We start from the raw sequence: 57671 nt of genomic DNA, 5'->3' as shown, positions 1-57671 counted from the left end.
TGCACGAGGCGGAGCTTGTCGCCGGCGGCGCGCATGATCTCGCGCATGTTGCCGCCCATGTGGAAGGTGTGGCAGGCGACGTAGACCATCCCGACGTGGTCGGAGTCGAGGCCGCGGATGACGCGCAGGGCCTCGAGGCCGTCCTCGACGAAGTCGTCGGGGTGGGGGTCGATGCGGACGTCGAGGCCTTCGCGTTCGATGATCGGCAGCAGCTCCTCCATCGACCGGTAGAAGGCGGCCTCGCTGTCCTCGGCGCGCTCGGGGCGGCCGGAGAACTCGGTGTTGATGACCTGGCAGCCGAGGTCGACGGTGATCTGGATGATCCGCTTCCAGTTGCGGACGGCGGCCTCGCGCTGGGGCTCGTCGGGCCAGCTCCACCGCTGGACGGGCAGCACGGAGGCGATGCCGACGCCGGCGTCGTCGCAGGCCTTGCGCAGGTCGCGGATCAGGGCGGCGTCGGCGCGGGGGTGCCGGAAGAACGGGATGAGGTCCCGGTGCGGGGTGAGCTGGATCCATTCGTAACCGGCGTCGGCGACGATGCGCGGGAACTCGAGCAGCCCGGCGTCGTGGTGGAAGGGGGTCGGGTCGAGGGCGATCTTCATACCGGCGCTCCTGGCGGTGAGGGGGTCGGAAACGGGGAGGCGGGTCAGAGTCGACCGGCCGCGGCCTGCAGGGTCCGGGCGGCGCGGGTGAGTCCGTCGATCTGGGAGAACTCGGCGTCCTCGTGCTCGATGTTGACGACCATGTCGGGGTCGACGTCGCGCAGGGCGCGGAGCACGTCGACCCAGTAGTCCTCGTCGTGGCCGACGCCGACGGCGACGAACCGCCACGCGGGGTCCTGCGGCCACGCGTTGCACCAGGAGTCGTAGCCGGTGGGCACGCGGTTCGGGTCGTCGGCGGGCACGCGGGTGAACTCGTTGTCGAGGACGCCCTTGGTCTTGACGCCGTCGAACAGCTCGACGTCCTTGGCGGCGGCGAAGAACACGAGCGGGCCGAGGGCCTCGATGCACGCGACGACGTCCATCTGCTGCCACATGAGGTGGGAGGTGTCCATCTCGACGCCGACGTTCGTGGCGCCGGTCGCCTCGACGAGCCGGCGGATGGTCGGCACGTTGAAGACGAGGTTCTGGGGGTGCAGTTCGATGGCGACCTTGACGCCGTTCTCGCGCGCGAGGGCGTCGATCTCGCGCCAGAAGGGGACGGCGACCGACCACTGGTAGTCGAGGACGTCCATGTACGTGTTGTCCCAGCAGTTGACGACCCAGCTGGGGTAGGCCGCGCCGGGGTCGGAGCCGGGGCAGCCCGACATCGTCACGACCCGGTCGATGCCGAGCAGGCCCGCGAGCCGGATCGTGCGCCGCAGGTCGTCGGCGTGCTTGGGTCCGGTGCCGGGGCGCGGCGACAGCGGGTTGCCGTTGCAGTTGAGTCCGGTGAGCTCGAGGCCGCGCGAGGAGAACTCGGCGAGGTAGGCGTCCCGGGCGGCCTGGGACGCGAGCAGCGCGTCGACCGGGCAGTGCGGCGCCGGGATGAAGCCGCCCGAATTGACCTCCACCGAGGTGAGCCCCAGGCCCGCGAGGACGTCGAGGGCCTCCCCGAGCGGCAGGTCGTGCAGGCAGGCCGTGTACGCACCGAGCTTCATCGCTGTGTCACCCTTCGCGGTGGGGGTACGCCTCGTCGCGAGGCCGTGGGGCGCCGCGGATCTCCCGCGGATCTCCCTGCGGGTCGGCGCCGTCGACAGTCTCTCGGAGCGCACCCCACCCGTCAAGAGTTTGATAGGACATAAGCACAAGGAGGGGTGGGATGGACGTCGCCGACCTCATGCGCGTCGTGGACCTCGTGGGCGTCTTCGCGAACGCCGTCCTCGGCGGGGTCGAGGCGCGGGCGGCCCGGCTCGACGCCGTCGGCTTCGCGACGCTCGCCATCCTCTCCGGACTCGGCGGGGGCATGATCCGCGACACCCTGCTGCAGCACGGGACCCCGGTGGCCCTCACCGACTCGGCGTACGTGACGACGGCCCTCGTCGGGGCCGCTGTCGCGTACGTCATCGACGTCAAGGGCCGGGCCTGGGACGCCGTCTTCCCTTTCGTCGACGCGTTCGCCCTCGGCTGCTGGGCGGCGGCGGGCGCGCAGAAGACGCTCGGGGTGGGCCTCGGTCCGCTGCCGGCCGTGCTCCTCGGCACCATCACGGCGGTCGGTGGGGGCTTCGTGCGCGACATGATCCTGCTGCGGGTCCCCGCGGTGCTCGGCGGGAACACCCTGTTCGCGACGTGCGCGCTCGCCGCCAGCGGGGTCACGGTCGTCGGGTACACGGTCGGCTACCCGAACGCCGGTCTCGTCGCGGCGCTGTTCGTGGGGGCCGGCCTGTGCCTGCTCGCCCGGTGGCGCGGGTGGGTCCTGCCGCCCGGGACGGATTGGGCGCGGCTGCGCCGGGTCCGGGCGCGGCACGCCGAGCAGGTCCGGCGGCTGCGCCGGGCCACCCTGCGCCGGCGCCGCCGCGAGGCACGCCGGGCCCGCCGCGAGGGCCAGGGGCCCGACACTCCCGCGGACGGCCCCGACCACAACCCGCGCTGACCGCGCCCACCCTCCAGGCCGGCCGGGACCCTCAGGCCGCGGGCTCGGGCGGCGGCTCCGGCAACGGCTCCGACGGCGGCTCGGTGACGCCGACGAGGTTCGAACACGCTCGGGGCGCCTGCCCCGGCCCTGCGGTCGGGCCCGGCCGACGCGCCGGGGTCAGGCCGCCGACCACCCGCCGTCGGAGGGCAGGATCGCGCCGTTGACGTTGATCCCGTCGTCGCTGAGCAGGAACGTGATCGACGCGGCCAGGTGCGCGGAGTCGGCGATGCTCGGCATGATCGCGCGGGCCGGCCGGAGGCGCTCCTCGCCGTAGGCGGACGTCGTGCCCTGCATCGGGATCCCGGTCGCGACCCCGCCCGGCGCGACCGCGTTGACGCGGATCCCCTCCCGCGCGTACATGAACGCCGCGCTGCGGGTGATTCCGATGACCGCGTGCTTGGAGGCCGTGTAGGCCACTCCCGACGCCGATCCGCGCAGGCCGGCCTCGGAGGTGACGTTGACGATCGAGCCCCGCCCCGCGGGCAGCATCAGACCGAGCACGCCCCGGGACAACCGGACGAGCGCGTCCACGTTGACCGCGAAGACGCGCGCCCACATCTCGTCGCTCACCTCGTGCAGCGGGCTGAAGTCGTCGTTGATGCCGGCGACGTTCGCGAGGCCGTCGACGCGTTCGCCCGCCGCGGCGAGCACGTTCTGTACGGCCTCCGCCCGCGTGAGGTCGGCGGCGACGGTGACGACCCGATTGCCGAGGTCCTCGGACAGGGCGGCGAGCTTCTCGGCCGAGATGTCGACGGCGACGACGCGGCCACCCTCGGCGGCCACCCGGCGCGCCACCGCGCGGCCGATCCCCGACGCGGCGCCCGTGACGACGATCGTGCGCCCGTCGAACCGGCCCGGAGTGATCCGCTCCCGCCACGTCGCCTCGTCGGGCTCGGGGATGATCCCGCTGTTGACGGCTCGCACCATGTCGTCGACGACGCTCTGCGGCAGGGCGCCCCCGCTGAGCTCGACGAGCTGCTGCAACGGCATCGACAGGGCCGGGCCGAGCGCGCTCTCGTTGGTGCCCGAGCCCGCGAGGAACTCGCGCAGGGCCGGGCCCCCCGCGGGGTGGGCCAGCCACGTGGAGATGGACTGTTGGGCGGTGAGGGGGGTCGCGTCGGTCATCGGGGCTCCCTGGTCGGTCGACGGGCGGCCCGAGCCGGTCCGGTTCGGGCGGCGGACGCGCGCGGCGTCCCGGACCAGCATGAGGCCGCGCCGGTGCGCGCGTGGGTCACCCCAGCGCCAGGTAGAGCCCCGACGCGAGCGCGACGAGCAGGATCGTCCACTCGAACGCGACCCGGGGGATGCGGCCGATGAGGAGCCGACCGAACCAGGCCCCCGCCACCACGGCCGGGACGAGGGACAGGATGAGCCCGAACCGCGTCGGCCGGACCAGCCCGAGTCCGACGCTCACGGGCAGTTTCATGAGGTTGACGGAGAAGAAGAACCAGGCGAACGTCCCGACGAACCGCGTCACCGGCAGGCGCGACCGCAACAGGTACAGCGACATGACGGGGCCGCCGGCGTTGGCCACCATCGTCGTGAATCCCGCGAGGGAGCCGAAGAACGCGCCGCCGGCCCGGGCCCGGGCCGGCGCGGGGGCGGGCGGGCTCGCCGCGCCGGACGGCTCGGCCGCGGCGCCGGCCCCGTGATCCGACCGGCGCGCCCGCAGCCCGTCGCGGGCGCGCCGGACGATCTCGATGACGCACATCGCGACGACGATGGACCCGATGACCGGGCCCATCCGGTCCGCCGGCACCCGGGCGAGGAAGACGCCCCCGGAGGCGATGCCCACGATCACGGGCACGACGAGCCGACCGAGCAGGGCCCAGTTCGCCTCCCGGCGGTACGTCCACACGGCGATGAGGTCGCCGACCATGAGGAGCACGAGAAGCACGCCCGTCGACTCGCGGGTCGGCAGCAGCAGGGCGAAGAGGGCCACCGCGACGGTCGCGGCGCCGCCGATCGCCGTCTTGCTGAACCCGGCGATCGCCGCGCCGAGCGCGAGGACGAGCCAGTCGGTCGGCCCCACCCCGAGGTCGAGGCTCACCGCCACGACCCCGCCTCGCGCGACGGCCTCACGCGAGGGTGACGCGTGACTGCCGGCACAGCCAGGCCGATCCCGACCGGACGAGGTCCTGCTCGACGCGCAGCGGCCAGGCCTGCCCGCTGCCGTCGTCGGTGACCCCGGTGACGATGCGGCCGACGAGCCGCGCCGTGTCGCCCTCGACCTCGACGTCCACCCCGTGTTCGACGACACGGTGGTAGACGAACTCGCGCGCCCGGATGCCCGCCGTCCACGCCTCGAGCGGCTGCACGTGGCCGGTCATGTGCACGAGGGTCGCGTCGGGGGTGAACAGGGCCGCCAGCGCCTCGGTGTCGGCGGCGTCCATCGCGCGCAACTGATCCGCCCAGTTCGCGAGCACGCCGGCCTCGCCCGCCCCGCGATCCGTCATGCGTCCTCCCCCGTCGCGCCGGCGGCGTCCGCCTCGTCGTCGGATCGGTAGGCGCCGATCCGCCCGGCCCGCATCCCGGCGATGACGCCGCCGTCGATGAGCAGGTCGGAGCCGCTGAAGTAGCGGCCGTTCGGGCCGAGCAGGAGGGCCGCGATCTCCGCGACCTCGGTCGGGGTGCCCATCCGCCCGGCCGCGCAGTTCTCGAGCATGTCCCGGTCGCCGGCGGCGTCGGGGCTGCTCAGCTCGTGCTGCGCGAGCGGCGTGCTGATGATGCCGGGGCTGAGGGAGTTCAGCCGGGCCCCGCGATCGCCCCAGAGCACGGACTGGGCCTGGACCCGGAGGTTGTTGCCGAGCTTGGCGAGGACGTAGGCGGCGCCGGAGTCCTCCAGCGCCGCGACGACCGGCAGGTCGACGAGCGCGTCGCTGGGGTCGTGGGCCAGGGACCGGGCCACGTCGTCGGGCAGCGGCCCGCTCATGTGGGCCGCCTGGCTGGAGATGACGAGGCCGGCGCCACCGTCGGCGATGATCGCGCCGAACTCCTCGAGCACGAAGGCGGTGCCCGCGAGGTCGACGGCGGCGATCGTCGCCGGGTCGGCCATGTTCGGCGAGACCCCCGCGGTGTGGACGACGACCTCGACGTCGCCGAGCTCGGCGGCGGCCCGGGCGAGATCGCGCACCGAGTCGTGGTCCGAGGTGTCGACGACGCGCGTCGCGACGTCGTAGCCCTCGTCGCTCAGCCGACCCTGCACCGCGGCGAGGGTGTCCGGGTCGATGTCCGCGAACAGCAGGGTGCGTCCCTGCCCGACCCGGCGGGCGATCATCACGCCCATCGACCCGGCCCCGGTGACGACGACGACCTTGGTGGCACTCATGGCTGCACTCTTCCCTCGGAGACGGACGAACACGGCGACGCTACCGACGGGTACCCCGGGCCGGGAGACTCTGCGAGGGCCCCCCACCCCGAGGCGCGCTCACAGGTAGGGGCGCTGGGCCGCCTTCTCCTCCTCGTACTCCTTGCTCGCCTGCCGCGTGCTGTCGAGGTCGCTGACGGCCGAGACCGGGACGTCCCACCAGGCCGAGCCGGGCGGGTTCGGCCCGTAGAGGTCGGTCTCGATGTAGAGCACGGTCGGGCGGTCGCTCGCGGCGGCCACCGCGTAGTTCTCGCGGAACGCCGCGATGCCGTCGCAGCGGAGCACGTCGGCCCCCCAGCTCGCGGCGTTCGCGGCGAGGTCGAAGGGCACCTCCTCGCCGTCGAGGCGACCCGTCGCCGCGTTGCGCATCCGGTACCGGGTGCCGAAGCGCTGACTGCCGCGGGACTCGCTCAGCGCGCCGATCGAGGCGTACCCGTGGTTCTGCAGGAGCACGACGATGACCTTGAGGTTCTCCGCGACGATCGTCGCGAGCTCCATCGGCAGCATCTGGTAGGTGCCGTCGCCGACGATCGCGACGACCTGCCCCTCCTCGCCCTTGGCCATGCGCACACCCATCGCGGCCGGGATCTCGTAACCCATGCACGAGAAGGCGTACTCGAGGTGGTACTGCTCGGGGGTGCGCGCCCGCCACAGGCACTGCAGGTCGCCGGGCATGGAGCCGGCCGCGTTGATGACGACGTCCCGCTCGCCCATGAGCTCGTTGAGGGCGCCGAACACCTCCGTCTGGGCCGGCAGGGGGGTGTGGTCGCGGCCGTAGCACTCGTCGACGACCCGCTGCCACTCGGCGTCGAGCTCCTGGGCCCGCTCGGTGTAGCCCGCCTCGACCTCGTACCCGCCGAGCGCGGCGCCGAGCGCCTCGAGGCCCTCGCGGGCGTCGGCGACGACCATGGTCGCCGCGTGCTTGGCGGCGTCGAAGGCGAGCACGTTGACGTTGACGAACCGCACGTCGGGGTTCGCGAAGATCGTGTGGCTCGCCGTCGTGAAGTCGCTGTACCGCGTGCCGACACCGATGACGAGGTCGGCCTCCCGGGCCAGGGTGTTCGCGGCGGTGTTTCCCGTGGAACCGACGCCGCCGACGGCGCACTCGTGGTCCCAGTTGATCGCCCCCTTGCCGGCCTGGGTGTCGGCGACGGGGATCCCCGTCGCCGAGGCGAAGGCCCGCAGCGCCTCCGAGGCCTCGGAGTAGATCACGCCGCCGCCGGCGACGAGCAGCGGGCGCTTCGCCGAGCGGATCGCCTCGACGGCGCGCTGCAACGCGGCCGGCTCGGGCACCGGCCGGGCCACGTGCCAGACCCGCTTGCGGAAGAACTCGACCGGCCAGTCGTAGGCCTCCGCCTGCACGTCCTGCGGCAGGCAGATCGTCACCGCGCCGGTCTCGGCCGGGTCGGCGAGCACCCGCATCGCCGCGAGCGCGCTGGGGATCAGCTGCTCGGGCCGGTTGATCCGGTCCCAGAACCGCGACACCGGCTTGAAGGCGTCGTTGACGGAGATGTCGAGGCAGCGGGGGTCCTCGAGCTGCTGGAGCACGGGGTCGGGGTGGCGCGTCGCGAAGATGTCGCTCGGGAGCACGAGCACCGGAAGCCGGTTCGTCGTCGCGAGCGCCGCGCCCGTGATCATGTTCGTCGACCCCGGGCCGATCGACGCGGTGACGGCGAGGGCCTGCAGCCGGTTCGTCGTCTTCGCGAACGCCGCCGCCGCGTTGACCGCGCCCTGCTCGTTGCGCGCCATGTAGTACGGCAGCTCGCCGTCGGCGGGGTCGGTGACCGGGCGCTGCGTCACGCTGTGACCGCCGCCGGCCTCCTCCGCCTGGACCTGCGCCTGGAGGAGGGCCTGCCCCACCCCGGCGACGTTGCCGTGGCCGAAGATGCCGAACATCCCCGGGATCAGGCGTTGTTCACGCCCGTCCCGCTCGGAGTACTGGGCGGCGAGGAAGCGCACGAGCGCCTGGGCCACGGTGAGTCGGACGGTGGAGGACTGCTGCGACGTCATCGTCGATCCTTCCGCGAGGGGATCCGCGATCGGAGTGGTCGGGGTGGTCTGGGTCGTCGGACCGGTGCGCCGGTCAGGGGGCCGGGACGAGGACGTCGCGCACGAGGGCGTCGAGCTGGGCGTCGGCCTCGAGGAACTGGCGCAGCGTCTTGCGCGTCGCGCCGAAGTCGTCGAACTCCTCCGGGGTCATGCCGTCGACGTCGTAGGCCTTGCGGAACTCCGGCATCTGCTCGTACATGACCTCGATCATCGTCGGGTCGACGGGGATGTCCATGCGTGGCTCCGGGACGATGCCGCTGTTCTCGAACCGCTGCTGCCAGGCGAACGGCGGGGAGAGCACGACGTCGCCGCCCACGAACTCCGTCCACTGCAGCGCGTTGCGGTAGGCGGCCGACAGCATCCGCGCCCGCAGGCCGCGCGCCCGAAACTCGGCGTAGGCCTTCTTGAACGCGGCGACGCCGGCCCACTCGAGGTAGCCGGGGTCGAAGCAGAGCTTGTCCTTGGCGTAGTTGTCCTTCATCCAGTCGTCGAGCCGCCCGCACATGAGGGTGACGACCGGACCCATCCGGGCCACGTCGTCGGCCTTGCCGTCGGCCTCGCGGCGGCGCAGGCCCCGTTCGATGGCCTCGCCGGCGGCGACCGCCTGGGCCACGGTGAAGGAGACCGTGACGTTGATCGAGACACCCCGGTAGGTGGCCTCCTCGATCGCGACGAGCCCGACCGACGTGGCGGGGATCTTGACGATGATGTTGTCGGCGAGGGCCGCGAAGCGCTCCGCCTGGGCGACGAGGGCGTCGGCGTCCCGGTGCAGCCGCGGGTCGGTCTGCATCGACAGGCGGCCGTTGACCCCGGCGTAGGTCTCGAAGGCGGGGGTGAGGAGGCGGGCCGCGTCGACGGAGACCTCCTCGACGACCTGCCAGCCGATCTCGGACTCCCCGGCGCGGGGGTTCTCGGCGGCGATCTCGCGGATGCGCGCCGTCCAGCGCGGGAGGTCGGCCTTGATGCAGGCCAGCGCGATGACCGGGTTGCACGTCGCCCCGACGGCCCCGAACCCGATGGACGTCTCGAGCTCCTTCGGGTCGGCCGAGTCGTTCCACAGCACGGTCGGCGTCGTCTCGGTCATCGTGCGCAGCGGGCTGGTGGTGACGGTGGCGGTCATGGATTCCTCCGCGGATGGGGTGAGGCCGGGCGGCCACGGCGAGGGGTGAGCCGACGAGAGGTCGGCCGGACCCATCTCAGCACCCACCGGATCATGCTGTCAATCATTTGTCCTTACAAATGCCTCGGCCTCGGGCCCGACCCCGGACGCGACGCGAGGCCCACCCCCCGTAGGGGACGGGCCTCGACGGTCCTGCGGGTCGTCAGTCGGCGACGACGTCCAGCTTGATCGTCGCCTTGACCTCCGGGTGGAGGGCGACGGTCGCCTCGTGGCCCCCGGTCGCCTTGACCGGCGACGGGAACTCGATGCGACGCTTGTCGATCGTCAGGCCCTCGCCGGCCGCGGCGGCGGCGACGTCGGCCTGGGTGACGGCGCCGAAGAGGCGGCCGTTCGCACCGGCGTGCGCCGGGATGCGCAGGGTGCGGGCCTCGAGCTGGCCCTTGAGACCCTTGGCCTCTTCGAGCGACTTGACGGCGCGGGTCTCGCGACCCTTCTGCATCGCCTCGACCTGCTTCTGCCCGCCCTTGGTCCACGGGGTCGCGAGACCACGCGGGAGCAGGAAGTTGCGGCCGTAGCCGTCCTTGACCTCGACGATGTCACCGGCCGAACCGAGACCGGACACCTCGTGCGTGAGGATGAGCTTCATTCCGTTCCTCCGATCCGAGCTCAGCGAGCCGAGCTCGAGTAGGGCAGGAGCGCCATCTCGCGGGCGTTCTTCACGGCCTTCGCGATGAGTCGCTGCTCCTGCACGCTCACGCCGGTGACACGACGCGCGCGGATCTTCCCGCGGTCGGAGATGAACTTCCGCAGCAGGGCGGTGTCCTTGTAGTCGATCTTGTCGATCTTCGCGGCCTTGAGCGGGTTGGCCTTCTTCTTGGGCTTACGCACTACGGGCTTGGCCATCGTGGTGCTCTCCCTTCCTGGTGAGAGCCCGGAGTTCCGGCTCCGGGATGGGTGGTGCTGGAACGGGGCGCTGAGCCCCGGGATGGGTCGGCCGGTCGCGGGGACCGGTCGCCCGGATGATCACGTGGATCGCTACCGATCCGAGCCGATCAGAACGGGGGCTCGTCGTAGGACGGGGCGTTGCCCCATCCGCCGCCACCCGAGTTGCCACCCGAGTTGCCCCCGGCGGCCGCACCGCCGGAGGACGGGCCGGTGGCCCAGGGGTCGGACTGCTGTCCGCCGCCCTGCTGCTGGCCGCCGCCGTATCCGCCGCCCTGCTGGCCGCCGCCGGAGAACCCGCCGCCGCCCCCGCCGGAGAAGCCGCCGCCCCCGCCGCGCTGGGTCTTGGTGACCTTGGCCGTCGCGTACCGCATCGAGGGGCCGACCTCGTCGACCTGCATCTCCATGACGGTGCGCTTCTGACCGGACTCCTTGTCGTCCCACGAACGGGAGACGAGGCGGCCGGTGACGATGACCCGGGACCCCTTGGTCAGCGACTCGGCGACGTTCTCGGCCGCCTCACGCCACACCGAGCACCGCATGAACAGCGTCTCGGCGTCCTTCCACTCGTTCGACTGGCGGTCGAACGTGCGGGGCGTCGACGCGACCGTGAAGCTGGCGACCGCCGCACCCGAGGGGGTGAAGCGCAGCTCCGGGTCGGCCGTCAGGTTGCCGATGACGGTGATGGGGGTTTCGCCGGCCATGAGGGGACCTCTCTGTCTGGGTGGCTCGGGTCCGGACGAACCGGACTCTAGTGATCAGGAGTGCTGATCCGATGTGATCAGGCGGCGTCGGGGCGGAGCAGCTTGGTCCGCAGGATCTGCTCCGACAGCCCGAGCTGACGGTCCAGCTCCTTCGCCGTGGCGGACTCCGCGGTGAAGCTGACGACGACGTAGACGCCCTCGGAACGCTTCTTGATCTCGTAGGCCAGGCGCCGACGGCCCCAGACGTCCACGTTGTCGACGGTGCCGCTGTCCTTCGTGATGACGGACAGGAACCTCTCGAGCGACGAGGCGACCTGACGGTCGTCGACCTCGGGGTCGACGATGATCATGATTTCGTACTGACGCATGCTGAGAACCCACCTCCTCTGGTCTGTGCGGTCACGGTCTCTCCGTGACAGGAGGGTCTGCTGCGTCTCCCACGCGCGCACCGGGACGGTCGGCGCGCCCATCGAAGGCGTGCCGCGGTGAGTCCGGGCGCGGAAAGCGCTCGAGATCGACCGTCGACGCGTGGGGGAACGTCACCCAGAGTACCGGCCGCCCACGGGTGATTCCGAATCGTCGTCCCCAACCGCGGCGGGCCTCGGCGCCGCCGGGGAGCGCGCGCGACCGGCTGTGGACCGACGGCGGCCCGAGCGGCCCTCAGCGCCCGGCGACGAGCACGAGGTCGTCGCGGCGGCCGCCCGCCACCCCCGCGCCGTCGTCGGGGTCCTCGGCGATGGCGACGCTCTGCTGTGGGGCCGGGTCGGCCGGGTCGGCCGTGACCGTGGGCGCGGGGCGACGCCGGGCCCGCCCGACGACGTCGAGCGCCACCCAGGCGATCGCGGCCAGACGGATGAGGAGGAAGGCGGCGTACCACGCGGCGGGCAGCGCGCGGTTCGGCTCGGAGCCGCCCGCGATGTAGAGCCAGACGGCGACGAAGTAGGCCACCTCGGCCGACACCCAGATCAGATAGGGCCGCAGGCGCACCCCCGCGAGCGCCACGAGCGGCACCAGCCACATCGAGGCCTGCACCGGGACCGACTTCGCGGTGAGGAACAGGACGGCGAGGACGACGACGGCGACCTCGGCGATCGCGGGGCGACGCCGCGGCAGCAGGGTGAACATGGTCCCCGCGGCCAGGGCGAGCACCCACCCCGCGACCGCGAGGACGGTCGCGGTCGCCGGCGGAACGGGCCGGCCCGCGAGGGTGGCGAGGTACCAGATCGACCCGTAGTCGATCCCGCGCCCGAGCCACGCCAGGTAGGGCGCGACGGCCCCACCCGCGCTCAGCTGCACGGACAGCAGGAGGCCGGCCGCGACGACGAGGGCGGCCCCGGCCGTGCGGCACCACGCCCGCAGCACCCCTGCCCGCAGGGCGACGAGTCCGACCGCGAGCAGCACGAGCACGGCGTAGCCGCGCGAGACGGCGGCGAGGCCGAGCAGGACGCCGGCGAGGCCGGGCCGTTCGGCCGACCACGCCCACAGCCCGGCCGACACGAGCAGGACGGCGAACAGCTCGGGCGACACGAGGGCCACGGTGACCAGCAGCGGGCAGGCCCCCACGTAGAGGGCCCGCTGCGGGTGCCGCCGGGTGGTCGTCGCGGTGCACACGACGATCCCGATCGCGCAGGCGGCCGCCGCGACCGCCCAGGCCGCCGTGAAGGCCTGTTGCGACGTCGGGGTGCGGGGCACGAACCACGCGAGGACCCAGAGCATGAGGCCGGTGCCGACCGGTTGGTCGATGCCCCCGCCGCCGGCGGCGTACGGCAGCGCGTGGGAGGCGAGCGGGGTGCCCGCCCAGAGCCGAGGCAGATCGGAGAAACAGGCGTGCCAGAAGACGTCGGACCCGCCCCAGCCGTGCTCGAAGCAGTAGCGCTTCTGGAGCAGGCCGGCCGCCACGAGGCCGGCCGCGAGGAGGGCGGCGAGAGCCGTGACCCCCCGCCACGGCGGGACGAGGAACGCGCCCCGCCGGGGCACGTGCCAACCCACCCGGCCGTCGTGCGCGTAGCGGCCGGCGGGTCGGCCGGTCACGAGCGTCTCGACCCCGTGTGCCCGCCGCTGCCCACCCATGCGCCCAGGTTACGGCGAGGGCGTCGGCACCCCGACCCGCCGCTCCGGCGCCTGGGCCGCGGGGCGGTCGGGTGCGGCCCCCTGGGCGCCCCCTTCGTTCTGCTCGGCGCCCTGCTCGGCGCCCCCGTTCGCATCACTGTTCGCGTCGCCCGAATCGCCGGAGTCGCGGGACCGGCCCGACTCACCGGCCCTCGCCCGGCCGTTCGTCTGCGACGGGGTGGCATCCTGCTCGCCCCCGGTGTCGGACTCGCTCGGCGCCGGCTCGACCCTGTCGGTGGGCGACCATGTCGGCCCCGACGTCGTCGGCGTCGGCTCCTCGCTCGGGGTCTGCGAGGACTCCTCGGTCCGCGACGGCTCCGGCTCCTGCGTCGGTTCGGGCGCCCAGTCCTGCACGTCGCCGTCGCCGATGCCCGCCCGCTCCGGGAAGTCCTCCTCCGGCACGCCGTCGAGGGCGGCCCGCATGAAGCTCGTCCAGATCGCCACGGGGTAGGAGCCACCGGTCACCTCGCTGAGGCCGGCGATGCCGCGCATCGGCTCCGATCCGCCGTCCGACGTCGGCAGGTACATCCCCACCGCGGTCGCGAGCTGCGGGGTCACACCGTCGAACCACACGGCGCGGTTCTCGTCGGTGGTGCCCGTCTTGCCGGCCGCGGGCCGGCCCACGGCCCGGGCCGCGGTCGCGGTGCCCTCCTGGACCACGTCCTCCATCGCGACGAGGGTGTCGGCCGCGACCTCCGGGCTCACGGCGTCGGCGAGGACCGGCTGCTGCGCGTACGGCTCGAGCCAGCCGCCCACGGCGGTCACCTTGGAGATGAGGTACGGCTCGGCCCGCTTCCCCTTCGCGGCCAGCGTCGCGTACGCGTTGGCCATGTCGATGACGCGCGGCGAGGCCGTGCCGAAGACGTTGGCCGGGTTGTCGGACAGGCCGGGCGTCGTCGACGGGACCCCGAGCGCGATCGCCGCGTCGCGGGTGGCGGCCGGGCCGACATCGATGTTGAGCTGCGCGAACGCCGTGTTCGACGACTTGGCGAGCGCCGTGGCCACGTCGAGGTTGCCGTAGTCGTGGTTGCCGAAGTTCGACACCTTGCCGTCGGCGTTGCCGCCGCCCTTGAACTCGTCGAAGTACCGCGGGCTCGAGCCGTCGAGGCGGGTGCGCAGCGACACGTTCTTCTGGAGGGCCGCGACCGTCGTGAAGACCTTGAAGGTCGACCCGCCCTGGAGCTGGGCCTGGGTGGCCGAGCTGTACGGCTGCTTCGCGTAGTTCGCCCCGCCGTAGAGGGCGCGGATCGCGCCGTCGCCCGGGACGATCGAGGCGAGGCCCACCCGGATGCCGTCGGCCTTCCCACCCGTGGGGCGCTCCTTCTCGACGGCGTTGATCGCCGCCTGCTGCGCCGCCCTCGAGATCGTCGTCGTCACGCGCAGCCCACCGCGGTCGAGGTCCTCCTCCGAGAGCCCGAGGCGAGAGGTGAGCTCCGACTTCACGTAGGCCATGAGGTAGCCGTTCGGACCCGACGCCGTCTGGCGCTGCTTGGGTTCGACGACCGTCGGGAAGGTGATCCCCTTGCGCTCGGCGGCGGAGAGCCAGCCCTGGGAGACCATGCCGTCGAGCACGTAGTCGACGCGGTCCTGCGCGTTCTTCTTCTGGCTGGCGCCGAGCGACGGGTCGTAGAGGGAGGGCGCGCGGATGACGCTCGCGAGGAGGGCGCCCTCGCCCACCGTGAGCTTGCCGACCTCCTTGCCGAAGTACGCGCGGGAGGCGGCCTGGATGCCGTAGGCGCCGCGGCCGTAGTAGATGGTGTTGAAGTAGTTCTCGAGGATCTCGTCCTTGGACTGCTCCTGCTCGATCTTGATCGAGATGACGAGCTCGCGGGCCTTGCGGCCGAGCGTCTGGTCCTGCGAGAGGAAGTAGTTCTTCACGTACTGCTGGGTGATCGTCGACCCGCCCTGACGCGAACCGCCGCTCACCGCGGACCACACGGCCCGGGCGATGCCGGTCGGCGAGAAGCCCGGGTTGTCGTAGAAGTCACGGTCCTCCGCCGCGAGCATCGCGTGCTGGGCGTCCTTGGGGATGCTGCGCAGCGTCACCGACTCGCGGTTGACCGTGCTGAACCGCCCGATCTCGTTCTTGCCGTCGGCGTAGTAGACGATCGACGTCTGCGACTGGGCCAGCTCGTTCGGCTTCGGCACGGAGATGAGCGCGTACGCCGTGAGGAACCCGCCGATGCCGATGACGGCGAGGACGAGCATCGTGACCAGGACGATGCGCAGGGCCCGACGGGGCCGACGGCGACGCGGCGGGGCGGTGACGACGCTCTGACTCACACACACTTCTTCCGTCGTAGGCCGGCGCGGGTCGCGCGTCGGCCGCGGCTGTGTCCCGGCGGTGGGGCCCGGGTGGTCGCCCCGTCGACAACGGGGCAGGCGAAGGTCCAGTATGCCCCGCGACCTGGGAGGGAGCCGGGGATCACGTGTGCGCCGCGTGCGAGCGGGGCGCGCGTGGGGCACGAATCGCCCGCGGATCCGGTCCGACCATGGACAGGAACTGAACACGCGTTTAGCATATTGAACATGAGTTCAGTAGACCTCACCGCCCGGGCGCGCATCCGCGATGCCGCCCTCGCCGCGTTCGCCGAGCTGGGCTTCGCCAGGGCGACGATGCGCGTCATCGCCGATCGCGCCGGGGTCTCGCCCGCCCTCGTCGTCCACCACTTCGGGAGCAAGGACGGGCTGCGGGCGGCCTGCGACGACCACCTCATGACGTTCATCCGCACCGAGAAGTCGCAGGTGTTCACGACCGGGTCGCTGCCCCAGCTCTCGGCCTACCTCGAGGCACACCCCCAGGCGCGGCCGCTCTACGCCTACCTCCTGCTCGTCGTCACCGAGGGCGGCCCGCGGGCGGCCGAGATGTTCGACCGGATGGTCGACGACGTGGAGGGCCTGCTCGCCGTCGGTGAGGCGGCCGGCACGATCCGGCCGACCGACGACCCCCGGGCCCGGGCCGCGCTGCAGGCCGGCATCGGCCTCGGTCTCCTGCTGCTCGACCGCCACGTCGCCCGTCACCTCGGCGGCACGTCCCTCTTCGAGCAGGGCCCGGCCGACCGATACGCCGACCACATGCTCCAGCTCTACACGCACGGCCTCATCACCGGCCCCCTCGCCGACGAGGCCGACCGCCAGCACGTCTCCCGTCACCCCGGCACGTCCACCCCTTCGAAGGGGGAGCAGTGAGCACCATGACGAGCCCGCGCCCCGGCCACCCGGCCGACGCGGCGACGAGCACCGATCTCGCGATCGACATCCAGGATCTGCACAAGCGGTTCGGGGCCACCCGGGCCCTCGACGGCCTCACCCTGGCCGTCCCCACCGGCCAGGTGCACGGGCTGCTCGGGCCCAACGGCGCCGGCAAGTCCACGACCATCCGGGTGCTGCTCGGGCTGCTCAAGGCCGACTCCGGGCGCATCCGCCTGCTCGGCGGCGACCCGTGGGCCCAGGCGCCGGAGCTGCACCGCCGGCTCGCCTACGTGCCCGGCGACGTGAGCCTGTGGCCCAACCTCACCGGCGGGGAGGCGATCGACCTCCTCGGCCGGGCCCGCGGCGGCCTCGACCGCGCCCGCCGCGACGAGCTCCTCGACCGGTTCGAGCTCGACCCGCGCAAGAAGGGCCGCTCGTACTCCAAGGGCAACCGGCAGAAGGTCGCGCTCGTCGCGGCGCTGGCCTCGGACGTCGAGCTGCTCGTGCTCGACGAACCGACGAGCGGGCTCGACCCGCTCATGGAGCGCGTCTTCACCGACTACATCCGCGCCGAACGCACCTCGGGCCGGACCGTGCTGCTCAGCAGCCACATCCTCTCGGAGGTCGAGACGCTGTGCGACCACGTGAGCATCATCCGGGCCGGCCGGGTCGTCGAGTCCGGCACCCTGACCCAACTGCGGCACCTCACCCGCACCCAGGTCACCGTCGACCTCGCCGTCCCCGTGCCCGCGCAGCTCACGACGCTGCCCGGCGTGCACGACGCGCAGGTCGAGGGCCACCGGCTCACCTGCCAGGTCGACGACACGGCGCTCAGCGCGGTCCTCGCCCGGTTCGCCGAGATCGGGATCCGCTCGCTGGTCAGCACCCCGCCGACGCTCGAGGAGCTCTTCCTGCGCCACTACGAGCCGGAAGAGGCGGCGTCATGACGACGACGGCCCGCGAGGGCCACGACGGCGGCGGCGCCCACGAGGCGCGCGGCCCCCGGACGCCCCGGAGCCTGCGCACCGGCCCGGGCATCCGCTCCGCCGACGGCACCCACCACACCCACCGAGCGCCGCGCGCGGCGTCGACGACCACGGGGGCGACGCAACACGCCCGGCTCGCCGCGCGGACGAGCCGGTGGTTCTGGCTCGTCTGGATCCTCGCACTCGCCTCGCTCATGCCGGCGACGCTGTCGGCCTACCGCACCACCGTCCCCGAGGGGCCTCAGGGCGAGGCCATGGCCGCGGCCCTCGGCGTCAACACGACGATGCGGGCCATGCTCGGCCCGCCCTACGACCTGCTCGACCCGGGCGGGTTCGCCATGTGGCGGGTCGGCACCTTCGTCGCCGCCGCCGCCGCGATGATGGCCGCCCTCGGCGTGCTGCGCGCCACCCGCGCCGACGAGGAGGTCGGCCGCACCGAGCTGCTGCGGGCCGGCCCGATCGGGCGGCACGCGCCCCTCGCCGGGGCCCTGCTCGTCGCGTTCGGGGCCTGCGCCCTGCTCGGCGCGATCATCGCGGTCTCGCTCGCGGCACTGGCCCCACCCGTGGGCAGCGCCCTGGCCGCCGGGCTCGGCATCGCGCTGACCGGCGCGGTCTGGGCCGCGGTCGGCGCGGTCGCGGCGCAGCTCTCGGAGTCGACCCGCACGTGCCGGGGCGTCGCCCTCGGCAGCCTCGCGGCGGCCTACCTGCTGCGCGCGCTCGCCGACGGCGTCCCGGACTCCTCGGCGCTGAGCGCCCTGCAGTGGGTCTCGCCGGTCGAGTGGGCCGCCCTGGCGCGCCCCTACGCCGACGAACGCTGGTGGGTCCTCGCCCTCCCCGCGCTGCTCACCGCCGCACTCGTCGCCCTCGCGTTCAGGCTCGAGAGCGTGCGCGACCACGGCTCCGGCCTGCGCGCCGCCCGCCCCGGACCCGCCCACGGCTCCGCCCGGCTCGCGTCGGCGGGCGGGCTCGTCGCCCGGCTCACCCGCGGCAGCGTCATCGCCTGGAGCGTCGGACTGGTGACGTTCTCCGTCGTCATCGGGTCGCTCGCCGGCACGATCGACACCATGCTCGGCGACAATCCGCAGCTGTCGGCGATGTTCCGCCGCATGGGGTCGGGGGCGCCGGAGCTCGAGGAGGCCTTCGTCGTCGCGATGCTCGAGATCGTCGCGGTCCTCGCCGCGATCTTCGCGCTCTCGCTCCTGCTCCGCCTGCGCGGCGAGGAGGAGGCCGGCCGCACCGAGCTCATGCTCTCGACCGCGACCTCCCGCACCCGGTACGCGCTCGCGCACCTCGTGCCGGCCCTCATGCTGCCCACGGTGCTGCTGCTCGCCTGCGGCGCGCTCGTCAGCCTGCCCTCGGTGCTCGCCGGCGGCGACGCCGGCACGATCGCGACCTGCGCCGGATCGGCCCTCGTGCTGTCCCCAGGGGTATGGGTCGTCGTCGGGTTCGCGATGCTCGTCCTCGGTCTACGACCGCGCCTGCTCTGGCTGCCGTGGGCGCTCGTCGCCTGGACGCTGTTCGTGGCGTGGGTCGGCGGCCTCCTCCGGCTCCCCGACGCGCTCATGAAGGCGACCCCCTTCGCCCAGCTGCCGCACGTCCCGGCCGAGGCCTTCGCGTGGGGTCCCGTTCTCCTGCTCACCGCGCTCGCCGCCCTCCTCCTCGGCGCCGGCCTCGCCGGGTTCCGGCGTCGCGACATCGGCTGAGTGGCCGACCGCCGCCCCCGCCTCGAGGCGCGCGCGCAGGTCGCGCTGGCGGCGCTGGCGGCGCACCTCCCGGATCCCGATGAGCACGGCGACGAGCAACGGGAACCAGATCTTGCCCGAGTCGACGAGCGCGAGAACCCAGTCGGGGGCCGCGACCTGCGGCAGGCGGATGTCGACGTGCGACCACGGGATGTCGGGTAGGTCGATCGAGGGCAGGTCGACGTCGGGGACGCGGGGCTCGAGCCAGGCCTTGATCGGCCGCGTCAGCCAGCCGATGCCGACGAGGGCGGCGACGAGCGCCAGTCCGCTGCCGGCGACGTGCCGCACGGCGTACAGGACGGGATGTCGGCGGCCCCAGTCCTGCCGGCGGGCGGCCGTCGTTCCCGGCGGGGCCTCGAAGTCGAGGTCGACGTCGCCGTCGCGCACCGTCGCCCGACGCACCGCCCCGAGCGAGGTGAGCCGCACGCTCACCGTCCGGTCGTCGTCGAGTGCGACCGTCACCCGATCGGACGACTCCTTCTTGTCGTGCACCGGCTCGCCGTCGCAGCGCAGGCGAACCCGGTGACCCGAGAGGGCCGAGGGGTCGACCTCGAGCTCGTAGTCGTGGCCGAGCAGGTGGACGGTCCAGGGGCGCGATGCGGTGGGCACCCGCCCAGCCTGGGCGCCCGACGCCCGGCGAGACAACCGCCCTCGGTCGAGCGTCGCAGGCGACGAAAGGCGGACCCGCCCCCGGCGCGACCCGCCTGGCCTCGGAGTCAGGCCTGCGCCTCCGGCTGCTGCGCCCACCACGCGAGCAGTTCCTCACGCGCGGCGTCCGGCCCGATCGGTCCGCGGTCCAGGCGCACCGCGAGGAGATGCTTGTACGCGCGCCCGAGCACCGGGCCGGGCGGGATGCCCAGCACCTCGCCGATCCGATTCCCGTCGAGCTCGGGGCGGACCGCCTGGAGCTCCTCGGCCTCGGCGAGGCGCTCGATGCGCTCCTCGAGCGAGTCGTAGGCGCGGGAGAGGCGCTGCGCCTTGCGGACGTTGCGCGTCGTGCAGTCGGCCCGGGTGAGCCGGTGCAGGCGCGGCAGCAGGTCGCCGGCGTCGGTGACGTACCGGCGCACGGCCGAGTCGGTCCACTCGCCGTCGCCGTAGCCGTGGAAGCGCAGGTGCAGCTCGACGAGCCGCGTGACGGCCTTGATCGTGTCCTTGTCGAAGCGCAGGGCCCGCAGCCGGGCGCGGGTCAGCTTCGCGCCGACCACCTCGTGGTGGTGGAAGCTCACGCCCCCGCCGGGCTCGAAGCGCCGCGTCGCCGGCTTGCCGATGTCGTGCAGCAGGGCCGCGAGCCGCAGGACGAGGTCGGGCCCGGGCACCGACTCGGGCGGCCCGTCGGGCGGTCCCTCGAGGTCGATGGCCTGGTCGAGGACGGTGAGCGAGTGCTCGTAGACGTCCTTGTGGCGATGGTGCTCGTCGATGGCGAGCTTCATGCCGGGCAGCTCGGGGAGCATGAGGTCGGCGAGGCCGGCGTCGACGAGCACGCCGAGGCCGTCGCGCGGGTCCGGGGCGAGGAGCAGCTTGCACAGCTCGACGCGGATGCGCTCGGCCGAGACGATCTCGAGGGTCGGGGCCGCCGCGCGCAGGGCGACGTCGACGTCGGGGTGGAGGGTGAGCCCGAGCTGGGCGACGAACCGCGCCGCCCGCATCATCCGCAGGGGGTCGTCGGCGAACGACACGGCGGCGGGACCGGGGGTGCGGAGCATCCGCTCGCGCAGGTCGGCCAGGCCGCCGTAGGGGTCGACGAGCTCGAGGTCGGGCAGGCGCATCGCCATGGCGTTGACCGTGAAGTCGCGGCGCCGCAGGTCCTCGACCAGGTCGTCGCCGAACGCGACGACGGGCTTGCGGGTGCGGCCGTCGTAGGCGTCGGCCCGGTAGGTCGTGATCTCGACGACGGTCGGCCCGCGGCGCATCCCGATCGTGCCGAACTCGCGGCCCATGTCCCAGTGCGCGTCGGCCCAGCCGGCGACGATCCGCTCGGTCTCCTCCGGGCGGGCCGACGTCGTCAGGTCGAGGTCCTCGCTGACGCGGCCCAGGAACGCGTCCCGGACGGGGCCGCCGACGAGGGCGAGCTCGTGCCCGGCGGCCGCGAACCGCGACCCCAGCTCGGTGAGCACGGGCAGCACCGGGGCGAGCCGATCGACGGCCGCCTGCGGGCGGTCGTCGAGCACGGGCGGAGACGGACGACGGGGGGCGGACACGGTGTTCAAGCCTACTGGGGCACTCCCGCACCCGCCGCCGGGGACGGTGAGGCTCGCGCGGCCTCCGGCCCGGTCCCGGCGGCCCTCGTTACAGTGGCCGGATGACCTCGACGACTCCGCGCGGCCGGCCCCTCCGGCGCCTGCCGTCGGTCCTCGAGAGGTCGGCCGGGGGGATCGTCGTCGACGTCCAGGCGGGGGCCGCGCACATCGCCGTCATCGCCCGTCGCAACCGGGCCGGCCGGGTCGAGTGGTGCCTGCCGAAGGGGCATCAGGAGAACGACGAGACGCTCGTCGAGACCGCGGAGCGCGAGGTCGAGGAAGAGACGGGCATCCAGGGACGCGTCCTCACCCCGCTCGGGACCATCGACTACTGGTTCTCGACGCACGACCGGCGCATCCACAAGATCGTCCACCACTACCTCCTCGAGGCCACGGGCGGCTACCTGACGATCGAGAAGGACCCCGACCACGAGGCCATCGACGTCGCGTGGTTCGCCCTCGACCGGGTCCACGAGCGGCTCACCTTCCCCAACGAGCGGCGCATCGCCCAGATGGCGTGGGACCGGCTCGCCGGCGACGCATGATCTCGCGAGGCCGGTGGGCCGCCCGCCGGGGCGCCGCCGCGGCCGCCGTCGCCGGGCTCGCGCTGCTGCCCACCGTCCCCGCACCGGACGCGGCCGCGGCGACCGGACCGGCGACGTCCGGCGACGTGGTCGCGCGCGCGCCCGGGTCGCCGGTCGTGGCGGCCGGCGGGGCCGGCGGACTCCCGAGCGACCGGGCCTCCTCGGCGCCGGCGGGGGCAGCGGCGGCGGCGCAGACCCGGCCCGACGTGCAGGTGACGTCCGTGAGCCCCGCCGTCGCGACGCCCACCACGCCCGTGCGCGTCACCGTCGAGGTCGTCAACCCCACGACCAGGGCGCTCACCCCCCGGCGGGTCACCGTCCGCGTCGGCTCGCCCGGCGCCCTGCGCTCGCGCACCCAGGTGCGCGAGTTCGCGGCCGGCTCGGGTCGGCCGGGCGACCCCGTCGCGGCGACCGTCCCGCTGCGCGGCACCCTGGCCCCGGGCTCGCGCACGCCCGTCGTCGTCACGCTCCCCGCCGGGCTCGTGCGCACGAACCGTGCCTTCGGCGTCCTGCCCGTGACCGTCGAGGTGCCCGGCGTCCGGGCGGCCGACACGATGCGCGAGGCGACCTTCCTGCCGTACCAGGTGCGCAAGGAGTACCAGCCGCTCTCGATCGCGTTCGCGGTCCCGCTGACCCTCGACCCCGACCCGCAGCTCGTCGTCGCCACCGGGGACGACCGCACGCAGGCGTGGACGCGGGCCGTCGGTCCCGCTTCCCGCCTCGACCGACTCGCCGCCGCCACCGCCGGTCTGCCCATCGCCTGGGCCGTCGACCCGAGCGTCGTCGGCGCCGCCGAGGCGCCCGCCGACCCGGCCGCCCCCGCTTCCGCCGGCAGCGAGGCGGGCGGCGACCCGACCGCAGCGAACCCGACCGCAGCGGCGCCCACCCCGTCGACCTCCCCCTCCGAGCCGGCCGCTGCACCCACGGGCGCGGCGGCGCAGGAGGCGGCGGCCGCCGACGAGCCCGTCTCGGCCGCCCAGGCGCGGTACGCGGCCCGGCTGCGAGCACTCGCCGGCGGCCGCGACGTGTGGGCCCTGCCCCCCGGTGACCCCGACCTCGTCGCCCTCGCCCAGTCCTCGACGGGGCTCGACATCCTCACGCGCTGGGCGTCCGGCTCGACGGACCTGTCGCAGACCCTCGGGCTCCTCGGGGTGCCCCGGATCGCCTGGCCCGTCGGCGGGCCCCTCGACGGCGACGACCTCGGGCCGGTGAGCAGGGCGTTCGGGACGAGCGGGCCGGCCGCCGTCCTGTCCCCGTCGAGCGGGGTCGACGGCGATCCGGCCGTCACCGGCACCGCCACCCGGCACACGGCGCAGGGCCACGCGCTGCTCGCCTACGACGATGCCCTCAGCCGGATCCTCGCTCGCGTCGGCGGCTCCCCGAGCGCCCTCGCCGCCGCCGCCGGTGGCGACGACGGCGACGGTGCCCCGACGGCCGGCGAGGACGCCCAGCGTTTCCTCGCCGAGACCGTCACCCTGCTCGCCGAGTCACCGGGCCGCCGCCGCGCCGCCCTCGTGGCCGGTCCGCGTGACCTCGACCCGGCCCCCGGGTCGCTGCCCACCCTCCTGTCGGCCGTGGCCGCCGCCCCCTGGCTCGAGGTGCGCAACACCGCCGAGCTCGTCACGTCGGCCCGCGAACCGTCGTCCCCCCAGGTGAACGACCTCCGCGCGACGGTCGACCCCCTCTCGCCCGGACCGTCGCCCGTCGGGACCGACGACCTCACCCGCATCGCCGCGGCCGCCCGCGAGATCACCGGCCTCGCCGAGGTCCTGCCGGCGCCCGGGAGCCGCTCCGGCGCCACGGCCGACGTGCTCCTACCCGACGTCGCGACGCTGCGCGGCCTCCTGTCGAGCCGGTGGCGCGGCGCCGGCCCCGAGTTCACGACCGCGGAGCGCACGGTCGACGAGCGGCTCTCCACCCTGACGAGCGGGGTCAGCGTGGTGCCGAGCACGATCAACTTCTTCGCCGACCGCGGGATCCTGCAGGTGACCGTCGTCAACGACCTCGACGTCGAGGTCCACGACGTCCACCTCGTCGTCGCCCCGCAGGGCCGCCCCCCGCGGCTGCGCGTCACCGCCCCCACCGGGCCGCTGCGGATCAGCCCCCGCAGCCGCACCACGGTCCGCCTCCGCGTCGAGGCCGTGGCCGCCGGGGTGGTCCCGATCGCGACGCACGTCGAGACTCCGTCGGGCACTAGGCTCGGCACCGATGCCCCCGTCCGCGTGCGGGTGCAGCCCACGAACGGGTGGCTCATGCTCGCGCTCGGAGGGCTCGTCGGCGTCGTGTTCGTCGCCGGGATCTACCGTGCGCTGCGGGCCGGCTCGCCCCGGGTCTCGTCCGAGGACCTCAAGGAGATCGACCTCGAATGACCACGACCACCGGACGACTCGCACGACACGGCGCGGTGATGGCCGCCGGCAGCTTCGTCTCCCGGCTCCTCGGTGTCGTGCGTCAGTCGATGATCATGATGGTCTTCGGCCGGTCCCTCGCCGGTGACGCGTGGGCCGTGGCCAACACGCTGCCGAACACGATCTACCTGCTCCTCGCGGGCGGCGTCCTCAACGCGGTCCTGGTTCCCCAGATCACGAAGGCGAGCCGCGACCCTGACGGGGGCCGCGAGTTCGTCGACCGGTTGCTCACCCTCGCGCTCCTCGGCATCGGCGTCGTCACCCTCGTCTGCGTCCCCGCCGCCCCGCTGCTCGTGCGGCTCTTCTCGAGCAACTCCTGGGGCGCGAGCCAGTTCGGCCTGTCGGTGCTCTTCGCGTACATCGCGCTGCCGGCGATCTTCTTCTACGGCCTGTACACGATCCTCGGTCAGGTGCTCAACGCCCAGGAGCGGTTCGGCTGGTACATGTGGGCGCCGGTCCTGTGCAACGTCGTCTGGATCGTCGGCCTCGGCGTCTTCCTCGCCCGACACGGCTCCGGCGTCGGAGACCCGGGCGCCTACACGACCCAGATGGTGTGGCTGCTCTCCGGCTCTCTCACGCTCGGGGTCGCCGTGCAGGCCCTCGTCCTGCTCGTGCCGCTGTACCGATCCGGGTTCCGCTATCGCCCGCGGTGGGGCTTCCGCGGGGTGGGTCTGGCCAGCGCGAGCCGGGTGGCCGGCTGGACCTTCGCGGCGCTCGTCGTCTCGCAGGTCGGGCTCGTCGTCCAGTCGAAGGTGCTCACCTCCGTCGTCCGGGGCGACACCGGCAAGCTGCCCTACGACTCGGCGTTCCTCCTCTTCATGACGCCGCACGGGCTCATCACCGTCTCCCTGGTCACGGCGCTGTTCACCTCGATGAGCCGGGCCGCCGCGGCCGGCGACGACGACGCCGTGCGCGGCGGCGTGCGGCAGGGACTCACGCTCACCGGCATCGCCACCGTCCCGATCGCCATCGGCACCCTCGTCCTCGGGACGTGTCTGTCGGCCGTCATCTTCCTCGGCAACACCCGGCAGACGACGGACGCCATCGGGTACCTCGCGATGGCGATGATGGTCGGCCTGCCGGCCTTCGCCGTCTACTACGTCACGCAGCGCGCGTTCTTCGCCTACGAGGACGCGAAGACGCCGTTCTGGCTCCAGATCGTCAACACCGGCGTCGCCGTCGCCGCCGCTCTCGGCAGCCTCGCCCTTCCCTCGGAGTACCGGGCCCTGGGCGTCGCCGGCGGGCAGGCCCTGAGCAACGTCGTCGCGGCGGCGATCGCCCTGGTCCTCCTGCGCCGGCGCCTCGGCCGTCTCGGCCTGTTCACCACGGTCCGCACCTACGTCCGCGTGACGCTCGCCTCGCTCCCGGCCGCCGCCCTCGCCTACGGGATCTTCGTCGGAGCCCAGCTCGTGCTGCCGGGCACCCTCGCGCTGGCCGTCGCGCTCGTCCTCGGCGGGGTCGTCTTCGTCGGCCTGTTCATCGTCGTCGCACGGCGGATGCGCGTGCGGGAGCTCGACGAGGTTCTCGATCCCGTCCTGCGACGCCTGCGAGGCGCGAACCGCTCCGGCGCGCGATCCGCATAAACTGGGCGAGGTCGTGGGTGCAGGAACGTGCCCGGGGGGTCGCCGATAGGCCGTGAGGACGGGAGTTCTGGTGCAAGGGGTAGGGGCCGGACGACTGATCTCGAACCGTTATGCCCTCGCGGAACGCCGCGCGTGGCGCGGCGACGTCGAGGTCTGGCGGGCCACCGACAACACGCTTGGGCGCGAGGTGTCGGTGACGGTGTTCCCGACGTCGCACCCGCAGGCCCAGGTGGTGCTCGACGCGGCCCGCCGCAGCGCGGCGATCAACGACCACCGCCTCATCCGCGTCCTCGACGTGGGCACGCGTGGCGACGTCAGCTGGCTCGTCGAGGAGTCGCTCTCGGAGTCGACGAGCCTCGCCGACCTCATCTCGCGGGGCCCGTTGCCGGCCGAGGAGGCGCGCCGCATCGCCGGCGAGGTCGCGGGAGCGCTCGACGTGGCCGCCCGGCGCGGCCTGCACCACCTGCACGTGACGCCCCACTCGGTGCGGCGCACCGACGGCGGGCTCGTCAAGATCGCCGGCCTCGCGACGGCCGCCGCCTTCGAGGGCGGCGCTGAGCCCGACGCGGCCACCGCCGCCCGGCTCGACACGGCGGCCACGGTGGCCCTCATGTACGCCGTCATGACCACCCGCTGGCCGGGCCGCGAGCCCGTGCCGGGAGTGGCGCCGGCGCCGCGCATCGTCGGCGGGGTCGCCGCGCCGTCGGAGATCGCGACGAACGTGCCGCCCGACCTCGACGCCCTCGCCCGCGTCACCCTCAACCACGACGGTGGACCCCGCACCCCCGCCGAGCTGACCGACCGCATCGCGCCCTGGTCGTCCACCCGCGTCGACCACGTCGCACCCCGCGCCGGGGCCACCGACCGGCCGGTCGTCACCGAGCGCACCCGGCAGCTCGCCGCCGCGCCGAGCGGGGCGGGGCGGGCCGCGGCCGCCCCCCTCGCCCGGGTCGCCGACAAGCACCGGGAGCACCGCGCCGCCCGGGCCGCGCAGACTCGGGCGCGGCTCGAGGAGCGCCGCAACGACCCCGGTTTCCTCAACCTGCCCGAGGCCCTCGAGCGGCAGCGGCACGACCCGCTGCCGGCGCCGGCCCCGCTCATCGCGGCCGAGCCGGCCGTGGAGGGTCGCTACGCCAAGCTCGTCATCGCCATCGTCGCCGCGATCATCGTGCTCGCGATGGCGTTCGCGATCCCGACGATCAAGGGGGCGTTCACCGCTCCGGCTCGGTCCGGCTCACCGAGCCCGACGGCGACCCCCGGGTCCCGGACCGCCGCACCGTCGTCGAGCGCGACCCGGTCCGCCGCCCGGGCGGCCGCGGCCCCGGTGAAGATCGCGTCCGCGACCGGCTTCGACCCCGAGGGCAACGGGTCCGAGAACAACGGGCGGGCCGCCCGCGTCATCGACGGAAAGACCGACACGAGGTGGACGTCCGAGGGCTACAAGCAGCCCTTCGGCGACGGCGGCAAGAAGGGGATCGGCGTCCTGCTGACGCTCCCCGCCGGCAGCACCGTGCGCAAGGTCGACCTCGATCTCGGCGACGTCGAGCAGACGGTGTCGGTGTACGCGGGCGACGCGCGCCGGATCACCGCCGACGGCCTCGTCGGGACGGCGGCCGACGCCTCGGGCAAGGTCGCCGTCACCGCGAAGGCCCCGATCCAGGGCGCCCGGTACGTCATCGTCTGGGTGACGAAGACCGCGGAGCAGGAGAACCGGTACCGCGCCAATCTCGTCGAGGCCGCCGTCTCCTGATGCCCGACCCCTTCGCCGGCCGCACCGACGAGGATCTCCTGGCCGATCACGTCGGCGGAGATCCCGAGGCGTTCGGTGAGCTGTTCCGGCGTCACCGAGACCGCATGTGGGCCGTGGCCCTGCGGACGACGGGGGATCCGGAGCTGGCGGCCGACGCCGTCCAGGACGCGTTCGTCTCCGCGTTCCGGCGCGCCCACACCTTCTCGGGCCGGTCCGCGGTGACGACCTGGCTCCACCGCATTGTGGTCAACGCCTGCCTCGACCGCATCCGTCGGCGTCGACCCACGAGCGAACTCCCCGACGACCACGCCGCGGTCCTCGCCGAGCCCCGCGACCGCCCCGCGTCCGTGGAGGCCCGCCTCGACGTGCAGGAGGCTCTCGCGACCCTGCCGGAGGCCCAGCGACTCGCTCTCGTCCTCGTCGACATGCACGGGTACCCCGTGGCCGAGGCGGCCCAAATCCTCGGGGTCGCCGAGGGCACGGTGAAATCGCGCTGCTCCCGGGGACGGGCCGCCCTGGCCCCGCTCCTCGTGGGACACGGCACCGCCGACCCGTAACGGAGCCCTGGAGCCCACCGGGCGATGACCCGCCCTTTGCTGCGGTGTCGACGGCGCTGGTCAGACGCCCCTGGAGGGGTCAGGGCGTCGCCGGGCCCTGATGATTCACGTGGAACCGGGGCCGCGCCCCGGGCGTCCTACCCCCGGTGACCCACGCGGTCGCCGCCCAACCGTCCGAGGCCGACCGAGACCGGCAGAAGAGGTGTGAGTCCGTTGAGTCATTCCCCACACCGCGATGACGACGCCGTGCGCGCCCTGCTCGCCGATCTCCGGGATCCCGGGCCCATGCCGCCCGACCTCGTGGCCCGGATCGCCGCCCGGCTGGACCAAGAGCGCCACGCCACCGGGGGTGCCACCGTCCATGCCCTGCCGGTCGTCGATCGCACCCCGCCCTCGCGCCGCTTCGTGCTCGGCCTGGCCGGAGCGTCGGCTGCCGCCGCCGTCGCCGGCATCGTCGGGGTCAACGCCCTCCAGTCGGCCGGGCCTCCCGAGGTCGTCGCCGCCCTGACGAGCCCACTCGTCTCCCGCTCCGCCCCGGCGCCCGCCGTCGAGATCTCCGGCACGGCGTACACCGCCGCCGGCCTGGCCGGTCAGGCGGCCGCCCTGCACCGCCGCCCCCACCAGGCCCCGGCACCGCTCACCGCCGGCGCCGTCGGGATCGGCCCCCTGGCGAGCCCCGCCGGGGTGTCGAGCTGCCTCGCCGACCTCGACCTCGGTCGCGTGAGCGAGGTGACGATCGACATCGCCACGTACGAGAAGCAGCCCGCCACGGTCATCGTCACACGCAGCGGCGAGCGCCTCCAGGCGCGCGTCGTCACCCGCTCCTGCGGCGGCGGCGACTCCCGCGTCCTCGCGGGGCCCGTCGAGGTTCGCTGAGGTCGTCCGTCGGAACCGTGGCCGCCGTCCTCGCTGCGACCACACCGGCCTCGGATACCGCTCGTACGTACGAAACTTAGCGTATCGCCTGCATGTTGACCATGCATCGTTCGATAACGGGGCGGCGGGGACGTCCGTGCAGCACGCGGCGGGAATCACGTTCTTCCGGCAGGCGTTGGGCAGGGTGAACGCGGCACAGCGCCGCATCTGCATCTCGACGAAGGGACATCTCGTGGCGGACGACATCCGTGAGCTCATCATCATCGGATCGGGTCCGGCCGGGTACACGGCGGCCGTGTACGCCGCGCGAGCCAACCTCGCCCCGGTCGTTCTCACCGGGTCGGTCACGGCCGGCGGGGCGCTCATGAACACGACCGAGGTCGAGAACTTCCCCGGCTTCCGCGACGGGATCATGGGCCCCGACCTCATGGACAACATGCGCGCCCAGGCGGAGCGCTTCGGCGCGGAGCTCATCGCCGACGACGTCACCGAGGTCGACCTCGCCGGGCCGGTCAAGACCGTGGTCGACGGATCCGGACGCACCTATCGCGCCCACGCCGTGGTGCTCGCGATGGGCTCCGCCTACCGCGAGCTGGGCGTGCCGGGCGAGAAGGAGTTCAGCGGCCGCGGCGTCTCCTGGTGCGCCACGTGCGACGGGTTCTTCTTCCGCGGCCAGGACATCGCCGTCGTCGGCGGGGGTGACTCCGCCGTCGAGGAGGCGACCTTCCTCACCAAGTTCGCGCGATCGGTGACGATCGTCCACCGCCGGGACGCCCTCCGGGCGAGCAAGATCATGGCCGAGCGCGCCCTGGGGAACGACAAGATCCGTTTCGCGTGGAACAGCACGGTGTCCGAGGTGCACGGCGAAGGCAAGGTGACCGGGGTGACCCTCACCGACACCGTCACCGGCGAGAGCCGCCCCCTCGACGTCACCGGCGTCTTCGTCGCCATCGGCCACGACCCGCGCAACGAGCTCGTCCGAGGCGTCGTCGACCTCGACGCCGAGGGTTACGTCCTCACCCAGCACGGCTCGACGCGGACCAACCTCCCGGGCGTCTTCGCCTGCGGTGACCTCGTCGACCACACGTACCGGCAGGCCATCACCGCCGCGGGGTCCGGCTGCGCGGCCGCGCTGGACGCCGAGCGCTACCTCGCCGCCCGCGACGAGGCCGGCGAGCCGGAGCCGGCCGAGGCGCTCATCGCCGTCCACTGAGACCCACCTCAACCACCTTCCCACCGAAAGGAACCGCTCTCATGGCATCACTTCCCGAGACCACCGACGCGACGTTCGCTGCGGACGTCCTCTCCAGCGACCAGCCCGTCCTCGTCGACTTCTGGGCCCCCTGGTGCGGCCCCTGCAAGGCCGTCGGCCCGATCCTCGAAGAGCTGTCCGCCTCGTCGACGTCCCTGAAGTTCGTCAAGCTCAACATCGACGAGAACCCGGCGACGGCCGCCAAGTACGGCATCACGAGCATTCCGACGATGAACGTCTACTCCGGCGGCGAGGTCGTCAAGTCGATCATGGGCGCCCAGCCCAAGCCGCGCCTCACGCGTGAGCTCGAGGACTTCCTCGGTTGATCTCACCCCGCACGACGAAGGCCCCCGCTACGGCGGGGGCCTTCGTCGTCGGGCAGTCGGTCTCGGCCATTGCCGCGTGAGTCGTAGGTCTTCGCGACTGCAGCCGGGGACGCGATGTGTTTCCCGTGAAACAGCAGCCGACCGGGGGTCGAGACCTGTGTGGCCTCCCGTGGCCATCAGCTCGCGGTCGAGGATGCGCCCTCGTCCGCGATGGTCGCGAGGATCCGGTTGAGATCGTCCACGGACGCGAACTCGACGGTCATCTTCCCCTTGCTCCGTCCCATGGCGATGCTCACCCGGGTGTCGAGGCGATCGGCCAGACGGGCCGCCAGGTCGTCGAGTTCCGGGACGCGCGTCGGTCCGCTCCGGCGCCGACGCGTCGGGGCCGACTCGTCACCCCCGAGAGCCACGATCTCCTCGACGCTGCGCACCGAGAGTCCCTCGGCGACGATCCGCTGTGCGAGCCGCTCCATGGCGGCGGCGTCGGGCAGGCCCAGCAGGGCACGGGCGTGCCCGGCCGACAGCACGCCGGCGGCCACCCGCCGGGCGACGAGGGGTGGAAGCCGCAGCAGCCGGATGATGTTCGTGATCTGCGGGCGGGATCGACCGATCCGACTCGCCAACTCCTCGTGGGTGCACCCGAAGTCCTCCAGCAGCTGCTGGTAGGCGGCCGCCTCCTCGAGCGGGTTGAGTTGGCTGCGATGGAGATTCTCCAGCAACGCGTCGCGCAGCATGTCGTCGTCACCGGTGCGCCGCACGATGGCGGGGATCGTCGCCTGGCCGGCGGCCCGGGACGCGCGCCACCGGCGCTCGCCCATGACGATCTCGTAGCGCGCACCCTCGGTGCCGTCGGCCAACCCGGCGGCGGACCCGGCGCCGTCCTCGCCGAGCGGGCGCACGACGATGGGCTGCAGCACTCCGATCTCGCGGATGCTGTGCACGAGTTCCGCCAGTTCGTCCTCGTCGAACACGGTCCGCGGTTGGCGGGCGTTCGGCATGACGGCATCGAGGGGCAGGTCGGCGAACGTCGCTCCCGGGACGTCGGCCAGGCCGGTCTGGACGCGCTCCGCGACGGACCCGTCGTCCGTCGACGTGGACCCGTCGAGGTCCGGAACCGGGGCCGCCGGCGCGGTTCGATCGGCGTCCGGTCCACCCAGCGGGGGGCGCTCCCGGAAGAAGATGTCCGTGGGATGGGCGGTCAGGCCCGCTCGCCCGGGTTCGGTGGGGATGAGGGCGCCCAGCCCTCGGCCCAGCCCTCGACGCTTCTCCGCCACGTGCAGTCCTCTCGTCGTACAGGCGTTCCGACGGTCGAGCCTAGCCGCCGGTGCGACATCGCTCCGACAGGACGCCCCGGGCCACCGTCCCTGCCTCGTTTCCCGTGAAACGTGACGTCCGGTGGACGACACCGAATCGGAGCTGCGACATGAGAGGTCGCGCCTCGCGTCGGAGCGGTCAGGCGCGCGAGGCCAGCTCCCGCGCCGCGTCCAGGTAGGACAACGCCCCGGAGCTCACCGGGTCGTACGTGAGCACGGTCTGGCCGTGGCTCGGCGCCTCCGAGATGCGCACCGAGCGCGGCACCGTGGCCTTGAGGACCTGGTCCGGGAAGTGCTCCCGCACCTCGCTCGCCACCTGGGACGAGAGGCGGGTGCGGGCGTCGTACATGGTCAGCAGGATCGTCGAGACGTGCAGGCTCGGGTTGAGGTGGCGCTGGATCATCTCGATGTTGCGCAGCAGCATCGACAACCCTTCCAGCGCGTAGTACTCGCACTGGATGGGGATGAGAACCTCGCTGCCCGCGACGAACGCGTTGATCGTCAGCAGGCCGAGGCTCGGCGGGCAGTCCACGAGGACGTAGTCGGGCGCGGCGGTCCCGGTGGCGACGCAGTGGTCGAGATACGCCCGGATGGCCCGCTGCAGGCGCGTCTCCCGCGCGACAAACGACACGAGCTCGATCTCTGCTCCCGCGAGCTCGATCGTCGCCGGCACACACGACAGGCCCTCGATGTCGGGGCACGCCTGGATCACCTCGGCCAACGGCGTGTCCTCCACGAGGACGTCGTACACGCTCGGCACGTCGGAGTGGTGTTCGATGCCCAGGGCGGTGCTGGCGTTCCCCTGCGGATCGGTGTCGATGACGAGCACTGAGAGGCCGCCCTGGGCCAGACCGGCCGCGAGGTTCACGGCCGTCGTCGTCTTCCCGACGCCGCCCTTCTGGTTGGCGATGGTGATGACGCGGGTACGTTCCGGCCGAGCCATCGTCTCCGTGGGTCGCAAGCGCGTCACGGAGGACGGCGCCGAAGGCGCCGCGGAACCGACGGGCTCGGTGTCGGCCGCGGTGGCGGCGTCTCCGCCGGCGTCCGGCTCGTCGGTGAGCGGAGGAGACCGCTCGCCCTCCGGTGCGGCCGGCTCCGGCGTCACGAGGCGGTCACCCGTCTCCGACGCGAGCGTCGCGACCGCGGCCTCCGTCTCCTCGCGCACCCCGGTGTCGTCGGCGCGGGCCGCGCCGACCTCAGCGCTGACCGACTCGGCGGCATCGGAACGCGTGGGCGCCACGGCCTCCGTCGGTGAGTCCGTTTCACGTGGAACACGCCCGTCCGCCGGCGCCCCACCGGCATCCTCCGCATCGGGCCAACCGAGCCGGTTCGTCGCCGGCCGCGGCGGGTGGGGTTCCGGCCAGCCAAGTGCGGATCCCGGTGTCGTCCGGTTCTTCACGATGATGGTGACTCCTCGTCGTTCGATCTCCGGGACCACCGTAGTCGCCGCGAGGGGTCCGGCCCTCACCGCCGCCGCGACGGACCCGAACGGCGCGGTCGGCGCTTCGGTGAGCCGCCCCGGGGCGGGCTCGGTGGAGTCCGGCCCAACCGGACGTGGACGACGCGCGTCGGGGGGTCCAGGGTCCCGACGCCGTACTCCCTGACCTCGGCACCGACGGCCCCCAGGCGCTCCAACTCCGGCCTCGCCTCGTCGAGCTCCGTCGCGGCGGACGCCCCCTTCAGAGCGAGAAGTTCGCCCCCGGGCACGAGCAGGGGGAGGCACCACCGCGCGAGCTCCTCGAGCCGCGCCACCGCTCGGGCCGTCACGACCTCGACCTCCAGCTCGCCGGCGAAGGCCTCCGCCCTGCCGCGGTGGATGGTCACGTTCGTCAGGCCCAGCTCACCCACGGTCGCCTCGAGCCACCGGGTGCGCCGGAGCAGCGGCTCGACGAGATGCATGTCGAGGTCGGGACGGGCGATGGCCCACACGAGCCCCGGCAGGCCGGCCCCGGAACCGACATCGGCCACTCGGACGCCGGTCGGGACGGCCTCCGCCGCGACAGCGCAGTTGAGCAGGTGACGCTCCCAGAGCCGGGGCACCTCGCGCGGGCCGACCAGGCCGTGATCCACTCCGGTGGACGCGAGGATGGCGGCGTAGTTCTCGGCGACCCCCCCCTCGTATCCGAACATCTGTTCGATGACGGCGCTGAGGTCCGGCGGGACGGCGGCCGATCCGGAGTCGCTCACCCGGGTCAGGAGGGGAGGACGACGACGTGCCGGCGCGGTTCGACGCCCTCGGACTCCGACGTCAGTCCGGCGGCGAGGACCTCGTCGTGGACGACCTTGCGCTCGAACGCCGACATCGGCTCCAGCGACAGCGACTCACCCGTCTCGCGCACCGTGGCGACGGCCTCCTTGGCCTGCGTGACGAGGGTCTCGCGGCGCTGGGCGCGGTGACCGGCGACGTCGAGCATGAGGCGGCTCCGCTCGCCCGTGTCGGCCTGGACCGCCATCCGGGTAAGTTCCTGGAGCGCCTCGAGCACCTCGCCGTCGGCCCCGACGAGCCGACGGGGGACGCGGCCCTCGTCGGAGTCCACGATGGCCACGGCGGCCCGGTCCCCGTCGATGTCGACGTCGATGTCCCCGTCGAGGTCCGCGATGTCGAGCAGGCGCTCGAGGAAGTCGGCGGCCACCTCGCCCTCGCGCTCCAGCTGCGCGGTGCGGTCGCGCCGGGTGGGCGCGCTCTCGTCGCCCTCGGGCGCGGAGGCCACGGTCGAGGCGGACTCGTGGATGTCGTTCATGCGCGATCCTTCGTTCGGGGGGAGGCCGACACCTCCCGGGAGCTCGTCGTCACGTCGATCCGGGCCGAAAGCGCCCGGGATCACCGCTTCCGTTTCTTGGCCCGGCGCGGCTGCTGCCGCTGCCCGCTCGCCCGGGTGTCGGCCGCCCCGGGCGGGCCGTCGGGGATACGCCCGGTGTCGCGGCCCTCGACCGCACGGGAGGCGAGGCTGGAACTGCCGTGCGTGTCGGTGTTCTCCTCCTCCGAGGAGGAGTGCAGGCCGGGCAGGGAGAACTTCGTGTGCGCCTTGCCGCTGCGGCGGCGACGCTCCTCCATGGCCTTCTCGGCGGGCGACCCGGGGGCCGGCATCCGTCGGATGACGTAGAACTGCTGCCCCATCGACCACAAGTTCGTGATGAACCAGTAGATGAGGACACCGATCGGGAAGTTGACGCCGGACACGGCGAAGATGATCGGGAACAGGTACAGCATGATCTTCTGCTGCTGCGCGAAGGGCCCTTCGAGGGCGGCCGCCGGCATGTTTCGCCGCATGAGCTGGTGCTGGGTCATGAACGTCGTGGCCGACATGAGGATGATGAGCACCACGGTGACGGCCTTGGCCGACCACGAACCGGAGTAGAGGAACGTGGAGCTCAACGTCGCGCCGAACAGCTGCGAGCTCTCCGCCTGCTGCGCGAGGGTCTGCCCGAGGGGGCCCGCGGAGGGACGCTGCCCGTTGGCCACCCGGCCGAGGTTGTTGAGCACCGAGAAGAGGGCGAAGAAGAACGGCGACTGGATGAGGATCGGCATGCACGAGCTGAACGGGTTGGTGCCCGTCCGCTTGTACAGGTCCATCGTCTCCTGGCTCATCGCCTGCCGGGACTCCGGATCGGTCTTGCCCTTGTACTTCTTCTGGATCTTCTGCATCTCCGGCTGGATGAGCTGCATCCTCCGGGACGACTGGATCTGCTTGACGAAGAGCGGGATGAGCAGGATCCGGAGCACGACGACGAGACCGGCGATCGACGCCGCCCAGGTCCACCCCGAGGTCGGCGACATCCCGATCGTCTCGAACGCCGAGTGGAAGGCCACGAGGACCCACTCGACGAACCACTCCAGTGGCCACAGGAGTTGTTCCCAGAACGACCGCTCGGCCATGTGATTCCTTCATCTCGTGCAGGTCGGTGACCCGTCGTCGGCCCGGCTCCGCCGGCACCCGTGTCGAATACGTACTGGCGGCCTAGGGCCGCGTCCCACTCGCGCCGTCGCGCGGCGCCGCGTCGCTCTCGGGCGATCGTCCACCATCATCATGGCGCACCGGGGCTCCGCCCGGTCCACGGCGTGGAACGTGGTCGACCCCGCCGGGGTTCCACGGATGGCACCGCGCGAGGCGCGCGATGGTCAGCCACGTCCCCCACAGCGGCCCGAAACGGCGCAGCGCCGTCAGCGAGTACGCCGAACAGCTCGGGTAGAAGCGGCACGACGGGGGCAGGATCGGCGAGATGAAGAGCTGGTAGATGCGGACGAGGAACTCGAGCGGCCAGGCCACCCAGCGCCACGGCCCGGTGAGCTCGTCCTCGCCGGTGCGGCGCCCGGGGGCGGCGCTCATCGTCCGTCCCCGGCCGCGCGAGGGCGGTCGCCGCCCCGGCGCCGCGTGACCTTCGTGAGCAGCGCGGAGGCCTCGGTCGCGAGCTCGTCGAACTGCGCCCGGGCCGCGGCGGGCCGGGCCCGCACGACGAGGAGCGCACCCGACGGGACGGCGTCGACGTGGCGGGTCATGAGCGCGCGGAGGCGACGCTTGGTCCGGTTCCGGACGACGGCGTTGCCGACGGCCTTGGACACGACGAAACCGACGCGGGCCGGGTGGTCCGCGTCGGTGGTCTTCAGGTGCACGACCATGAGCCGGCCGGCCGCCCGCGGCCCGCGCGAGGCCGCCCGGAACTCGGACGACTCACGCAGACGATGCCGCGACGGCAGCACGGCGTCGATGCCGGCTCAGGCCGACAGCTTCTCGCGGCCCTTGCGGCGACGACCCGCGAGGATGGCGCGGCCGGCGCGGGTCGACATCCGCAGACGGAAGCCGTGCACGCGCGCGCGACGACGGTTGTTGGGCTGGAAGGTGCGCTTGCTCACGATGAACTCCGTTACCGCACGGACCACCAGCCCGCGCAAGACTTGTGCTGAACGACGCCGCCCGACGGCTCCCGCGACACCTGGTCCGAACGGCGTCCCGCGACGGCACGGAGACGAACTCCGGGCGAACGGGACGATCGAGCGACTGGGCCACCCGGTTCCGGGCAGGCGAGTGCGGCCGTCGAAGAGGCCAAGGGTTCACGGTACGGCAGCACGCGAGAGCGGGTCAAACCTTCGGACCGCCTCCGGGTCGTCGAGCCTGCCACACCCCCGGCCCGGGGGCGGGGACCCGCGCCGGGGGTATCCGATGGGGTCGACCGCGAGGTCCGATCCTCGATCGGGCGGCGAAACGCGTCCCGACGCGTGGCCCGGCCCGGGCCGTGGGGCGGTCCCGGACCGGCGCCGTGGCGACGTCGCCCGTGGACCCGTCGGGCTGGGACATACGTCCGGACGCACCCGTGGCGGGTCGCAACGACCGGGCCCGACGCACTCTTGCCGAGGCGCGATTCGGTTGCTAGCGTTCGTCGAGGCAACGTCCCTGGGGGACAACGAATCCGGGCCGTCGGGGGACGGCGGCGCCAGGTCGGACGTGCCGATGAAGCGCAGGTCGACCCGTCGTGGGTCGTCGCGGACGCGTACGGTTCGATCGGCGACCGGGATCGCCGATCCCGCCGACCCTTCGCCTATCCACATCCTGTTCACAAACCTGTGGAAAACGCCGTCCGGTTCGTCGTGCGGACCCGACCACGATCCGGGAGCCGCGTACAGTGACGCAGGTGCAGGACGACTTGACCGCGATCTGGAAGACGACGCTCCAGCGGCTGAACGAGGCAGGGATCACCGCCTCGCAGCGGGCGTTCGTCGGTCAGGCGACACTCATCGGGATCCACGAGGGCACCGCCATCATCGGCGTTCCCGACGAGTTCACGCGCGACATCGTCGAGACCAGGGTGCGGTCCGCCCTCGTCGACGTCCTCTCCGAGCACGCGGGCACCGACGTCCGGCTCGCGGTGACCGTCGACCCGTCGATCCGTCCGGCCGCGGCCGAGCAGCCCGTACTCGACGGGTATCCCGACGCCGAGGGCGGTGGCTTCGGAGCACCGGCCGCGCCCCTTCCCGGCCACGACCCCGAGTCCGCCCGCGGATCCGGGCCGGCCGACCCCGACCGGTCGCGACCCACCCGGCGCGACGACGGTCCCACCGACGCCGGGCTCGCGTTCAGCGATCGCCGAGCGGCCCGCAACGCGGTCCCGCCCCGGGAGAGCGAGCCCGCCCACCTCAATCCGAAGTACACCTTCGACACGTTCGTCATCGGTGCGAGCAACCGGTTCGCCCACGCGGCGGCCGTCGCGGTCGCCGAGGCGCCGGCCAAGGCGTACAACCCCCTGTTCATCTACGGGGAGTCGGGGCTCGGCAAGACGCACCTGCTGCACGCCATCGGCGCCTACGCCCGCAACCTGTACCCCAACGTGCGCGTGAAGTACGTGAACTCCGAGGAGTTCACCAACGACTTCATCAACAGCATCCGCGACGACAAGGCGGCCGGCTTCCAGCGTCGATACCGCGAGGTCGACGTCCTGCTCATCGACGACATCCAGTTCCTGTCGGGGAAGATGCAGACGCAGGAGGAGTTCTTCCACACCTTCAACACGCTGCACAACGCGAACAAGCAGGTCGTCATCACCTCGGACGTCCCCCCGAAGCAGCTGTCGGGCTTCGAGGAGCGCATGCGCAGCCGGTTCGAGTGGGGGCTTCTCACCGACGTCCAGCCGCCCGACCTCGAGACGCGCATCGCGATCCTCTCCAAGAAGGCCGTTCAGGAGCGCCTGAGCATCCCCGACGACGTCCTCGAGTTCATCGCGAGCCGTATCTCGACGAACATCCGCGAGCTCGAGGGCGCTCTCATCCGGGTCACGGCGTTCGCGAGCCTCAACCGCCAGGGCGTCGACCTCGGCCTCGCCGAGATCGTCCTCAAGGACCTCATGCCCGACACCCAGGCGAGCGCGATCTCGGCGGCCACGATCATGGGGCAGACCGCCGCCTACTTCGGCCTCACCATCGAGGACCTCTGCGGCTCGTCCCGGTCCCGGATGCTCGTCAACGCCCGCCAGATCGCGATGTACCTGTGCCGGGAGCTGACGGACCTGTCGCTGCCCAAGATCGGCCAGCACTTCGGCGGCCGCGACCACACGACGGTCATGCACGCGAACCGGAAGATCCGCGACCTCATGAGCGAGCGGCGTTCCGTGTACAACCAGGTGACGGAGTTGACGACCCGCATCCGGTCCCAGCACCAGAACGCCTGAGCTCGCTCGATCCGCAGCCGCGCCGGTCGTCTCCCCACCCGGCCGATGGGTTTCGCGCGCGGTCCCTGACGCCCAACACCGCCTGCCCGGCGACGCGGCACGCACTCCAGCCGGTGTCCCGTCCCGTCCGGACGGTCGCCCACCCTCCGCCCGGCCCGTCACCCGCGACGCCACGCCCCGCGATGACCCCGCCCCGGGACGCCACACCCCGCATCCACAGCCCGTCGGCGCGGCGGCGGCGCGGGTCCGGGCCTGTCGCAACGGATCCGCCCGCGTCTTGAGGGCTCGTCCAGGACGTCTGTCCACACTCTTCTCCACACCGGTGGAGAACTCGGTCGAGCGTCTCGGCGTGTTGTCCACAGCACCCCGCTGACGTGCGGCGATCCCTCCACAGCTGGGGACAACCCTGTGGACGACCGCGTGTTGGGGGGGGGCCTGTGGACGACTCGGTGCAGGACCGGTGGACGACCGGGAGGTGACCTGGGGACGAACGGTGGGCGACGCGGGAGGACGTGTGGGCGACGATCGGCCGTCCACACGGGCACCCCGCCCGTCCACATCGGCCGTCCGGACCCCGTCCACACCCTGGACGATCCCCTGACCTGCGCGGACGGCACTCGTCCACACCGTCCACACCCCCTATGACCATGACGAGACCTCACATCACGTCATGGCGCACCGAGTACGACTGGGACGAGGGACGGACCTGTTCCGGGAGGCTCATCGACCGCGATCGAGCCGACCTGAGGGCATCGAGGACTCACGTCACGCGAACGCCTCGGGACTCGCGCCCCGCGAACCCCCGCCGCCGACGTCCACACCGTCTCGGCGGGCCTCGCACGACACCCGCCCGACGTCGGCGCCACGCACAGGCGAGCCGCGACGATTGGTGCGCCCCGACCGGCCCGCTAGAGTCGGGCCTTGCACGTTCCGTCCGGTCGCGCCCGCCCGCCACAGCGCTCGCCGCGCGTGGGCCGGCGTGTGCCGGTCGCGGGGTGCGACGACGTCGGTCGAGAAGGAGCGGGTGGATCGTGAAGTTCCGAGTGGAGCGCGACATGCTGGCGGAAGCCGTCACATGGACCGCGCGCGGTCTGCCCACGCGCCCCCCGGTCCCCGTGCTCGCGGGTGTCCTCATCGAAGCGGCGCAGGACGGCACGGTCACGCTGTCGGCGTTCGACTACGAGGTGAGCTCGCGCATCGAGGTCGCGGCCGACGTCGCCGAGCCCGGCACGGTCCTCGTCCTCGGCAAGCTCATCGCCGACATCTCGCGTCAGCTCCCGAACAAGCCGGTCGAGTTCGCCACCGACGGGAACCGCGTCTCCATCACCTGCGGGTCGAGCCGGTTCGCGCTGCTGCAGATGCCGACCGACGAGTACCCGACCCTGCCGACGAGCCCGGAGGCGACCGGCACGGTGGCCGGGGACGTCTTCACCCAGGCTGTCGCGCAGGTGAGCGTCGCCGCCGACCGCACCGGCACCCTGCCGATCCTCACGGCCGTGCGCGTCGAGGTGTCCGGCGACAAGATGACCCTCCTCGCCACCGACCGCTATCGGCTCGCCACCCGCGAGATCACGTGGAACCCGCACAGCTCCGACGTCGACACCGTCGTCCTGGTCTCGGCGCGCACGCTCTCCGACACGGCCAAGTCCCTCGGCGCCGCGGCCCCCATCTCGCTCGGCCTCGGTTCGGCCGCCGGCGGGAACGGCCTCATCGGCATCGAGGCCGGTCGGCGCCGCACGACGACGCGTCTGCTCGACGGCGACTACCCCAAGGTGTCCTCGATCTTCCCGGCCTCGTCCGACTCCGAGGCGGTGCTCTCGACGGCGGCGCTCATCGAGGCCGTCAAGCGCGTCTCGCTCGTCGCCGAGCTGCACCACCCGGTCCGGCTGCGACTCTCCGACGGTCAGATCGGCATCGACGCGGGCGCGGGCGACGACGCGCAGGCGAGCGAGGCCGTGGAGTGCACGTTCACCGGCCCCGACATCGAGATCGCGTTCAACCCGCACTACCTCCTCGACGGCCTGCAGGCCGTCGGGACGCCCTACTCGCGCCTGTCGTTCACGCAGAGCAACCGCCCGGCGGTCCTCAGCGGCCAGGCCGAGGCGGACAGCGAGGCCGACTCCTCCTACCGCTACGTCCTCATGCCCGTCCGCTTCGGCGGCTGAACCGCCCTCGGCGGCCCGCATCCCACTCCGGAAAGGCACTCCCATGCAGCTCGGACTCATCGGCCTCGGCAAGATGGGCAAGAACATGCGCGACCGCCTGCGCGACGCCGGGCTCGAGGTCGTCGGGTACGACCGCAACCCCGACGTCAGCGACGTCGCCTCGCTCGAGGAGCTCGTCGCGCGACTCGACGCCCCGCGCATCGTGTGGATCATGGTCCCGCACGGCGAGCCCACCCGGCAGACGGTGCAGGACCTCAAGGGCCTGCTCTCCGAGGACGACCTCGTCATCGACGGGGGCAATTCGTACTACAAGGACGACGAGGCCAACGCGGTGTCCCTGGCCGAGAAGGGCATCCACTACGTCGACTGCGGCGTCAGCGGCGGCATCTGGGGCCGCGAGAACGGCTACGGGCTCATGGCCGGCGGTTCGGACGAGGACATCGAGCGCGCCATGCCGATCTTCGACGCGCTGCGCCCCGAGGGCCCGCGCGACGAGGGCTTCGCCCACTCCGGCAAGGTCGGCGCCGGCCACTACGCGAAGATGGTGCACAACGGCATCGAGTACGGCCTCATGCACGCCTACGCCGAGGGCTGGGAGCTGCTCGAGGCGAAGAAGGACCTCATCACCGACGTGCACGGCTCGTTCAAGGCCTGGACGCGCGGCACCGTCGTCCGCTCCTGGCTGCTCGACCTCATGGTCAAGGCGCTCGAGGAGACCCCCCACCTGGAGGGGATCAGCGAGTTCACGACCGACTCCGGCGAGGGACGCTGGACCCTCATGGAGGGCATCGACAACGCCGTGCCGATGCCGGTCCTCGCGGCGTCGCTGTTCGCCCGGTTCTCGTCGCGCCAGGAGAACTCGCCGTCGATGCAGGCCGTCGCGGCCCTGCGCGGTCAGTTCGGCGGCCACGCCGTCCAGATGCTCGACGACCTCGCCGACGTCAACGCGGCCGCGAGGCCGAAGGGCGGCGCGTCGCACGACACGGACGCCGCCCCCGAGCACGAGCGGTCCGCGGCCGACGCCGGGCCGAGCTCCGGTTCGGGCTCGACGGGCACGGCCGGCGGCGGCCCCACCTCGGGCTCCGGCAGCACCCACTGACGGTCGGCCGGTCGGGCCTCCTGCCCGACCGGCCGCCGACGAACCACGGACCGTGCCCCGGGCGCCTCGCGGCGGTCGGGGCACGGTCCTCTCGATCCCCTCGTCGATCCCCGTTGCGATTCCCTTCTGCGACTCCCTGCGACGATTCCCTTCGGCATTATCCCTTCCAGGGGGGCCTCGGCCCCGAAGCCAGGAGTGACGCGTGTACCTGCGACACCTGAGCATCGGTGACTTCCGCAGCTACGCGCGCGCCGAGCTGGCCCTGACGCCGGGGGTGACGACCCTCGTCGGCCGCAACGGCGAGGGCAAGACGAATCTCGCGGAGGCGATGGGCTACCTGGCCACGCTCGGCTCGCACCGCGTGAGCCAGGACGCGCCGCTGGTCCGGTTCGGGGCCGAGCGGGCGATCGTGCGGGGGCTCGTCGATCGCGGTGGCCGCGAGACGCTCGTGGAGCTCGAGATCGTTCCCGGTCGGGCCAACCGGGCGCGCCTCAACCGCAGCCCCGCCACGCGGCCGCGCGAGGTGCTCGGCACGCTGCGCACCGTGCTGTTCGCCCCGGAGGACCTCTCGCTCGTCAAGGGCGACCCGGCCGAGCGCCGCCGGTTCCTCGACGACCTGCTCGTCGCCCGGCAGCCGCGGTGGGCGGCGGTCCGATCCGACTACGACAAGATCGTCCGGCAGCGGAACGCGCTGCTGAAGTCGGCCGCCCCCACGCTCGGTCCCCGTCGACGGCGGCGCTCGAGCCGCCCCGCCACGGGACCCGAGTCCGAGGAGGTGGCCGCGGCCCTGCGGACCCTCGACGTCTGGAACGACCAGCTCGCGGCGGCCGGCGCCCAGCTCCTCTACGCCCGGCTGCGGCTGCTGCGGGACCTGCGCCCCCTGCTCGCGCGCGCCTACGACGCCGTGAGCGACTCCTCCGCCGACGCCCGGGCCACGTACCGCGCCTCCCTGCACGAGGAGGTGGCCGACGCGATCGCCGACGGTCAGGTGCCCACCGCCGAGGAGCTGCGCGACGCGCTGCTCGCGACCCTCGCCGAGCAGCGCGCCGCCGAGATCGAGCGGGGGGTCTCGCTCGCCGGTCCGCACCGCGACGACCTCGTGCTCACCCTCGGGGAGTTGCCGGCGAAAGGGTACGCCTCCCACGGGGAGTCGTGGTCGTTCGCGCTCGCGCTGCGGCTCGGCGCGTTCTGGCTCCTGCGGCACGACCTCGGCGACGATCCGGTCCTCGTGCTCGACGACGTCTTCGCCGAGCTCGACGCCGGCCGGCGGCGCCGGCTCGCCGGCCTCATCGCCGACTGCGAGCAGGTCGTCATCACCGCGGCGGTGCCGGAGGACGTGCCGGCGGAGCTCGCCGGCACCCGGTTCACCGTGGCGAAGGGGCACGTCGAGCCCGCCGAGGCACCCGCCCCGGGCCTCGGTTCGGAGCGTCGACCCGACCATGAGCCCCAGCGTGATCCTCGCTCCGAGCCCGAGCCCGACGCGCCGCCGGAGCCCGAGTCACCACCCGAGCCCGCCGACGGCGTGGGGACGCCGGAGGCCGGACCGTGACCGGCCCGGGGGCGGGCGGCAGCCCCGGAGGGCCGGCCGGACCCGAGGGCGCCTCGGGTGACGCGATCCCGGGCCCGGTGGGAGGCGCAGACGGCCCGCGCATCTCCGGCCCCTCGGCGGACCCGGCCGGCCAGGACGGGCCGGACCCCGCCGGTCCCGACCTCGCGGCGGCGGCGGCGCTGGCCCGGGCGCGCGCGGCGGCGCGGGACGCGGGGCTGCGCCCGGGCTCGCGGCCGGTGCGGCGCCGGCGCCGCGGTCCCGACGCGACGTACAGCGGTCAGCGGGCGGGCGGCCGGGATCCCCAGCTGCTCGGCGAACAATTGGAGTCGCTGCTCGTGGACCGGGGGTGGCGGGTGGACGTGTCCGTCGGGTCGGTCATGGGCCGCTGGCCGGCCATCGTCGGGCCGGAGGTCGCCGCGCACGCCGCACCGGTCTCGTTCGAGGACGGCGTGCTCGTCGTGCGCGCCGACTCCACCGCCTGGGCGACGCAACTGCGGTACATGAGCTCGACCCTGCTCGGCAGCCTCGAGAAGGAGGCGGGGCCGGGCGTCGTCGTCGCGCTGCGGATCGTCGGACCGAGCGCGCCGTCGTGGAGCCGCGGGCCGCGCCGGGCGAGTGGCCCGGGCCCGCGGGACACGTACGGCTGACGCGCAGAACCACTCTCACGGCCGCTGGCGCCGTGATCCCCCGGTTGTGTACAGGGTGTCGTCCCTGGGGTCCGATCTCGCCACATCGGCGTTTCCGGGCCCTGAGGCGGGGGTGCCTCCCCCGGCAGCGTAGAATGGGAGGTCGTTCCACCCTCGCGTCGCTGCGTCCGCCGACGGCGCACCGATCGCACCCATCACCGCCGAGGAGCACCGTGTCCGACACGCCACCCGAGCAGAACCCCGGCGACGCGACGCAGGACGGCGAGCCGGTGGTCCCGCTCGACGGGGCGATCCCGGCGCCTCCGGCGGCGGCTCCCGAGTACGACGCCAGCGCGATCACCGTGCTCGAGGGTCTCGAGGCCGTCCGCAAGCGTCCCGGCATGTACATCGGCTCCACCGGCGAGCGGGGCCTGCACCACCTGGTGTGGGAGATCGTCGACAACGCGGTGGACGAGGCCCTGGCGGGCTACGCCGACCGCGTCGACGTCACCCTGCTCGCGGACGGTGGCGTCCGCGTGCGCGACAACGGCCGCGGCATCCCCACCGACGTCCACGCGGGCGAGGGGGTCTCGGCGGTCGAGCTCGTCCTCACCCAACTGCACGCCGGCGGGAAGTTCGGCGGCGGGGGTTACAAGGTCTCCGGTGGGCTGCACGGCGTCGGCTCCTCCGTCGTCAACGCCCTCTCGACCCGACTCCTCGCCGAGGTCCACCAGAAGGGCCACGTCTTCCGCATGAGCTTCACCGCGGGCGTCCCCGACGCCCCGCTGGAGAAGATGGAGCCCAGCGACGCGACGGGCACGATCGTCACGTTCTGGCCGAGCCCCGAGATCTTCGAGAGCGTCGACTTCGACTACGAGACGATCCGCCTGCGCTTCCAGCAGTACGCGTTCCTCAACAAGGGCCTGACGATCACGCTCACCGACGAGCGGCAGGAGGCCGTCGCCGCCGCCCAGGACCAGCTCGACGAGGACGCCGACCGCGGCGACACCCCGGCCTCGGGCACGGCAGGCGAGGTCGGCGACGACGCCCGCGCCGGGGCGGCCGAGACCGACGCGGCCGGCCGCGCCACCGCCCGCACCGTCACCTACCGCTACGACCGCGGGCTCGTCGACTACGTGGCCCACCTCAACGCGAGCAAGCGCAGCGAGAAGGTGCACGACGAGATCATCGACTTCGAGCTCGAGGACGAGGCCCGCGCGCTCTCCCTCGAGATCGCGATGCAGTGGACCTCGTCGTACTCCGAGTCGGTCCACACCTACGCGAACACGATCAACACGCACGAGGGCGGCACGCACGAGGAGGGCTTCCGGTCCGCGCTGACCAACCTGCTCAACCGGTTCGCGCGCAACCAGAACCTCCTCAAGGACAAGGACGACAACCTCACCGGCGAGGACATCCGCGAGGGCCTCACGGCGGTCATCTCGGTCAAGCTCGGTGAGCCGCAGTTCGAGGGGCAGACGAAGACGAAGCTGGGCAACTCCGAGGTCCGCGGGTTCGTCCAGGGCGCGATGACCGATCGGCTCGGCGACTGGCTCGAGCGGCACCCGGCCCAGGGCAAGGACATCGTCCGCAAGGCGATCCAGGCGAGCGCGGCGCGGCTCGCGGCCCGCAAGGCGCGCGAGGCGACCCGGCGCAAGGGCCTGCTCGAGTCCGGCGGTCTGCCGGGCAAGCTCAAGGACTGCCAGAGCAAGGACCCGTCGATCTCCGAGGTGTTCATCGTCGAGGGCGACTCGGCGGGCGGGTCGGCGACCCAGGGCCGCAACCCGATGACGCAGGCGATCCTGCCCATCCGCGGGAAGATCCTCAACGTCGAGAAGGCGCGCATCGACAAGGTGCTCGCGAACCTCGAGGTCCAGGCCCTCATCTCCGGGTTCGGCACGGGCATCGGGGAGGACTTCGACATCGCCAAGGCGCGCTACCACAAGATCGTGCTCATGGCCGACGCCGACGTCGACGGCATGCACATCCGGACCCTGCTCCTGACGCTGCTGTTCCGGTTCATGCGCCCCCTCATCGAGGCCGGCTACGTCTACCTCGCGCAGCCGCCGCTGTACCGGATCAAGTGGACGAACGCGGCCCACGAGTTCGCCTACTCCGACCGCGAGCGCGACGAGATGGTCAAGGCCGGTCAGTCGCGCGGCTGGCGCCTGCCGAAGGACAACAACGGCGCGATCCAGCGGTACAAGGGCCTCGGCGAGATGAACCCCGACGAGCTGCGCGTGACGACGATGGACCCCGACACGCGCACGCTGCTGCAGGTCACCCTCGACGACGCGGCGGCGGCCGACGAGATCTTCTCGGTGCTCATGGGCGAGGACGTCGAGTCCCGGCGCTCGTTCATCCAGCGCAACGCCCGCGACGTCCGCTTCCTCGACGCCTGAGCGCGCCCCCACCTCCTTCCCGCCCGCCTGAGCTGAGGATCACTTCGTGACCGACGACACCACCCTCCCGCCCGAGACCGACCGCGTCGAACCGGTCGACCTCAACGCGGAGATGCAGCGCAGCTACATCGAGTACGCGATGAGCGTCATCGTCAGCCGCGCGCTGCCCGACGTGCGCGACGGCCTCAAGCCGGTGCACCGCCGGATCGTCTACGCCATGTACGACGGCGGCTACCGGCCGGACCGCAGCTACAGCAAGTGCGCCCGCGTCGTCGGCGACGTCATGGGTCACTACCATCCGCACGGCGACACGGCGATCTACGACGCGATGGTGCGGCTCGTGCAGCCGTGGTCGATGCGGTACCCGCTCATCGACGGGCAGGGCAACTTCGGCTCGCCGGGCGACGACGGCGCGGCCGCCCCCCGGTACACCGAGTGCCGGATGGCGCCGCTCGCCATGGAGATGGTGCGCGACATCCACGAGGAGACCGTCGACTTCGTCCCCAACTACGACGGGCGCACCCTGCAGCCCGACGTCCTCCCGAGCCGCTTCCCCAACCTGCTCGTCAACGGCTCGGCCGGCATCGCCGTCGGCATGGCCACGCAGATCCCGCCGCACAACCTGCGCGAGGTCTCGGACGGCGCGCTGTGGCTGCTGCGCAACATGGAGGCCTCGAAGGAGGAGCAGCTCGAGGCGCTCATGGGGATCATCAAGGGCCCCGACTTCCCCACGGGCGCGCTCATCATGGGCCGCAGCGGGATCGAGTCGGCCTACCGTACGGGGCGCGGCTCGATCATCATGCGGGCCGTCGTCGAGGTCGAGGAGATCCAGGGCCGCACGTGCCTCGTCGTCTCCGAGCTGCCCTACCAGGTCAACCCCGACGCGCTCGCGAAGAAGATGGCCGAGCTCGTCAAGGAGGGCAAGCTCGGCGGCATCGCCGACATCCAGGACCTCACGTCGGGTCGAACCGGTCAGCGGCTGGTCATCGTGCTCAAGCGCGACGCCGTCGCCAAGGTCGTGCTCAACAACCTGTACAAGCACACCCAGCTCCAGACGACGTTCGGGGCGAACATGCTCGCCCTCGTCGACGGCGTGCCGCGCACGCTGCCGCTCGACGCGTTCATCCGGCACTGGGTGACGCACCAGATCGAGGTCATCGTCCGGCGCACGCAGTACCGGCTGCGCAAGGCCGAGGAGGCCATCCACATCCTCCGGGGCCTGCTCAAGGCCCTCGACGCGCTCGACGAGGTCATCGCGCTCATCCGGCGCTCGCCGACCGTGGAGGAGGCGCGCGACGGCCTCATCGAGCTGCTCGACATCGACGAGATCCAGGCGCGCGCGATCCTCGACATGCAGCTGCGCCGGCTCGCGGCCCTCGAGCGGCAGAAGATCATCGACGAGCACGACGCCCTCGAGGCGCGGATCATCGACTACAAGGACATCCTCGGCAGCCCCGAGCGGCAGCGGACCATCGTCGCCGACGAGCTCACCGAGATCGTCGACCGCTACGGCGACGACCGCCGCAGCCAGATCATGCCGTTCGACGGCGACATGTCCATGGAGGACCTCATCCCCCAGGAGAACGTCGTCGTCACCATCACGCGTGGGGGCTACTCCAAGCGGACCAAGGTCGAGGAGTACCGCAGCCAGCGCCGCGGCGGGAAGGGGGTGCGCGGCGCCGCCCTGCGCGGCGACGACATCGTCGAGCACTTCTTCGTCACGACGACCCATCACTGGCTGCTCTTCTTCACCAACCTCGGCCGCGTCTACCGCGCCAAGGCCTACGAGCTGCCCGAGGGCGGCCGCGACGGCCGCGGCCAGCACGTCGCCAACCTCATGGCGTTCCAGCCGGGCGAGCAGATCGCCCAAGTGCTCGCGCTGCCCGACTACCAGGTGGCGCCGTACCTCGTGACGGCCACCCGCAACGGCCTCGTCAAGAAGACCCGTCTGGCCGAGTACGACTCCCCGCGCACCGGCGGCCTCATCGCCGTCAACCTGCGCGACGGGGACGAGCTCGTCGGCGTGCGGGTCTGCTCGGGCGCCGACGACCTGCTGCTCGTCTCCCGGAAGGGCCAGTCGGTGCGCTTCCACGCCTCCGACGACGTGCTGCGGCCCATGGGTCGCGCGACCTCGGGCGTCACGGGCATGAAGTTCCGTGGCGGCGACGACCTGCTGGCTCTCGGTCTCGTCAAGGACGGGTCCGACCCCGACGTTTTCGTCGTCTTCGAGAACGGCCTGGCCAAGCGCACCCCCGCCTCCGACTACCCCGTGAAGGGCCGCGCCGGGCTCGGCGTCCGCGTCGCGGCGATCTCCGACCGAGGCGGCGACCTCGTGGGCGCGCTCGTCGTCGGCGGCGGCGACGAGGTCATGGTCGTCATGGAGAAGGGCAAGATCGTCCGCTCGCGCGTCGACGAGGTCCGCAGCACCGGGCGCAACACGATGGGCGTGCAGTTCGCGAAGCCCGACAAGGGCGACGCGATCGTGGCCGTGGCCCGCAACGCCGAGGCGGTCACCGAGGAGGAGATCGACGAGGCCGAGGAGGTCGTCCAGGCCGAGGCGCCGCGGGCGGCGGCCGACTCCGGGGCGGCGGCCGATGACGGATCCGAGCAGGTCGGTGGGTTACCGTCGACGAAGATGACGCCGGAGTCCGTCGACGCCGACGAGCCGCCCGCGGACGAGCAGTGAGGTCCGGGGCGGTCCTGCGGCGGATCCGCATCCGGCGGCGAGTGACCGGAGCAGCAGCGAGTCTCGGAGGTCTCGAGTGAGCACGACGAGTGGCAGGCCGGCCGGTACCCCGTCGGGGCGTTCCGGCGCCCCGCGCACGGGGACCGCACCCGCGCCCCGGCCGGCGAGCCAGAACCCTCCCCGCCCCGGCACGGCGGCCCGGCCCGCCGGGTCGGCCGCCGCCGGTGCCGCCCGCCCGACGCGCCGGACGAGCCCGACCGCGGCCGTCGGCGACACCGAGCCCCGCAAGGTCAAGCTCACCGTGTCGCGGGTGGACCCGTTCTCGGTCATGAAGATCGCGTTCATGCTCTCGGTGGCCATCGGCGTCGCGGGTGTCGTCGTCGTCGCCGCCCTGTGGCTCATGCTCAGCAGCATGGGCGTGTTCTCGGCCATCAACGACTCGATGAACGAGCTCCAGGCGGGCCGCGCGCCGGACCAGCGCATCAGCGTCATCGAGTTCCTCGGGTTCGGTCGCGTCCTGTCGCTGTCGGTCGTCCTCGGGGTGCTCGACGTCATCCTCATGACCGCGATCGCCACCGTCACGGCGCTCATCTACAACATCTGTTCGGCCCTGGTCGGGGGCATGCACGTCACGCTCACCGACGACTGAAGCCGGCTCGATCCGAGGGCCGCGAGGTCGGCCGAGGGGTCCCGCCGGCGGGGCCGGAACCGTTTTGGTTCTCGCCGCGCGGCTGGGGTAACGTTGGTGGTCGCGACGCCCCTGGCGAGCGGCAAGCGGGCCTATAGCTCAGACGGTTAGAGCGCTTCCCTGATAAGGAAGAGGCCACAGGTTCAAGTCCTGTTAGGCCCACCGGTACGACGAAGGCGGCACCCTCTGCGGGTGCCGCCTTCGTCGTGTCCCGGCCCCCCAGCTGGGCTCGTGCCGTGTCGTCGGCCCCGCGCTGTGGGGCTCGGGGACCGTCGCCGGGTATCGTGGGGTGTCGTCGTACACCGGAACCGGGAGGCTCGGATGAAGCGCATCGCCGTCGTGGCCGTCGCGGCCGCTGGCGCCCTCGTGGCCCGCCGCCGCCTCAAGGCGCAGCAGGCCGAGCAGGAGCTGTGGGCGGAGCTCACCGACTCGCCCGCCTCTCCGGACGACGCGCGGGCCTGACCCGCAGGGGGCCATGGCGCAATTGGTAGCGCACCTGCTTTGCAAGCAGGGGGTTAGGGGTTCGAGTCCCCTTGGCTCCACCCAAAGTGTCTTACGGGAACACGCGACATGCGTATGTTCGTCGCGTTTGTGTTCCGCCTCCTTGCTTTCGTCGTCGCTATGTTCGTGGGCTTCGCGGATGATGGTGGCGAACGGCTCGGCCAGTCTCGGGCGTAGTTGTTCGTCGTCGGTGATGTCGAGGCGGGTGTAGAAGGCTTGGTTCGCCAGCCGCCGGTCGGTATCGCCGGATCGGGCATAGGCGTGGTGCACGTCGGTGAGCAGCCGCAGCGAGTCGTGCAGGAACGCGCGCCCGCCGGTGTGGTGCTCATCGTGCTCCGCGAGTTTCTGGTTCACGTCCGCGAGGCCCGCCCGGATGCGGTCTTGGTGCCGTTTCAGGGTGGGGAGGTCGATGGCGTCGGCGAAGTGCGCGGCCAGCAGCTTGTCACTCTCCGCTTCGAGCTTGGCGCGGTTGGCCATGAGGTCGGCTATCTCTTGGTCGCGGCCCGCCATGCGCTTGTCGAACGCCGCATCGACCTTCGCGGCGAGGTCGCGGTAGGTCTGGTCGTTGATCGTGATCGAGGCGTAGGAGTCCGCGACAAGCCGTTCCGCGACCGCGACCGGCACCGCCCGCCGGGTGCAGCCGGTCTTCTTGGAGGCCCGGCCGGAGCAGACGAAGTAGGCATAGGTGACCCCGCGCGGGTTGGTGGCGAAGTCCAGCAGCATCCTCGACCCGCAGGTGCCGCAATGCAGCAGCCCTTTGAGGTGGTGGGCGTGCTGAACATGCCGGGTCATCTTCGCCGTCCGCGCCCGCAGCAGCGACTGCACCGTGTCGAATAACGCCGGTTCCACGATGGGCTCGTGCGCGCCGGGATACAGGGCTCCTTTGTAGCGGATCACCCCGGCGTAGTACGGGTTCGTGAGCAGTTTGTAGAGCGTGTTCTTCCCCAGCGGTTTGGACGGGCGCTTCGGCGTCGGCACCGTCACAAGACCCCGCGCGGTGAGGTCGCGGAGCAGCCCGGCCACGGAGGTCTCGCCTTCGGCGTACCGCTCGAACGCCCAGGTGATGAGCGGGGCGCGTTCGGGATCGACCTCGACGGTGCGTGTCTCGCGGCCCGCGTCGTCGGTGCGGCGCACGTTGAGATAGCCGATGGGCGCGCGCATCGGAGTGCCGCCCTGGGCGACCTTCTGCGTCAGCCCCTTGGTGACCTCAGTAGCGAGGTTCCGGGAGTAGAACTCCGCGATGCTCGACATGATGCCGTGGACGAGCATCCCGGAAGGGGTCTGGTCGATGGACTCGGTGGCGGAGACGAGGGTGACCCCGGCGCTGATGAGGGCTTCGTGAATCTTCACGTCGTCAGCGCGGTTGCGGGCGAGCCGGTCGAGCTTATGCACGATGCAGAACTGCACACGCGACGCGGCGATGAACGCGAGCATGTCTTGCAGGCCGTCACGGTCGGCCGACCGTGCGGACTCTCCGGCGTCGATGAACTCGCGCACGATCCGCGCGCCGAGTTCGTCGGCCTTGCGCTGGTTCGCCTCGCGCTGCGCGGGGATCGAGAATCCTTCGTCGGTGCCGCCGCGCTCGGCCTGCTCCCGCGTCGAGACACGCAGATACGACACGGCCAGCAGCACGGGCATGTCTTCGGCGTGGTCGCTGGTCACGCCTGCCGGAATGAGGGTGGGAGCAGTGATCGTGCTCATGCTGTGCTCCTTCGTTGGTGCAGTGGCTCGGGTTCCATTGTGTCTCGCGTGTCTGCGCTGCCGCCGTGCAAATCGGCGGCCAGCTCGTCCGGCAGCGGGAGGTCGTAGGGGTCGGGCTCCCCGGCGCGGTGGGCGTCGTAGCGGGCCTGGGTGATGTTAAGCACCCACTCCACCAGCCGCCGCATGTCCGGCTCCACCCGCCGGGTGACCCGGAGGCGTAGCCGCCCCGGATCATCCCGAGCGCCTGCCCCGAGCGCACCCCTGCCCTGCGCCGCACGTCGCGGTCGCTCAATGTCGGTGGGTCGGGGCGGGTCACTCATCTCTATCTCACGCTGTGGCAGATACGCCAGTACCACGTTACTACAGATATGGCGTAGCGGCCATTGCATGAGATTCTGCTAGGCTTGGGAACATGGTCGAGGACTTGGAGAGCGCCCCGCTGCTGACGGCAGCGGACTTGCCCGCGGGCTGGCAGATGCCAGACCCCACCCCCATCGACCCCGAACACGACAGCGCCGAGATCGACACGGCGCTCAGGTACGAGCAGTGGGTCGATCCCGCGCCTGGGCTGGATCGGAAGCTGAACTCCAGCCACAACAACAACGACTCCGGGCGCTGGTTCCTGATCCAGCACGTCGAGTCGTCCACCCGTGTGCTGCTGCGCCTACAGCGCCAGTACGTCATGGGCGAGGAACCCAAGGGCGAGGTGCGAATCACCGGGATCGTCTACCTGCCCGAGTGGGCGGGTGACCCGGTGGCGAGTCCGATGCTGCGCAACCTGCCCACGTCGAGGATCGAGGCGGCGATCAACCGCCGCCAGTTCGCCGTCACCGGCGCCAGCCGCTTCACCGGCGGCACCATGACGATGCCCTCTGGCCGCACCCTCCGCTCGGCGGACGTGATGAAGCCGCTGGGCAACCCGAAGCGCACCCCCGACTTCTACGAGGTCGTCGCCCTGCAACACACCCGCCTCGTGGACGACGGCGAACCGAACCCGACCGCGCGCATGGCCGAGCTCAGCCGCGTGCCGCTCTCCACTGCACAGGGCTGGGTTGCCCGTGCCCGCCGCAAAGGACTGCTCCCGCCCGGACGCCGAGGCCGCGCCGGGTAAGGGTTCGCATGACGAGCTGGGCGATTGAGGACGCGGGCGTGGTGCGCCTGCCAGACGGTCGTCTGATCCGTGGCACGGGCGCGCGTCGGCCTCGCGGTCAGGCCCCGCCCCCGGAGTTCGCCGTCTACCTCTTGGGCCGCGACCCTCGCGTGGCCGACTGGCCCTACTGCTGGGTCAGGTGGCCGGACTTCCGCCTGCCTGGCTCCACCGAGGACGCCGTGGCCGCACTCAGAGAAGCGCACGCGCGGGCCGTGTCCGAGCGGGTCGAGATTGCCTGCGGCGGCGGGGTCGGCAGAACCGGAACCGCTCTCGCGGTGCTCGCCGTATTGAGCGGCGTTCCGGCGGCCGCTGCCGTGGAATGGGTGCGAGCGAACTACCACCCCCGCGCCGTCGAGACTCGCCGCCAGCGAGCCTGGATCGCCACCGCCGCATCCTCTCTCACCTGACGCAGAACCGCCACCCTCCCGCGCCGCCTGCTCACCAAGCCCGTACGCCTCCGCGCCTGCCGCCTGAGCACATCCTGAGTCCTCCCGCTGTCCTCTTGACCTCTCAATCCTGAATGTACGTATACTAACTGCGTTAGTTGCCAGTACGCCAGATAGCGAGAGGGGGTAGCAGAATGCATGGGGGCGTGGTTCCGTTCCGGGGCACCGGGGCCGATGCGCTGCGCTATGTCGAGGCCGACCGTGCTCGTGCTGACGACTACTACCTCGGCGCGGAAACCTCGGTGGCGCAGTTCGCGGCGCTCGACAGCTCAGGCGCGGTTACCGACAGGCTCGGCCTTGATCCTGTGGGGTATGCGGGGTGGGTGGACTGGGTTGATCCGTTGACCGGGGAGCGGATGGGCAGACCCCGACGGGCGGGAGTGGATCGGCAGGGATCGCCGCGGTTCATGGAGATGGTCATCAACGGGCCGAAGTCGCTGTCGATCGCCGCCGCGCTTCACCCCGAAGTCTCGGCGGCGCTGGACGCGGCGCAGCAGGACGCGCTGGCCGAGATTCGGCGGTGGGTTGCCCGGCACTCGGTGACCCGTGTCGGGCCGCTCGGTGCGCAGGAGCACGTTCCCATCGAGCGGTTGCAGGTCGTCGGGATCACGCACCGCACGTCTCGTGCGGGTGATCCGCACCGGCACATTCACATGCAGATCGGCACCAGAGTGTGGGCGGCGGGGAAGTGGCGAGGACTGGACACCACCGCTCTGTTCCGGCAGCAGGGCGCGATCCGTGCCCTCGGCACCGCAGTGATCGCGGCAAGCCCGGAACTCGCTGCCGTGCTCGACCGACACGGCCTCACCCTCGACCCCGCCACCGGCGAGGTCGCGGAGTTGCAGCCGTACAACGCGGTCATGTCGAAGCGGGGTGAGCAGGTGGGCCGCAACCTCGACCGCCTCGAAGCCGAATGGCGGGCCACGCATCCCGGTGAGACGATGGGGTCGGTCGTGACCTCTCGCCTGATCGCCAAAGCATGGGCATACGAGCGGCCTGCGAAGAAGCCCACCACGCTCCGTGAGGAACAGGCGTGGCTGACGGAGTTGGTCGAGGCCGGATACGACCCCGCGAGCCTGCAACGGCCCGCAACCCCGGTGCCGGTCAGCCTCGATGACCTCAGCGTGCAGGAAGTCGCCTCCCGCGCCCTCGACCGCTGCGCCGCAGGTGCGTCGGTATGGACGACACACACTGTGACCGAGCACGCCACAACGATCATGACCGAGTACGGAGTACGCGCCAACGGAGATGAGATCCGCGACTTCGTGCAGGCTGCGACGGTGCTGGCGTTGGAGGACTGCTTCACGATCCTCCCGCCCGACACACCACGCCCAGAGCATGTCGCTCACTGGACGAGCGTGCGCGTCATACAGGCCGAGACAGAGCTGCGCGACCTGATCGCCGCCCGTGTACCCGAGCAGAAGCCGGAGCACCCGGACGTGCGCCGGCTGGCGCAAGCGCAGAACCTCGACCCCGGCCAGACCGAAGCCGCCGCAGCGGTCGCCTCAACCGACCCGTTGGTGATCGTGGAGGGCGCGGCGGGCAGCGGGAAGACGACCATGCTTGCCACCGCGATCCAGGCGAGTGAGGCGCACGGGCGAGCGGTGCGGGTGGTGGCTCCGACGAAGAAGGCCGCCGAGATCGCGCACCAGGAACTCGGCGTGCCCGCTGAATCGGTCGCGTCACTGGTGTACGCGCGCGGGTGGCGGTGGAACCGCGACGGCGTATGGACACGACTCGTCGTGGGTGACGCCGACCCCATCACCGGCGCAACCTATACCGGCCCGCCGAGCGAGGCGCGGTTGCGCAAGGGCGAACGGATTGTGGTGGACGAGGCGGGGATGCTCGACCAGGACACCGCCCTGGCCCTGCTCGCCGTCGCCGCAGAAGCGGGCGCGACGCTCGCGCTCGTGGGTGACCGGGCGCAACTCCCCGCCGTCGGACGGGGCGGAGTACTCGACATGGTTGCGCAGATTCGGGGCCGCACGTTCGATATGGCCGAGGTACACCGCTTCGCCGATCCCGAATATGCCGAGCTGTCGGTGCGGTTGCGCGACCGCGACGATCCCGGCGCGATCTTCGACCAACTCGCAGCTCTGGGCCTGATCCGCTTGCACGACGATACCGAGAGCCTGCGCGACCACATCGCCAATCATCACAGCGGCGGGGAGGCGGTCACGGTCGCCACCAACGACGTGGCCGCACGCATGAACGCGCGCATCCGCGATCAGCGCGTGCAAGCGGGAACCGTGGATGACGAGACGACCGCGACCGGGAGCGACGGACTTTCCATCGGTCAGGGTGATCTGATCCAGACTCGCAAGAACGACGCGGCCCTGGGGGTGGCGAATCGTCAGCAGTGGATCGTGCAACACGTCACCGAGGACGGCACCGTGTGGGCGGTTGAGGCAGACAGCGACCGCAAGCGCGACCACACCGTGCGCCTGCCCGCCGGGTACGTCACCGAGTACGCGCACTTGGCCTACGCCTCGACCGCCTACGGTGTGCAAGGCATTACCGCCACCAGAGCCGACACGATCCTCACAGGCGCCATGAGCGGCGCAGCCGTCTACGTCGGCATGACCCGAGGCAAAGATCAGAACCAGTTGCACATCATCGCCCAGAACACAGCCGACGCCCGAGCGCAGTTCATCTACGCTGTAGAACGTGACCGGGCAGACCGTGGGCTGGCCGACGCCACCCGACAGGCGGCAGAGGCGGTGCGGGGTCTGGTCGACGACGGCCCCGCCAAGCGCGTGAACACCGAGATAGCCGCACTCACCGCAAAGGCCGAGCGAGCCGAGGCGCGGGCTGCGCTCTGGCAGCAGGCCGCTGACGCCCTCACCGAGCTATACGCCCAGCAACGTGACGACCTCGACCACGCAGGCCAAGCCCGCGACACCGCAGCCCAGCAGCTCGAACGGGTGCGGGCCGAGGTCGCCGCACCGCTCACCGAGCACGCATCGGCGGCACTGGCCGAGTGGGGCGACGCCGACGTCGAACTGCGTACCGCCCGCGACCGGCTGGGTACGGTCGGCAGGTTCGGCAAGCGTCGCGCGACCGCCGAGCACAACACCGCGCAGACCCTCGCCCGCGACGCTGAGCAGCGGCTGACGAGCGCGTGGGGCGAGCCGCCCCGCTGGAACGAGACTCGGGCCGCGTGGCTCGAGCGCGTCACGCGCCCTCGTATCGACGGCGATCCCCGCGTGATCGACCCGACCGAGCAGCACGATGCCGCAGCCAGGACGGTGCGCAAGGCGCTCGAACCCGACCCGTGGCCGCGCCTGCGCATCTACGCCCGCATCTTCGGCACCGAGGCCGTGGCGAAGCACCGGGCCGCCTACCTGGATGCCCGCCCCCACGCCAACGCCGAGAACGCGGCCCGCATCGCGAAGCAGGCCCGCGCCGAAATCGACACGCTACAGGCGCTCACCCCCGTCGAGGCAGTCGAGCGCATCGAGCAGACCCGCGCGACCGAGCAAGCGCAGCGCGACGCCGCCGACCGTGCCCTGAAAAAGCGGCAACGACAGCTCGATTCCTCCCACACGCCCGACCGCGGTCCCAGTGATGGCGGGCCGTCTCTGGGCTGGTGACCATCCTCCCCGACTTATGACCACGTAGTAGCCTCCAAGAGGAGGCGGTGAATACAAGCGGGTCGTAAAGGCTAATCCTTGATCCACCGATCTGCTTGATGTCCGGGGGCTCACTCGAATTTGAGCTCGGACACGATGAGCGGGCAGGAGGTAGTGTCCCGGTCTCTCACCGGTCTCTTCCACACTGAGCTTCCCGG

47 protein-coding genes, 2 tRNA genes and 1 pseudogene (1 of these 50 running past the window's edge) are annotated in these 57671 nt (G+C 72.4%); 26 read left to right on the top strand and 24 right to left on the bottom strand.

What is annotated here, in order from left to right; all coding sequences use genetic code 11:
- A protein-coding gene (locus ICW24_RS16530; RefSeq protein ID WP_226346826.1) for a sugar phosphate isomerase/epimerase family protein crosses the window boundary here: on the bottom strand, nt 1-602 show its 5' portion. The gene continues 274 nt to the left of window position 1, outside the view; the window shows 602 of its 876 coding nt (coding positions 1-602); it begins with the start codon at nt 600-602; the stop codon falls past the left edge of the window.
- A 44-nt stretch (nt 603-646) separates the two neighbouring features.
- Nucleotides 647-1639 carry a sugar phosphate isomerase/epimerase family protein gene (locus ICW24_RS16525; RefSeq protein WP_226346825.1) on the bottom strand — a complete coding sequence of 331 codons (993 nt, stop codon included), beginning with the start codon at nt 1637-1639 and terminating at the stop codon, nt 647-649.
- A gap of 161 nt (nt 1640-1800) precedes the next feature.
- On the opposite strand from ICW24_RS16525, the gene ICW24_RS16520 reads away from it, so the two are divergent.
- Entirely contained in the window at nt 1801-2571 is a 771-nt protein-coding gene (locus ICW24_RS16520; RefSeq protein ID WP_226346824.1) for a trimeric intracellular cation channel family protein, read from the top strand.
- Between the two features lie 159 nt (nt 2572-2730).
- Here ICW24_RS16520 and ICW24_RS16515 read toward each other — a convergent pair whose 3' ends face one another.
- The 12 genes from ICW24_RS16515 to ICW24_RS16460 all read right to left on the bottom strand — a co-directional run bounded on the left by ICW24_RS16515 (nt 2731) and on the right by ICW24_RS16460 (nt 15187).
- A complete protein-coding gene (locus ICW24_RS16515; RefSeq protein WP_226346823.1) occupies nt 2731-3738 on the bottom strand; it encodes an SDR family NAD(P)-dependent oxidoreductase in 1008 nt (335 codons plus the stop codon).
- A gap of 106 nt (nt 3739-3844) precedes the next feature.
- Nucleotides 3845-4663, bottom strand: coding sequence for a sulfite exporter TauE/SafE family protein (locus ICW24_RS16510; RefSeq protein ID WP_226346822.1), 819 nt, complete (start codon nt 4661-4663; stop codon nt 3845-3847).
- Nucleotides 4664-4691: 28 nt separating this feature from the next.
- Entirely contained in the window at nt 4692-5069 is a 378-nt protein-coding gene (locus ICW24_RS16505) for a nuclear transport factor 2 family protein (RefSeq protein WP_226346821.1), read from the bottom strand.
- A complete protein-coding gene (locus ICW24_RS16500) occupies nt 5066-5941 on the bottom strand; it encodes an SDR family oxidoreductase (protein ID WP_226346820.1) in 876 nt (291 codons plus the stop codon). The genes ICW24_RS16505 and ICW24_RS16500 overlap by 4 nt, the downstream gene beginning before the upstream one ends.
- Before the next feature lie 99 nt (nt 5942-6040).
- On the bottom strand, nt 6041-7990 hold the full coding sequence (gene iolD, locus ICW24_RS16495) for a 3D-(3,5/4)-trihydroxycyclohexane-1,2-dione acylhydrolase (decyclizing) (RefSeq protein ID WP_226346819.1): 1950 nt from the start codon (nt 7988-7990) through the stop codon (nt 6041-6043).
- Nucleotides 7991-8063: 73 nt separating this feature from the next.
- Nucleotides 8064-9149, bottom strand: a complete 1086-nt coding sequence (locus ICW24_RS16490; protein WP_226346818.1) for a transaldolase family protein — start codon at nt 9147-9149, stop codon at nt 8064-8066.
- Nucleotides 9150-9351: 202 nt separating this feature from the next.
- Entirely contained in the window at nt 9352-9795 is a 444-nt protein-coding gene (rplI, locus tag ICW24_RS16485) for a 50S ribosomal protein L9 (RefSeq protein WP_226346817.1), read from the bottom strand.
- Nucleotides 9796-9815: 20 nt separating this feature from the next.
- Entirely contained in the window at nt 9816-10052 is a 237-nt protein-coding gene (rpsR, locus tag ICW24_RS16480) for a 30S ribosomal protein S18 (RefSeq protein WP_226346816.1), read from the bottom strand.
- A 149-nt stretch (nt 10053-10201) separates the two neighbouring features.
- Nucleotides 10202-10795 (bottom strand): single-stranded DNA-binding protein, encoded by a 594-nt coding sequence (locus tag ICW24_RS16475; RefSeq protein WP_226346815.1) that lies wholly within the window; start codon nt 10793-10795, stop codon nt 10202-10204.
- Between the two features lie 77 nt (nt 10796-10872).
- Entirely contained in the window at nt 10873-11163 is a 291-nt protein-coding gene (gene rpsF, locus ICW24_RS16470) for a 30S ribosomal protein S6 (protein WP_226346814.1), read from the bottom strand.
- 292 nt (nt 11164-11455) lie between these two features.
- On the bottom strand, nt 11456-12865 hold the full coding sequence (locus ICW24_RS16465; protein ID WP_226346813.1) for a glycosyltransferase family protein: 1410 nt from the start codon (nt 12863-12865) through the stop codon (nt 11456-11458).
- A gap of 9 nt (nt 12866-12874) precedes the next feature.
- Nucleotides 12875-15187 carry a transglycosylase domain-containing protein gene (locus ICW24_RS16460; protein ID WP_226346812.1) on the bottom strand — a complete coding sequence of 771 codons (2313 nt, stop codon included), beginning with the start codon at nt 15185-15187 and terminating at the stop codon, nt 12875-12877.
- A 246-nt stretch (nt 15188-15433) separates the two neighbouring features.
- On the opposite strand from ICW24_RS16460, the gene ICW24_RS16455 reads away from it, so the two are divergent.
- Genes ICW24_RS16455 through ICW24_RS16445 form a run of 3 tightly spaced genes read left to right on the top strand, consistent with a single transcriptional unit; the run spans nt 15434 to nt 18785 of the window.
- The gene (locus ICW24_RS16455; protein WP_226346811.1) at nt 15434-16093 is read left to right on the top strand and encodes a TetR/AcrR family transcriptional regulator; all 660 of its coding nucleotides are present in this window, start codon (nt 15434-15436) and stop codon (nt 16091-16093) included.
- 5 nt (nt 16094-16098) lie between these two features.
- On the top strand, nt 16099-17043 hold the full coding sequence (locus ICW24_RS16450) for an ABC transporter ATP-binding protein (protein WP_226346855.1): 945 nt from the start codon (nt 16099-16101) through the stop codon (nt 17041-17043).
- Nucleotides 17040-18785, top strand: a complete 1746-nt coding sequence (locus ICW24_RS16445; RefSeq protein WP_226346810.1) for an ABC transporter permease — start codon at nt 17040-17042, stop codon at nt 18783-18785. The genes ICW24_RS16450 and ICW24_RS16445 overlap by 4 nt, the downstream gene beginning before the upstream one ends.
- A 755-nt stretch (nt 18786-19540) precedes the next feature.
- Here the strand turns inward: ICW24_RS16445 and ICW24_RS16440 are convergent.
- Nucleotides 19541-21022 carry a CCA tRNA nucleotidyltransferase gene (locus tag ICW24_RS16440; RefSeq protein WP_226346809.1) on the bottom strand — a complete coding sequence of 494 codons (1482 nt, stop codon included), beginning with the start codon at nt 21020-21022 and terminating at the stop codon, nt 19541-19543.
- A 101-nt stretch (nt 21023-21123) separates the two neighbouring features.
- On the opposite strand from ICW24_RS16440, the gene ICW24_RS16435 reads away from it, so the two are divergent.
- The 8 genes from ICW24_RS16435 to trxA all read left to right on the top strand — a co-directional run bounded on the left by ICW24_RS16435 (nt 21124) and on the right by trxA (nt 30397).
- Nucleotides 21124-21606: an NUDIX domain-containing protein gene (locus tag ICW24_RS16435; protein WP_226346808.1), complete on the top strand. Its 483-nt coding sequence runs from the start codon at nt 21124-21126 to the stop codon at nt 21604-21606.
- Nucleotides 21603-24014 carry a DUF6049 family protein gene (locus ICW24_RS16430; RefSeq protein ID WP_226346807.1) on the top strand — a complete coding sequence of 804 codons (2412 nt, stop codon included), beginning with the start codon at nt 21603-21605 and terminating at the stop codon, nt 24012-24014. Before ICW24_RS16435 ends, ICW24_RS16430 begins: the two co-directional genes overlap by 4 nt.
- Nucleotides 24011-25636, top strand: coding sequence for a murein biosynthesis integral membrane protein MurJ (gene murJ / locus ICW24_RS16425; protein WP_226346806.1), 1626 nt, complete (start codon nt 24011-24013; stop codon nt 25634-25636). The genes ICW24_RS16430 and murJ overlap by 4 nt, the downstream gene beginning before the upstream one ends.
- A gap of 70 nt (nt 25637-25706) precedes the next feature.
- Nucleotides 25707-27386, top strand: a complete 1680-nt coding sequence (locus ICW24_RS16420; RefSeq protein ID WP_226346805.1) for a protein kinase family protein — start codon at nt 25707-25709, stop codon at nt 27384-27386.
- Nucleotides 27386-27943: an RNA polymerase sigma factor SigM gene (gene sigM, locus ICW24_RS16415; protein WP_226346804.1), complete on the top strand. Its 558-nt coding sequence runs from the start codon at nt 27386-27388 to the stop codon at nt 27941-27943. The genes ICW24_RS16420 and sigM overlap by 1 nt, the downstream gene beginning before the upstream one ends.
- A gap of 213 nt (nt 27944-28156) precedes the next feature.
- A complete protein-coding gene (locus ICW24_RS16410) occupies nt 28157-28819 on the top strand; it encodes an RsmA family anti-sigma factor (RefSeq protein ID WP_226346803.1) in 663 nt (220 codons plus the stop codon).
- 232 nt (nt 28820-29051) lie between these two features.
- Nucleotides 29052-30032, top strand: a complete 981-nt coding sequence (trxB, locus tag ICW24_RS16405) for a thioredoxin-disulfide reductase (RefSeq protein WP_226346802.1) — start codon at nt 29052-29054, stop codon at nt 30030-30032.
- Nucleotides 30033-30073: 41 nt separating this feature from the next.
- Nucleotides 30074-30397, top strand: a complete 324-nt coding sequence (gene trxA / locus ICW24_RS16400) for a thioredoxin (RefSeq protein WP_226346801.1) — start codon at nt 30074-30076, stop codon at nt 30395-30397.
- A gap of 176 nt (nt 30398-30573) precedes the next feature.
- On the opposite strand, the gene ICW24_RS16395 is transcribed toward trxA, so the two are convergent.
- The 8 genes from ICW24_RS16395 to rpmH all read right to left on the bottom strand — a co-directional run bounded on the left by ICW24_RS16395 (nt 30574) and on the right by rpmH (nt 36562).
- Nucleotides 30574-31671, bottom strand: coding sequence for a ParB/RepB/Spo0J family partition protein (locus tag ICW24_RS16395; RefSeq protein WP_226346800.1), 1098 nt, complete (start codon nt 31669-31671; stop codon nt 30574-30576).
- 178 nt (nt 31672-31849) lie between these two features.
- Nucleotides 31850-32950, bottom strand: a complete 1101-nt coding sequence (locus tag ICW24_RS16390) for a ParA family protein (protein WP_307781365.1) — start codon at nt 32948-32950, stop codon at nt 31850-31852.
- A 224-nt stretch (nt 32951-33174) separates the two neighbouring features.
- Nucleotides 33175-33897 (bottom strand): 16S rRNA (guanine(527)-N(7))-methyltransferase RsmG, encoded by a 723-nt coding sequence (gene rsmG / locus ICW24_RS16385; RefSeq protein WP_372360893.1) that lies wholly within the window; start codon nt 33895-33897, stop codon nt 33175-33177.
- A gap of 5 nt (nt 33898-33902) precedes the next feature.
- Nucleotides 33903-34451: a Jag family protein gene (locus tag ICW24_RS16380; protein WP_264176722.1), complete on the bottom strand. Its 549-nt coding sequence runs from the start codon at nt 34449-34451 to the stop codon at nt 33903-33905.
- A gap of 80 nt (nt 34452-34531) precedes the next feature.
- Nucleotides 34532-35587 (bottom strand): membrane protein insertase YidC, encoded by a 1056-nt coding sequence (yidC, locus tag ICW24_RS16375; protein ID WP_226346799.1) that lies wholly within the window; start codon nt 35585-35587, stop codon nt 34532-34534.
- Nucleotides 35588-35669: 82 nt separating this feature from the next.
- Entirely contained in the window at nt 35670-36038 is a 369-nt protein-coding gene (yidD, locus tag ICW24_RS16370) for a membrane protein insertion efficiency factor YidD (protein ID WP_226346798.1), read from the bottom strand.
- Nucleotides 36035-36409 carry a ribonuclease P protein component gene (rnpA, locus tag ICW24_RS16365; RefSeq protein WP_226346797.1) on the bottom strand — a complete coding sequence of 125 codons (375 nt, stop codon included), beginning with the start codon at nt 36407-36409 and terminating at the stop codon, nt 36035-36037. Before rnpA ends, yidD begins: the two co-directional genes overlap by 4 nt.
- A gap of 15 nt (nt 36410-36424) precedes the next feature.
- Complete coding sequence (rpmH, locus tag ICW24_RS16360) at nt 36425-36562, bottom strand: 50S ribosomal protein L34 (RefSeq protein ID WP_226346796.1); 138 nt, start codon at nt 36560-36562, stop codon at nt 36425-36427.
- A 776-nt stretch (nt 36563-37338) separates the two neighbouring features.
- On the opposite strand from rpmH, the gene dnaA reads away from it, so the two are divergent.
- The 11 genes from dnaA to ICW24_RS16305 all read left to right on the top strand — a co-directional run bounded on the left by dnaA (nt 37339) and on the right by ICW24_RS16305 (nt 50625).
- Entirely contained in the window at nt 37339-38868 is a 1530-nt protein-coding gene (gene dnaA / locus ICW24_RS16355; RefSeq protein ID WP_226346795.1) for a chromosomal replication initiator protein DnaA, read from the top strand.
- 1031 nt (nt 38869-39899) lie between these two features.
- Nucleotides 39900-41033 (top strand): DNA polymerase III subunit beta, encoded by a 1134-nt coding sequence (dnaN, locus tag ICW24_RS16350; protein ID WP_226346794.1) that lies wholly within the window; start codon nt 39900-39902, stop codon nt 41031-41033.
- A gap of 43 nt (nt 41034-41076) precedes the next feature.
- A complete protein-coding gene (gnd, locus tag ICW24_RS16345) occupies nt 41077-42132 on the top strand; it encodes a phosphogluconate dehydrogenase (NAD(+)-dependent, decarboxylating) (protein ID WP_226346793.1) in 1056 nt (351 codons plus the stop codon).
- Between the two features lie 202 nt (nt 42133-42334).
- Complete coding sequence (gene recF / locus ICW24_RS16340) at nt 42335-43681, top strand: DNA replication/repair protein RecF (protein ID WP_226346792.1); 1347 nt, start codon at nt 42335-42337, stop codon at nt 43679-43681.
- A gap of 77 nt (nt 43682-43758) precedes the next feature.
- Complete coding sequence (locus tag ICW24_RS16335; protein ID WP_226346791.1) at nt 43759-44328, top strand: DciA family protein; 570 nt, start codon at nt 43759-43761, stop codon at nt 44326-44328.
- Between the two features lie 212 nt (nt 44329-44540).
- Nucleotides 44541-46709 carry a DNA topoisomerase (ATP-hydrolyzing) subunit B gene (gyrB, locus tag ICW24_RS16330; RefSeq protein WP_372360888.1) on the top strand — a complete coding sequence of 723 codons (2169 nt, stop codon included), beginning with the start codon at nt 44541-44543 and terminating at the stop codon, nt 46707-46709.
- 112 nt (nt 46710-46821) lie between these two features.
- On the top strand, nt 46822-49395 hold the full coding sequence (gyrA, locus tag ICW24_RS16325; RefSeq protein WP_372360913.1) for a DNA gyrase subunit A: 2574 nt from the start codon (nt 46822-46824) through the stop codon (nt 49393-49395).
- A gap of 76 nt (nt 49396-49471) precedes the next feature.
- Nucleotides 49472-50044, top strand: coding sequence for a DUF3566 domain-containing protein (locus ICW24_RS19795; protein WP_226346789.1), 573 nt, complete (start codon nt 49472-49474; stop codon nt 50042-50044).
- A 127-nt stretch (nt 50045-50171) separates the two neighbouring features.
- Nucleotides 50172-50245 (top strand) — tRNA-Ile (locus ICW24_RS16315).
- 159 nt (nt 50246-50404) lie between these two features.
- On the top strand, nt 50405-50545 hold the full coding sequence (locus tag ICW24_RS16310) for a DLW-39 family protein (protein WP_226346788.1): 141 nt from the start codon (nt 50405-50407) through the stop codon (nt 50543-50545).
- Nucleotides 50546-50552: 7 nt separating this feature from the next.
- Nucleotides 50553-50625: transfer RNA gene (locus tag ICW24_RS16305), tRNA-Ala, on the top strand.
- A 607-nt stretch (nt 50626-51232) separates the two neighbouring features.
- On the opposite strand, the pseudogene ICW24_RS16300 reads toward ICW24_RS16305, so the two are convergent.
- Nucleotides 51233-52222: pseudogene (locus ICW24_RS16300) on the bottom strand (recombinase family protein); the annotation flags it as partial.
- A 475-nt stretch (nt 52223-52697) separates the two neighbouring features.
- Between ICW24_RS16300 and ICW24_RS16295 the strand changes: the two are divergent.
- From ICW24_RS16295 to mobF, 3 genes are all read left to right on the top strand, one after another.
- Nucleotides 52698-53396: a hypothetical protein gene (locus ICW24_RS16295; RefSeq protein ID WP_226346787.1), complete on the top strand. Its 699-nt coding sequence runs from the start codon at nt 52698-52700 to the stop codon at nt 53394-53396.
- A gap of 8 nt (nt 53397-53404) precedes the next feature.
- A complete protein-coding gene (locus tag ICW24_RS16290) occupies nt 53405-53842 on the top strand; it encodes a protein-tyrosine phosphatase family protein (protein ID WP_119076627.1) in 438 nt (145 codons plus the stop codon).
- A 185-nt stretch (nt 53843-54027) separates the two neighbouring features.
- Entirely contained in the window at nt 54028-57474 is a 3447-nt protein-coding gene (mobF, locus tag ICW24_RS16285) for a MobF family relaxase (protein ID WP_226346786.1), read from the top strand.
- The last annotated feature ends 197 nt before the right edge of the window (nt 57475-57671 follow it).

This window comes from Agilicoccus flavus (genome assembly GCF_014857905.1).
GTDB lineage: Bacteria > Actinomycetota > Actinomycetes > Actinomycetales > Dermatophilaceae > Agilicoccus > Agilicoccus flavus.
Note: the sequence above shows the minus strand (reverse complement) of the source record. Positions and strands in the feature narration are given on the sequence as shown.

Excerpts from the sequence above, each read along its gene's own strand:
- ICW24_RS16310 (WP_226346788.1), top strand. The coding sequence starts at position 50,405 with ATGAAGCGCATCGCCGTCGTGGCCGTCGCGGCCGCTGGCGCCCTCGTG.
- ICW24_RS16430 (WP_226346807.1), top strand. The coding sequence starts at position 21,603 with ATGATCTCGCGAGGCCGGTGGGCCGCCCGCCGGGGCGCCGCCGCGGCC.
- iolD (WP_226346819.1), bottom strand. The coding sequence starts at position 7,990 with ATGACGTCGCAGCAGTCCTCCACCGTCCGACTCACCGTGGCCCAGGCG.
- sigM (WP_226346804.1), top strand. The coding sequence starts at position 27,386 with ATGCCCGACCCCTTCGCCGGCCGCACCGACGAGGATCTCCTGGCCGAT.
- murJ (WP_226346806.1), top strand. The coding sequence starts at position 24,011 with ATGACCACGACCACCGGACGACTCGCACGACACGGCGCGGTGATGGCC.
- ICW24_RS16500 (WP_226346820.1), bottom strand. The coding sequence starts at position 5,941 with ATGAGTGCCACCAAGGTCGTCGTCGTCACCGGGGCCGGGTCGATGGGC.
- rplI (WP_226346817.1), bottom strand. The coding sequence starts at position 9,795 with ATGAAGCTCATCCTCACGCACGAGGTGTCCGGTCTCGGTTCGGCCGGT.
- ICW24_RS16435 (WP_226346808.1), top strand. The coding sequence starts at position 21,124 with ATGACCTCGACGACTCCGCGCGGCCGGCCCCTCCGGCGCCTGCCGTCG.
- ICW24_RS16505 (WP_226346821.1), bottom strand. The coding sequence starts at position 5,069 with ATGACGGATCGCGGGGCGGGCGAGGCCGGCGTGCTCGCGAACTGGGCG.
- ICW24_RS16490 (WP_226346818.1), bottom strand. The coding sequence starts at position 9,149 with ATGACCGCCACCGTCACCACCAGCCCGCTGCGCACGATGACCGAGACG.
- ICW24_RS16455 (WP_226346811.1), top strand. The coding sequence starts at position 15,434 with ATGAGTTCAGTAGACCTCACCGCCCGGGCGCGCATCCGCGATGCCGCC.
- ICW24_RS16450 (WP_226346855.1), top strand. The coding sequence starts at position 16,099 with ATGACGAGCCCGCGCCCCGGCCACCCGGCCGACGCGGCGACGAGCACC.
- ICW24_RS16445 (WP_226346810.1), top strand. The coding sequence starts at position 17,040 with ATGACGACGACGGCCCGCGAGGGCCACGACGGCGGCGGCGCCCACGAG.
- gyrA (WP_372360913.1), top strand. The coding sequence starts at position 46,822 with ATGCAGCGCAGCTACATCGAGTACGCGATGAGCGTCATCGTCAGCCGC.
- yidC (WP_226346799.1), bottom strand. The coding sequence starts at position 35,587 with ATGGCCGAGCGGTCGTTCTGGGAACAACTCCTGTGGCCACTGGAGTGG.
- ICW24_RS16290 (WP_119076627.1), top strand. The coding sequence starts at position 53,405 with ATGACGAGCTGGGCGATTGAGGACGCGGGCGTGGTGCGCCTGCCAGAC.
- gnd (WP_226346793.1), top strand. The coding sequence starts at position 41,077 with ATGCAGCTCGGACTCATCGGCCTCGGCAAGATGGGCAAGAACATGCGC.
- ICW24_RS16520 (WP_226346824.1), top strand. The coding sequence starts at position 1,801 with ATGGACGTCGCCGACCTCATGCGCGTCGTGGACCTCGTGGGCGTCTTC.
- ICW24_RS16475 (WP_226346815.1), bottom strand. The coding sequence starts at position 10,795 with ATGGCCGGCGAAACCCCCATCACCGTCATCGGCAACCTGACGGCCGAC.
- rpsF (WP_226346814.1), bottom strand. The coding sequence starts at position 11,163 with ATGCGTCAGTACGAAATCATGATCATCGTCGACCCCGAGGTCGACGAC.
- trxA (WP_226346801.1), top strand. The coding sequence starts at position 30,074 with ATGGCATCACTTCCCGAGACCACCGACGCGACGTTCGCTGCGGACGTC.
- ICW24_RS16380 (WP_264176722.1), bottom strand. The coding sequence starts at position 34,451 with ATGAACGACATCCACGAGTCCGCCTCGACCGTGGCCTCCGCGCCCGAG.
- ICW24_RS16525 (WP_226346825.1), bottom strand. The coding sequence starts at position 1,639 with ATGAAGCTCGGTGCGTACACGGCCTGCCTGCACGACCTGCCGCTCGGG.
- yidD (WP_226346798.1), bottom strand. The coding sequence starts at position 36,038 with ATGAGCGCCGCCCCCGGGCGCCGCACCGGCGAGGACGAGCTCACCGGG.
- ICW24_RS16295 (WP_226346787.1), top strand. The coding sequence starts at position 52,698 with ATGGTCGAGGACTTGGAGAGCGCCCCGCTGCTGACGGCAGCGGACTTG.
- rpsR (WP_226346816.1), bottom strand. The coding sequence starts at position 10,052 with ATGGCCAAGCCCGTAGTGCGTAAGCCCAAGAAGAAGGCCAACCCGCTC.
- ICW24_RS16465 (WP_226346813.1), bottom strand. The coding sequence starts at position 12,865 with ATGGGTGGGCAGCGGCGGGCACACGGGGTCGAGACGCTCGTGACCGGC.
- ICW24_RS16515 (WP_226346823.1), bottom strand. The coding sequence starts at position 3,738 with ATGACCGACGCGACCCCCCTCACCGCCCAACAGTCCATCTCCACGTGG.